Below are 44,347 nucleotides of genomic sequence, written 5' to 3' on the forward strand. Positions count from 1 at the left end.
GATCGTTGCGCCCTTGATAAGATAGCCGTTGTTCAACCAACGCCGATAAGGAACGGGCGCTGGTTTGACAGCGCCAAGACCGTAACGGCGCAAAAACCGATGATCACAGATGAGCCATGAGACAACCGGTTGCCCCTCCGGGGTCGCTGCTATCATATCACAAACATAGTCATGATAGGGGCCGCCCTCATTGGCGAAACGGCTTCCCGAAGCCAACACCGCGATCACACCCGGCTTTCCGCGCTCGACAAGATGCGGAAAACGCCCCACGGTTCCATCATTGCGGGGAACGAGAGATACCGGCGCATAGGCCGCGCCATGCGCCATGCGGTCCGATACGTGCCCGCCGACCATTTCGGCGAGACGCATACCATCGCCACTGTTTGTTTTGGGCGCTGCCGATGCGTGATCCGTACCGGCCTGAACATGCGGCAGGTGTTCGAAAAGCCGCTCTTTATCATGCGGAAAGCCGCCTGTCGCCAACACGACGCCGTGTTTGGCAGTGACAGTAAGGGGGCCTTTAGCGGTCATGAGAACCGCGCCCGTGACACCTCCCTGATCGGCGGTCAATTCGCGCGCTGCGGCTCCCGACCAAAGGGTAATCTCCTTATCGGATGCAGACCGCAATAGCCGAGCGACCAACGCGTTGCCATTGACAAGTTGCATCGCGCGCCGATGAACAACGAGATCGCGCAGATGTTTCGACACGCGTCGTGTAACATAGGCAAATGCTTTGAGTGAGCGCATCGCCGTCAGGAACATGCGCATGTCGACGCCTGATGCGATGCCCATGCCCAAAAACGTTGTTTCGGGGATCGGTGGGCGCAATTTTCCGATCAAGGAGCCAAGTTCGCGACCGTCATAAGGTGCGGCGACAACCGAACGCCAGCCTGTCGCCGCCGCCGGTGCATTACCGTGAAAATCCGGCACGCCGCTGCCCGGATTGAAGCGGACTCGCGTGTGACGCTCAAAGAAAGACAGCATGCGCGGCGCGGCTTTCAGATAACCGTCGATCATGGCCTCATCGTAACTATTGCCAAGGATATGCCGCAAATAGGCTTTCGGCTCAGCGGGGTTTTCACCCTTGCCAGCCGATACGGCATGAGGCGCATTGGGGATCCACAGCCAGCCACCGGAAAAGGCAGTGGTACCACCGAACACATCGGTTTTTTCGGCCACGATGACCTTCAGTCCAAAATGCGCTGCCGCTACCGCTGCAGAAAGTCCCCCGGCACCAGAACCGATAACGAGGACATCGCATGCCGCTCGATGAGAGGAAACCATCGGGTCGTTGTTATCGATGGAGTGGTCGGGAGACATATGTATTTCCTATCTGCCAGAACGCGTCACTATCGGGCTTGGGAGTAAAGGGCGGCGATGGCCGCAATCACCAGCGGAACCGCAAAGACGATCATCACCGTCGAAAGGCTTGCCCCCGAGCCGATCAGAACGCCGCCCATCGATGGGCCAACGACGGCGCCAAAGCGCCCTGCGCCCATGGCCCAGCCAACGCCCGTGCCCCGGACGGAAGCCGGATAAAGGCTGGCTGCGAGACCATAGAAGGAGTTGAAGCCGCCATAGATCGCCATTCCCATGAGGAAAGCAGTGAAGAGTACGATGCCGAGCGACATGTGGACTGTTCCGAACACCACCAGAAGTGCAGCGGCGAGAACAAGGAACACAGCCCCGACAATGCCTTGCGGAAAGCGGTTCGACAGCTTGCCCATCAGCAACGTTCCCAGAAACGCGCCGAAGTTCAGGATCGCGCCAACATAGATGGCATTTTCCAATGTCAAACCGGCTTGGGAGGCAAGCTTCGTCACCCATGAGATAACGAAATAAAGCGACAGGAAGCCCATGAAAATTCCGACCCAGAGCCAAATCGTTGGCACCAGACGATTTTCGGCGAAAATGGTAGCGAAACCGGCAGCTTTCTGCTGAGCGGACTTTTGCGGCAATTGCTCGACCGACTCCATACCGAGCCTCGCCAGCACATGATTGACGCGTTGCAGAGCATTTTCAGGCCGTTTGCGGACCAGAAAATCGAGCGATTCCGGTAGGAAAAACCAGACGAACGGCAGCACCACCAACGAGGCAATGCCCGCGCCGATCAGCATCATATGCCAGCCGTAGACAGGGAGCAGCGGTGCCATGGCGAGGCCGGTAAAAACCGCTCCAAGCGGATAGCCAGCGGTCATGACGGCCACGGCGAAGGAACGCTCCCTTACCGGTGCAAATTCCGCAGCAAGCGCGGCCATCGAAGCAAGGATCGCGCCGATCCAAACGCCGATGAAGAAGCGCAGGACAACCAGTTCCATGACTGTGGTTACAAAGCCGCTCAGGATCATGGCGATTGTGATTGCCGCGAGGGCCGTAATCGTCAGTGGCCGGCGACCCCATCTGTCTGCAAGCGGCGCAACGAAGAAGCAGCCGATCACCATGCCCGCAAGACTTGCGGAGAACACGACACCAAGCCGCTCCGGTGACAGCGCCCAGTCTGCCGAAAGCGCAGGCGCGATATAGGAAAGGATAACAACATCCATGCCGTCGATGGCGTTCAACAAAAAGCAGATCGCCAGAATGATGACCCTCAACGAAGACCAGTTTTGCGAAGCGCCAATGGCTTCTAACGCAATATTGTCCTGCTTCGTTTGATCAATGGCTTTTCCGTGCACACCCTTGCGGGTTGCAAGTGTCAGTTTTGCGCCATCGGACCCGACGGCATCTATGCTGTTCATCTGTTCCTCCACTCGATCGCATACGTTCCACGTTGCATTTGCAGCGCGGTTCCACCGTCATGATGCGACATTTTTGTCCTCGTGCGCCGAGGACTCACGATCCTCACTCCCCAGCGTGAGGATCGTTATACAGAAATTTGAATATCATTCCAGAAAATAATTTGATTTTAATTTTTGAGGGAATTCATCAAGCTCAGTGTCGCGGCCAGCGCCTGAGCCGCTCTTTCACGCGGCGCCAGCCGCGCGTTCAATTCTTCGGAGGCGATTTCCACACTGATCGGCACATTCGCAGGCAAAGCCGCCAGAAATGCGCGCAGATCAATACCGCCCTGTCCCGGAAACAGCCGCCCGCCGCGGGCAACCCGGATCAGTTCGCTATCGGTGTCGATGAATTCTTTTGGCGCATCGCATATTTGAAAATAATGAATACGCTCGGTCGGAATAGATGTGAGATCATCGACCTTGCCGCCAGTGCGGTCCCAATGCAGAGCGTCGGCAAGCACACCACCATTGGCTTGGCCGGCCTTTTCCACGATGGCCAAAGCCGCTTGTGCGTCCCGCACGCCAGTCCACGGCATGAATTCGAGATCAGCGGTCAAACCATAGCGGCCCGCAAGCTCGGCGAAACGCGCAAAAGTCTGGGTGAGCCGCGCTGGATCTGGATCATCACCAGCAACCAGAATATTTGCAGCGCCGAGCACTGCCGCACATTCCAGAAACGGCAGAAATTCCTCGACCTTTGTCTGCGCTTTCAAACGCACGATCTCGACATCCCCAATGCGAATGCCGGTATCGGACAAAGCTGACCGGGCCTCTCTCAGAACTGCCGGGTCGGTTAAAATGGGATAGGGTCCCTCACCGCTGGCGGCGGCTGGAAGCAAGCGCAGACCAACGCTGTCATAGCCAGTTTCCGCTGCGATGCGGATTGCTTCCGCAGGAGCGAGATCGGGAACGGTGAGGAATGCGAGTACGAAATGCCTGTTCATGTCGTTCACACCGCGCAAAGAAAATCGACCATCAGATCGCGTACTTCGACGAACATATCAGCGCCGGTGATTGTGCCGCAGCCGATTTCGCGCGCACGCGCCACAAGCGGGGAAATGGCCGGTTTGGTGATCACTTCTCCCACAAACATGTCGGATGCCAGCTTGTCGCCGTCAAAGGGAAGAGCATCGCCTTCCTTCATGCCCGCAGGCGTCGCATTGACAATAACATCAAATCCGGACGGGTCTGATGTGCCCACGCCAATTTTCGCCAGACCCAGAGAAGAAAGCCGTTCGATCAGGCTATCGCGGCGTGCCGCATCCATTTCATGGACCGCCAGTTCCGCGATACCCGACTGAACGAGCGCATAGGCGATTGCCCCACCTGCACCGCCAGCGCCCGCCAGCAAAACCTTTTTGCCTTCCAGCTGGCAGCCAGCCTTACGTAGCGCCGCAACATGGCCCATTCCGTCAAACATCGCGCCTTCCCAGCCTGTTGGGGTCCGTCGCAACGTGTTGACAGAGCCCAGAAACGCCGCCGTTTCGGAAAGACGATCCGCCATGCGCGTGGCTGCGATCTTGTGGGGAACGGTGACAATAATACCATCCAGATTCTGAAGCGCGCGGGCGCATTGCCAGAAACTGGCCAGATCTTCGGGCTTCACGTGGCCCGGTATGCAGATGGCGTTATGCCCCCGGGATTGAAGCATCTCGGTTACACCTTGCGGCGATTTTACCTGTGCGACGGGATCACCGATGACGAAGTGGAGACGCAGCGCGCCATTCAGCTCGGGGGCCATATTTCCTCCAATAATTGAATATAATTCAATTTTCGAATATCATGCCAGAAACAAGCGGTCGAGCGAAAAGCGCCGCTCCAGGTCATTATAAGATCGCTGGAAACGAGCTGTTCCAAAGAAATTGGAAAGGCCGAACGCCGTCACTTCCGCAAAACAATGATTGAAAAACAGAATGTGACATGTCAGTTTTAAATTGACATGTCAGTTTCGCAAATGCTACGTTCATATTATAGACTTTTTGTCCATAATGTGAACACAGGAGGAGCCGTGGTCGCGCAACCGCCCGGGGATATCGACCCCGAAACATTGCGTCGGATGCCCTATCAAAAGCCGCAGCCAGTAGAAATGCTGCCTGATTTGGTGGTGCCCAACGCCATTCCAACCGACGAACGTATCTGGGTTCCACAGTCCGAAAATGTCTGGTTCCGGCCATTGTGCCTCAACCGGTCAGCCGGTTACTGGATGAACCTGTTGAAGGTTCGCAAGTCTGGCGTGCTCAGCCGCCATCGTCATCCTGGCCCTGTCCACGCGCTGGTGCTTAAAGGCAGCTGGCGCTATCTGGAGCACGACTGGATCGCCACCGAGGGGTCCTATGCTTTCGAACCACCAGGCGAAATCCACACGCTGGTTGTCGATGAAGGTGTGGAAGAAATGATCACCTATTTCCAGGTTAATGGTTGCATGTATTACGTCGACCCCTGGGGCAACAATAACGGCTATGAAGATGTCTTCACGAAGATAGACATGTGCCGGAAACATTATGAAGAAATCGGCCTCGGCGCCGACTATGTCGATCAGTTTATCCGCTGATCGCAATCGGTTGCCGGATACAAAATAAGTCAAAAAGGCAGGTTTGAATCCTGCCTTTTTGCAGCACCAGTTGCACGCTCCCATTCTCCCAACCCCTCAAAGAGTTTTCACCATGACCTATGCCCCCGATCTGTTTTCAGGGAAACTAGCGCTCGTCACCGGAGCCACAACCGGCATTGGAGCCGGAATTGCGACCGGCCTTGCCAGGCTTGGCGCGCGTGTCGTCGCCGTTGGCCTCGGTAGCGACCAGTCAAAGCCGGAAGCAGGTCTCGATATCAGCTATCATGAACTGGATGTTTGCGATGCAAATGGCGTTCAGGCGCTGATTGACGGTCTCGACCGGCTCGACATGGTGGTCAATTGCGCAGGCGTCATCCGGCGGCATGAGGAACATGAACTCGACGTGTTTGAAAAAGTGCTCGCCATCAATCTTACCGGCACGATGCGCGTCTGCACGGCAGCGCGCAGCAAACTCGCGGAAGGCAAAGGCGCCATCGTCAACACCGCTTCCATGCTGTCCTTCTTCGGCGGCGGGCTTGTCCCCGCCTATAGCGCCAGCAAGGGCGGCGTGGCTCAGCTCACCAAATCGCTGGCTATCGCCTATGCTTCCGACGGCATCCGGGTGAATGCTGTTGCACCCGGCTGGATCGCCACGCCGTTGACACAGGCTTTACAGGACGACCCCACGCGTTCCGGGCCCATCCTCGACCGCACCCCGATGAAGCGCTGGGGCAAGCCAGAGGATATTGCTGGCGCTGTCGCGTTTCTTTGCAGCCCTGCGGCAGCTTTTGTCACCGGTATTGTCATGCCCGTCGATGGCGGCTACCTAATAGCCTAACCAAGGGCCGAAGGACCGCTGAAACAGGGAGAATAGATCCTGACAATGCAGGAAAAAGTACCCGGCACCGCCGCGTTCTCCCGTTTCATGCAGGTCTTGCAGGCTGTCAGCGATCAGGAACAACCGCTGACGACTGCCAGGCTTGCCACGGCGGTCGATTTGCCTCGCCCTACGGTTTATCGCATCGTTGCGGCGCTCAAGGCCGAAGGTATGCTGACGGAAGTTCGGGGATCGGGCCTGTTGTTGCTGGGCCCGCGGCTTATCAGCCTTGCCGCACGCAGCTGGGAGCGTTCGGATTTGAGACAAGCGGCGGAATTGCCGCTGGTGCGGCTGCGCGACGCCATCGATGAGACAATCCATCTGGCGATCCGCAACGGCAATGAAATGATCTATATCGACAAGCTGGAAAGCAACCGGACCGTCAGGATGATGTCCCGGGTGGGCACAAGGGTGCCGCTTCACTCCAGCGCGGTCGGGAAAGCCTGGCTTGCGGCGCTTGATCAGGCTGAAATTCAGGCAACACTCGATACGCTGCCCCTTCCCCAAAGAACGCGCCAAACGATTACCGGTCGCGACGATTTCACCCGTGAAATCGAGGCAACCCGTGAGCGCGGTTATTCGCACGATCTGCAAGAAAACGAGGACGATATCTGCTGTTACGGTCGCGCTATCGTGGATCGCAACAGGCAGGTACTGGGCTGTATCAGTGTCAGCATGCCGCGATATCGGTTCGAGGAAACCCCGGCGGAAGCAATCCTCAGAGCGATGGCGGATTGTGTCCGCGACATCGCCCGTCAGTTTAATGAGTTTAACGGCTGACCCTCACGCAAACACGACGGAGACCGGGCTGCCGATCTCATAAGTTTCGCCAAGTGGCGAAAGCGCCCCGCTTGTCTGATCAATCTCGTAGACCGCGAGCGAATGACCGTCCTGATTGGCTGCAACCAGACAGCGCCCACTCGGGTCGATAGCGAAATCGCGCGGGGTTTCACCCCGGGTCGTGTACCAGCCAACAGCCTCCATTTCTCCACTTTCAGCATGAACCTTGAAAGCGACGATAGTATCGTGACCGCGATTGGATGCGTAGACGAACCGTCCGTTCGGGTGGACGCGGATTGCCGCGCAAGCCGATTCACCGGTAAAGACCGCGGGCAAGGTGGAGATTTCCTGGATCAGCCGGATTGCATCGTCGCCAAGGGCATATGCGCTGACCGAGCATCCCAGTTCATGCACAACGAAGAGCTTCGACCCATCGGTCGAAAGCGCCATATGCCGGGGCAGATACCCGCCTCTGGTTTTCACCACGCGATCGGGAGTTGTTGCTATCAAGCCTTCAGCAAGTGAATAACGCGCAATCTCATCCGTTCCTGCATCGCAGATCAGAACGTGGTTGCCATCGGGAGTGACCGCTGCGCAGTGAACATGCGGTCCTTCCTGCCTGCTCTCGTTGGGACCCGTCCCACTGCGCTGAACATTGACAACCACTCCGGTCGGAACACCGGCGGCGTCGAGTTCGCAGGTTATGAAATTTCCGCTCAGATAGTTGGAAACAAAAAGCCTGTCTTCGGCTTTGTCCAGCGCAACGTGGCAAGGCCAGTCGCCCATCGCATCGACGCGACCGAGCAAGCGTATATCGCCCGAGGCTTTATCGAAGCTGAGCGCTGCCGCCGCAGCGCCATCCTTGGCAGAAAGTTCCTCGACGGCATAAAGCGTCTTCTTATCGGCAGATAGCGTCAGATAAGTCGGGTTGCGAAGCCCCGCGAATTGCGAAACCGGTGTGATCCGACCGCTTTCGCTCGAAAGCCGAAGAACGCTGATCCCCTGCCCGCGCGCCTGCACATGGGGTAGCGAATCCGTATAGCTGCCAATGATCAGGGTGATTTCGTCCGGATTGTTATTCTGTTCGGTCATGATTGGGGTCTCCTCCATTCATTGGGCGATGCGGGCGTAAAGATCGTCCTGCGGATGATAGCCGAGGAAGCGTTTGCCATTGTCGAGGCTCCAGTCTGAACCGGCATTCGCCGATACACCGTTAACCACAATGCCTTGCTCCGGCCAAGCGTCGCTCGATGCGGTAACGCTGGTAAAGACAAGCTGTTCGAAATCGCCGTTGGATAACCACATATTGCGGAACCATCGCAATGTGCGCGCTTCCTCTGCGTCGGCGGTGCTGGTCGCGCTCTGCCCGCTGGGCGAGCCGGAGGTGCTGATATCGGCAGGGTCGTTGTCGCCGGGCAACGCCCAACCGACGCGCAACGACACAGCGCTCAGACGTCCCTTGGAACCAGCGGCAAGACCGGCGACGAAACGCTCACCCATGATCTTGGAGGAACCATACGCCGTCGAGTCGATATCCTTCGTGCCATCGTTCCAGCGGGTGCCCGGCGCTGGCGCCAGTTCCTCGCGGAGGGCACCCGGAGCCATGGTGGCGGCCAATTCGCCATCCTTGTATCCGCCCATCGCGTGATTGGACGAGCAGAAGACATAACGGGCGACGCCATGCTCAAGACAAGCGAGTCCGAGATTGACGGTCATGTCGAATGACGCAGCCGCTTCGGACCATGTGGAGTCCGGCACGGGGTTTTTTGCGGCAAAATGAACAACGGCATCCACGCCTTCAAGGTGCTGACGCCAGCTTCCGTTCGCATCGGTCAGATCGGCCACCACGACTTCGATCTTGTCGTTCTCCGGTTTCGGTGGCGTGCGATTGGGCGAATAGAAACCAATGACTTTCTCGCACCAGGGCGCTGCGGCCAGTGCTGCGACTGCCTTCGCGCCCAGATTTCCACCAGCGCCCGTCACAATCACCGTTTTTGTCGTGCGCAATTTGGCATCCTTCTCCATATGTCTCACTCCCTTTCGGTATCTTTTCGCCTTTCAGCGCATGAATCGTTTGAACAGGCTAGATGCCGTGTCTCGTCTCTTGCGGTACAGAATAGTCGTGCAGCGGACGAAACCCTCAGCGCACCCTTGTTGAGGGTCGTAATATCGGGGCATCCAAGAAGTCCCAGCCCGCGGTCCACCTCTGACGACAGGATGCCGATGGCATGCCGCGCGCCAGCCTCACCGCCTGCGGCCAGACCATAAATCCCAGCGCGGCCGATCAGCACAAGATCAGCTCCCAGAGCCTTCGCCTTGAGAATATCGGTGCCGCGTCGGAAGCCGCCATCCAGCATGATAGCAAGCTTGCCTTTCAGCTCGGCGGCAATTTCCGGAAGCACTTCCAGAGCCGACACCGCACCGTCAAGCTGACGTCCGCCGTGGTTGGAAATCACGATCCCATCGGCGCCGCAATCGAACGCCAGCCTTGCATCCGCTGCCGTCGAGACACCTTTCACGATGAGTTTTCCCGGCCACAGATCGCGCAGCCAACGAATGTCGTTCCAGTTGAGAGATGGATCAAGCTCGCGACCCAAAACCGCCGACGCACCTTTGGCAGAGTCCTGTCCCGGTGGCAGAAGGTCACCAAGATTCTTGAAACGCGGCAAACCATGCGGGATCGGCACGTCCAGCAACCAGCGCGGATGCAGAGCCGTGTCGATAAGGTTGCGCAGATTGAGCTTCATGGGGCGGCGAAAATTGCGAAGGTCCCATTCGCGATTGCCATAGACCGGAATATCCGTCGTGACCACAAGACCCTGAAACCCAGCTGCCTTGGCGCGTTCGGCGACTTTCCGGACGAATTCGCGTGTCCGGTACATATAGACCTGCATCCACAAGGTGCCGCCTGCATGCTCGGCGACATCTTCCATCGAGGTATTTGAGACATTGCTGAGCGTGAACGGAATGCCAGCCTTCGCAGCGGCGCGCGCAAGCTTCAGGTCGCCCTGATGCGTGAGCATTCCATTAAAGCCGGTCGGCCCGATCGCAAACGGGCTCGCGACACGCTGGCCGAAGAGCTCGACCGACTGGTTTCGACTGGTCACATCGACAAGCGTGCGCGGCAGAAAGCCGATCTGTTCGAAGACTTCCCGGTTGCGGCGCAACGTCACCTCGTCATCCGCTCCGCCTTCGACATATTCGAAGCAGAAATTCGGCGTTCGGCGGCGCGCGATCAAACGCAGTTCCTCGATGTTGCGGGCGCGTCTGAAATCCCAACCGGCGTAATATCGTCTTTTCATCAAATTCTCGCTGTCCGTTGCAGAATATGCCCATGCAAACAGAAATGTAACATGTCATTAATTGTATTAATGGCTCCGCACCTTCTGCCTGCGGAGCCACTATCTGGAAAATTCGTCAGCCGCTGTGATAGCCACCATCAACCGGCAATACGGCGCCGGTGACGAAAGCTGCCGCAGGTGACGCAAGGAAAAGCGTCGGCCCGACCAGATCGTCCACCGTGCCCCACCGCTTCAGCGCCGAGCGCTGCGCGATCTTGTCCGCACTGTCCTCGACCTGCCAGAGGTCTTTCGTCATGTCGGTCTTGTGATAGCCCGGCGCGACCGCATTGACGCGCACGCCGTCACGACCATATTTATGCGCCATGGCGCGGGTCAGACCGACGATACCCGCCTTGCTCGCGGTGTAGGCGGGCACGGTTTCATCGGCAAGATAGCTCAGCATCGACGCCACATTGATGATATTGCCGCCGCTCGCCTTCAAGAGAGGATAAGCGCTGCGGGCAAGGCGCATGGCGCTCGACAGGTTGATATCGATCACATTCAGGAATGTATCTTCATCCCATTCCTTGTCCGGGCGGGAAATGCCCTGACAATTCACCAGAACATCCAGACGTTCCAGTTTGGCAAAAAATGCATCAGCGGCTGGCGCATCGCGCACATCCAGACGCTGGAACGACAGCCGGTCAGTCGCAAACTGTGCGGCCTCTGCGATACGCTGTTCGGAACTGCCCGTCGCGATGACGGTCGCACCGGCTTCGGCAAAACCGCGCGCCATGGCAAGCCCGATGCCGCTGGTGCCGCCGGAAACGATCACAACTTTGCCGTCAAATACCGGCTTTGCGAATGTGCTTACATCCATTTTGATTAACCTCCTCATTTGTCCTTGAAATCACGAAGCTAGTGCCCTGAGCGCCGAAACCACCATGTTGGCTGTAACGGGCATCGGCTCGTTGTGAATAATCTCGCCTTCGCGGGTGGCGCGCCTTGCGACGACGCTAAGTTTTTGTTCCGTCACCTCAGTTATGCCGATATCGGACAGGCGGGTGGGAAGGCGCACCGATTGACAAAAGCTGCGTACGCGCTCGAATTCTTCTGTTTCGCCAGCAATGAGCAGTCCCGCCAGCACGCCGATCGCGACCTTTTCGCCATGCAGATGATGGTGCACGTCATCCAGTTCGCAAAGGCCATGGTGAATGGCGTGGGCGGCTGCAACGCCGCCGGATTCAAAGCCAATGCCCGACAAAAGAATGTTGGCTTCAACGATGCGTTCCAGCGCCGGGCCTGTCTCGTTGCGGTCGCATTGCGCAAGTGCTTCTTCACCGAAGGCAAAGATTTCGTCCCGGCATCTGGAGGCAATGGCAAAAGCCAGATTGGTGCCGGGCAGACCCATACAGTTCGCCGCACCACTTCGGCGGCAGGCCTCGGCCTCATAGAAGGTGGCAAGTGCATCGCCGATCCCCGCCGCCAGAAAACGGGAGGGAGCGCGCGCGATCAGCAGCGTATCGACAAGGACGAGATCAGGATTGCGCGGCAGGAACAGATCATAGGCAACCGTACCATCATCGCGATAAACCACGGCAAGCGCACTGCACGGCGCGTCGGACGCGGCAATTGTCGGCACGACGACAACCGGAAGGCCGAGCCGGTGAGCGACAGCCTTGGCCGTATCGAGCACCTTGCCACCGCCGATCCCGACGATCAGGTCTGAGGACGATGTGGCGGCCAGTTTCTGGACATGCTCCACTTCCGCTTCCGAACACTCGGCGCCATGTCTGACAGCCACCGGCTGCATGGCCTCGCCGAAGGCGGAACACAGGCGCGGTTCCAGCTCCGCGAAAAGAAAACCGTCCAGAAGCGCCAAAGGTTTGACGCCAAGTTCGCGACTGTGCTGCCCCAGTTGCGCGAAGACATTGGGGCCCTGGATATAGCGGCCCGGAAAACGAATGCCACGGACGGAAGACAGGTTGCTCATGAAGCCCCTCCGATCCGCACCACGATTTTCCCAAGTACGTTACGCTCGCGCATGCTCTTGAGCGCATCGACCGCCTCGTCCAGCGAAATGACCTGCTCGATCATCGGGTCAATTTTCTTTTGCTGCAAAAGCGCCAGCATGGCGTCGCCCATCACGGCGAAGTCTCGCTGGGTGGGAACATGCCCGGCGGCATAGGCGCCGCCCAGCGCCACTTCATGGATGGAAGCGGCATAGGTATAGGGCGGAACCTCACGCAAAACCGGCATGGGATCGATGCAGAGCAGATGCCCGTTATAACGGATCAGATCTAGTGACTGCCGCGCATCGCCGGGATTGGCGACCTCCAGCATGATATCGGCTCCGTAACCATTGGTGAGCGCGTGCACGTGTTGCTTCAGATCTTTTGCATGGCGGTCCAGAACATGATCCGCACCAAGCGATCTTACGCGCGGTTCCTGATCCTTGCGCGCCAGAGCGATGACGGTCGCGCCTGTGGATTTGGCGATCTGCATGGCAAAGCCGCCCACGGCGCCGCTCGCGCCCTGAACAAGTACGGTCTGCCCTGCTTCCACGTGCGCCTTGCGCACCAATGCCTGATAGGCCGTCAGGCCGGCACAGGGTAGCGCCGCCGCAGACGTCGCCGCTATGTCGTCTGGCAATCGGGACAGGACGTGGCTGTCAGCCAGTGCAAATTCGGCCAAAACGCCCTGCCGGTTAAGGTCGCTGTGCCATAGGACTCGATCCCCCACGTTCCAGCCCGTCACGTCCGGTCCCAGACTGTCGATCACGCCTGCGCCATCAAGGCCAACCACATGCGCGCCGGTTCCTTGCCACCATGGCGCAAAGCCGGTCGCAAGTTTCCAGTCCACGGGATTGAGCGATGCCGCCTCAACGCGGACGCGGACCTGCCCTTTAGAAGGTTGTGGACGCGGAATCCGGCGCAGGCTGACACCCTCCATCTTCTCGTCCGGCGCATCGCAAACGACGGCCCACATCAATGGCTCGCCTGAAACATGTAACATGTTAGAAATTTCTGCACTGCGGTCGGGATTTGTCATGCCGTCACTCGTCCATCAGACCGGCGTAATAGACTTCAGAATAGCCGATGTGCTGGCGCAGGAGTTTGCGCACCGCTTCCACATCATTGGCTTCGATTGCATCGCGCAATCCCTTATGCTCGCTGAGCGAATGTTCGACATGCTGCGGCTGTTGGCTGAAACGCGTGCGGAGCGCGGCAAAGCGGCTATTAACCTTGCTGGTGAATGTTTCCTCCAGGAAAGGCGAACATGCACTTTCCACGAACAGAAGATGCAACCGCGTATCGAGCTTTTGATATTCATCAATTGCCCCGCGTTGGGCGCAATCGACCATCTCGTCATAAATCTCGCTGACGCTGCGCTGCAACACACGCAGGCTGCGCTGCATGGCAAGAGAAATTGCCTCAAGTTCCAGCGCCGTGCGCAGCTCGGACAGAGCCTGAAGCTCCTGCGGCGTCGGCTTGAAAACAAAAGTTCCAGACTGCGCCCGGATTTCAATCAGCCCTTCTGCTTCAAGGCGGATATAGGCCGAACGGATTGGTGCCTTCGTGACCTGATAAAGTTCCGACAACTGGCCTTCCGAAATCTTCTCGCCCAGCGCAAATTCGTTGTTGACGATATCGGCGCGCAGTCGTTCCAGCACGATCTCGGATACCGGTTTCGGTCGGACGATTTTTGCAATCGTTTTCTTGGATCTCATATCATCCTGCCCGCTTGCTACCCATGGCACCGGTCACAGTACCGGCCATGGCTTCAACTGCCTTTGCCGCAATCACAAGTGTCGTCGAGTTGGTATTGCCACTGATGATGTTCGGCATTGCGGAAGTATCGCCGATTCGCAAGCCCTCGACACCCATCACTTTGAGATCGCTGGTGACAACCGCATTCGGATCGTCCTCGCGCCCCATTCGCGCTGTACCGACCGGATGATAAACGGTTTTGACGAATGCCCTTACATGTTTGGCCAGCTCTTCATCCGTATCCTTGCCGGTGCCCGGAAAGATTTCGCGGTCGACCATATGCTTGAGCGGCGCCGAATTCAGCACTCTGCGCGCCTGACGCAAGCCCGCGATAGACAGGCGCAGATCTTCCGAATCGGACAGATAATTCGGGTTCACCAGGGGCTGTTCGTCAGCCCTTCCAGAATTCAGCCGTACCGTTCCCCTGGACGCCGGACGCAACACACAGGAATTGATGGTGACGCCATAGCTCGGCTTCAGATCGGTTGTGCCCCGGTCGAGATAAACCGACGGAATACAGAACTGCTGTATCTTCGCGTCGTTGGAGAAATCATCCGGGTCGAAGAACGAACCGGCTTCCACCCCGTTCGATGTGACCGGACCGCTTTTGAACAGAAGATATTGCAGGCCATTGCGGATCTGGTTCCAGCCTTTATCCTGCCCGAAATAGCCGTATTTGCCGTTGCAGAAGGCAAGCACCGGCACCTCGGTGTGATCCTGAAGGTTTTCGCCGACGCCTGCGCGATCCAGCACAACATCGATGCCGTGCGCCTTCAGATGCTGCTGCGGACCGATGCCCGACAGCATCAGGATTTTCGGCGTGGCGATGGCCCCGGCGCAAAGCACCACTTCCTTTTGCGCCTCGATCTCGGTTACGGCATTGCCACGCGAGAATATTACGCTCTTTGCACGTCCGTTTTCGATGCGCACGCGATGAACGAGGCTGCCGCTTGATATATCGATGAGCCCCGTTTTCGTCGCCGGATAGAGGAAAGCATCGGCTGCCGAACAGCGTCGACCATTATGCGTGTTGAGCTGGAAAAAACCCGCTCCGGTCTGCTGACCGCGATTGAAGTCAGCCTTGAAGGGCAGGCCTGTGGCCTGCGCTGCCTGCACATAAGCCCGCGACAACTCATTGACATGCAACGGGTCGGAGACTTTCATCGGTCCTTCGCTGCCATGCAGATCGTCGTTGAAACGGTTATTGCCTTCAATGGCGCGAAAAAGTGGCAGCAGTCGCTCGTAACGCCAGCTCTCGTCGCCGGTCGCCTCCACCCAGCGGTCGTAATCGGTGGACTGGCCACGGATATAAACCATCGCATTGACCGAAGACCCGCCGCCGATGACGCGGCCGGACGGAATGACCGGTGTGCGTCCATTGAGCTGTTCCTGTCGTACCGACTGGAAAAACCACATATAGCGCGCAGCATTCAGCAACTTCACATAACCTGCCGGCATCTGGATCAGCGGATTGCGATCCGATCCGCCCGCTTCGAGAACCAGAACACTTGCGCCCTGCTCGGCCATTTTAGCCGCGATATAGGAACCGGACGTGCCGCCACCGACGACGATATAATCATAAGCCTTGCGCGTCATTTGAACTGGTCTTCCTTTGCCGCATGAAACAGAAGCAGTTGCGACGGATCGATGGAAATCGTGATCGCCTCACCGCGTTCCACACGAATATCCGGCGCTGTAACGATGGATATGCGGGTCGCGCCGACATCGGCAAAGACAATGCTGTGATCCTGCAATTCCTCGGTAATGAAGGCTTTGGCTTTCAACTGGATCGGACCATGCGCGCCGAGTTTCAGGAAATGCGGTCGCACGGCGATCTGTCCCTGCGGCCCGACCTCTTGCAGACGCGGCAGCAGATGGTCCGGCAGATCGATATGATTGCCCTCCACATCCAGTGCACGGTTAGAGGCTGCCTTATAGGGGAGAAAATTGATCGGCGGCTCGCCGACAAATCCCGCCACAAAGGCATTTTTCGGGCGTTGATAAATCTCCGATGGGACGTCGAATTGCTGGATATTGCCGTTGCTCATCACCATGATGCGGTCGGCGAGCGCAAGAGCCTCTTCCTGATCATGGGTCACATAGATCATCGTATGGGCGAATTCCTGATGGATCGCCTTGATGAACCGCCGCATGCGATAACGCTGACGCGTATCGAGATGGCTGATAGGCTCGTCCAGCAAAAAGACCGACGGCTTTCTGACCAAGGCGCGCGCCAGTGAAACACGCTGCGCCTGCCCCGACGACAGACCGCCCGGACGCAACGAGAGCAAAGACTCCAGCTCCATCTTGGATGCGATGTCGCGCACACGCTTTTTTACCTCCGCATCGCTCATGCCGGATGCGCGCAGGGGAAAGGCGATGTTTTCGAAAACGGTAATCGGCGCATAGAGTGCGTAATTCTCAAAGCTCATGGCGACGTTGCGATCGCGAGCGCGCACATCGTTGACCTTTTTACCGTCGAAATAAATGGCGCCATCCGAGACAGTTTCAAGGCCAGCGATCATGCGCATGGTCGAGGACTTGCCGCAGCCGGAAGGCCCCAAAATAGCAACGAATTCACCGTCATTAATCTCAAAATTCAGCGGGTGCACGGCTTCCACGGTGCCGTATCGCTTGACGAGGTTTTCCGCTCTTATCGATGCCATGTGTCAGGCCCTTCCTTCCAGAGCCTTTTCGCCCTGGAACAACTGAAACTTGCCGGGATCGATTGCAACGCCGACCCTGTCACCAGCGCGCACAGAGGTCGTTGTCGGCAGCGATATCGACACCTGATCCCCACCCACATTGACGACGGCAATATTCGCATAACCAAGATGCTCGACGACGCTGACCTGCCCTGCAATCGTGCCGGACTTACCTGCTTCGCCAAGCGAAACCGCTTCCGCCCGGAAGCCGGCCTTGAGATCATCCAGCTTGCTGAAGCGGCTGAAATGTTCATCGGAGACAATCTTTTCACCGGCCAGGCTTGTCAGTCCGACGCTCTTGCCTTCGCCTGTCACACGCACGGAAACGAAACTCATTGGGGGATCGCCAATGAAGGAGGCAACAAAAGCGTTTTCGGGCCTGTGGTAAAGCTCCGCAGGGGTTCCAACCTGTTCCAGCTTGCCCAGATTGAGCACCGCGATGCGGTCGCCGAGCGCCAATGCCTCACGACTGGAGGTGGTGGTGAACACCACGGTCGCATTGAGGTCTTGCGCAAGCGCCTTGAGTTCAGCCCGCATCTGGTGACGCAGCTTTGCGTCAAGGTGGCCGATGGGTTCGTCCAGAAGATAAATGTCGGCCGGGCGGATGATAGCGCGTCCCAAAGCCACGCGCTGACGCTGCCCGCCAGACAGGAAGCCCGGACGGCGATCGAGCAGATGGCCGATGCCGAGCATCCCCGAGACCCGCTTGACCCTCTCTTCGACTTCCGCACGCGACATCTTGCGCGCCTTGAGCGGAAAGGCGAGGTTTTCGCCGACGCTCAGATGCGAATAAAGCGCGTAATTTTCAAACGCCATCGCAGCATCGCGCCGTTCGGGCGGCAGCGGCAACAGGGAAACGCCGTCGCGCTGAATATCGCCCGATGTCGGCCTGGTGATGCCGCCCAAAAGGTTGAGCATCGTTGACTTTCCGGCACCTGCTGGACCGTAGAGAACGAAGAAGCTACGCTTTTGAATATCCAGATTGATCTTGCGCAGCGCAACCGTTCGCAAGCCGTAACGTTTATGGACGTTGACAAAACTATACATGGTCAGTCCACCTCTTTCATGAGGGCGGCGATTTCAGCTTCGGCCAGCGCACGCTCCTTGCGGCAGCTTTGACGGGCGAAAATGAAGAAGCCAATGGCGAGTATGGCGGCGACGATATTCATGATCGTGACCGAAAACCCACGGTCAGGAAAATGTGCTTCAAGAAAGCAGAGCCAGAAGAAGACAACGCCGATGTAGATCATCACGGACTTGAAGCCCGCATCCCAGATTTGTGAGAAAGACATCGTTACCCCCTCACCGCGCCGAAAGTCAGTCCGCGGACCATATAGCGCTGCATCAAAAGGACGAAGAGAAGCATCGGCGCGACCGAGATCGTTGCCGCTGCTGCGACGGGACCCCAGAGAATGCCTTGCAGGGTGAAGAAGCTTTCAACGCCGACCGTCACCGTCGAGGCAAATTTGCGGGTGAGAATGTAGGCGAAGAGGAACTCGTTCCAGCAAAAAATCAGGGTGAAAACCGTGGTCACGGCAATGCCGGGTGCAGCCAGCGGTAACGTCACCTTGCGCAGTACTTTCATGCGACTGAGACCGTCCATACGCGCCGACTGTTCCAGTTCACGCGGAATGTCCTGAAAGAAGCTGACCAGAAGCCAGATGGCGAACGGCAGATTGAACATCACATAGGACACGATCAATGCGCCATGCTGGTCGAGCCCCAAATGCATGAACTTGCCAAATCCGGTGCGCCCGATATCGCGAAAGATCAGAAAATAAGGCAGGATCACCGCAATGGCTGGCATCATCTTGGTGGACAGGATGAAGAACAGCACATGACCATCGCCAACATTATAACGGGCGAAACTGTAAGCCGCGAGCGAGCCGACAACGATCACGATTGCAGTCGAGATCACCGAAATGATGAGCGTATTGCGCACATAGAAAAGGAACCCCTTGTCAAAGAGCGCATGCTGGTAGTTTTCCAGTGTCGGCGTGAAGAAAAACTGGGGTGGCGACACCATGATCGCCGATTCCGGCTTGAAGCTCGTCAGCAGCATCCAGAAAATCGGAAAGAAAAAGAACAGAAGTACGACAAGGATCGCCGCATAGCGCAGAATTTCTTTCAGTGGTGATGTCTTGTGTTGCAACATCTCATGCCTCCCCTGCACGATCGGTGAACTGCTTGAGCAAAGGCTTGAGCGCGAAGATTGACGCCACAAGCATCACGTAAAGGAAAAAGACAGCCATGGTCGAAGCATAGTCCATGCGGAAAAGCTTCAAGCCTGTGCGATAGAGATAGAAGGTCATGGTTTCCGTCGAGGTGCCAGGACCACCCTGCGTCAGCACCGCGACCGCATCATAGAGACGAACGCAATCAATGGTCCGCAGCACGAGAATCAGGAACAGAACCGGCTTGAGCAATGGAAAGGTCAACGTGCGCAGGACGCGCCATGTGGATGCGCCGTCCAGTTCGGCAGCCTCGAAAGGTTCCTTGGGCAGCGCCTGAAGCCCGGCCAGCACGATCAGGGCCACAAAGGGCGTCCACTGCCAGACGTCAAAAATAATGACGGACCAGAGCGCGATATTGAAATCGCCGAGCCAGTTGGGCTCCGGCAGACCGAAGGCGCCCAGCACCCAGTTTACGACGCCGAACTGCGTATCATAGAGGTAGCGCCAGAACAGCCCCGTCACGGCAGCCGAAGTCGCCAGAGGCAGGATCATGATCGATCGGATGAGGCCCTTGCCATAGCTCGCCCCGTGGATGAGAAACGCAATCGCTATGCCGAACGACATTTGCAGGCCGACCGATACGATGGTGAATTTCAGCGTTATCCAAGCCGCAGCCCAGAAGGCCTGGTCGGCAAATATCGTGCGGAAATTGTCGAGCCCGATATAGTCTCCCAGTTTACCACGCGAGAGGTCGGCAAAACGGAAAGATACGTCCACCGCATAATAAAGCGGCAACAGCGCGAAGATAATGATGACCAGCATCGCAGGAACGATAAGCAGGACCGAGAATGCGCGGTCGGACGCCACCTTTGCAGGTGGAGCATGATAACTGTTCATGACAGGAATCCGGTCTGTTTCTGAGTAGGGGTACCGGAGCGGCCTGCGGGTGCCGTCGGGCGGAAACCGCTCCGGGTGGATGTTGGGCATTTCAACCGGAAGGCTCAATGCTTCCAGAAACATGCCAGTTGATCCGCTGTCGGGATACCGTCCGACAACGATCTGGTTTACTTACCGATAGGGCAAGGACCGCCGCAGATTTTTTCAACTTCAGTCGCAAGGCTTTCAGCCGCCTGCCGTGCGGTCAACTGACCTGCCGCCGCTGACTGCAACGGAATTTGCATCGTGTTGTAGATCTTGGCGCTAAATGGAGAGGAGACGAGATTGGACGTGAAACCGTTCATGCTCTCGAAGACCTGGGCCAGCGTTGCATATTCGCCATTGGTCTTGCGCGCTTCCGGCGTCTGGAACTTCGGATCGGTCAGGATCGACATCAGTGTCGTCGCACCGCCATAGGATGCAAATTTCGCCTGCGCTTCCGGTCCTCCAATATGGGCAATGAACTTCATTGCCATATCCGGATTTGCCGAACTCGACGAAACTGCCAGAAGGAAGCCGCCGACATAAGACATTTTACCCGGTGCCTCCGCGACGGCCATTTTCGCTCCGGGCACGCTTTCCTCGGTTTTGACCGCATTTGGCCATTGGTCGAGGAAGAAGTCATGCGTCATCGCAATCTGGCCGTCGCGCATCTGGTTCATGACACCGTCATAGGTGACGGTCAAAGCCGCGGGAGGCGCGAATTTCAAAAGTTCGATATAATCGGACAGGACCTTCTCGACGTCATCGACAGGAACCTTGCCTTCACTGTTCAGCCAGTCGGACTTCATGTCCCACAAAGGCGCCGATAACTCGTCCTGAATGTCGGGAAAACGACCGGCCATCAGACCGACACCGTAGAAGTCTTTTCTCAGAGCTTCACCTTTCAGTTTTTCGCCCGCCTTGCGCGTGAAAAACTCGGCCATATCGCGATGCTGCTTCCAGTCGGCGGGCTTCGCCAGCTCATAACCATATTTGGCTTTAAAGGCGGCCTGCTCCGTTGGATCTTCCCAAAGATCGGCGCGATAGAAGAAGCCCGAGGAATAGGTATAATAAGGCAATCCCCACAGATCGTCCTTATAACGGATCGTCATATTGGCGAGAGTGGGGTGAATATCGTCGATGATGCTTTGCTTGTCTTTCAGAAAATCCGTCATCGGCAGAATGAAGCCGTTTTCTGCAAACTCCGCATATTCCGCGTTGTTGAGCGTCACGACATCATAAGCGCCGGTCTGCCCCACCATCTCGATAACCTGTTTGTTATAGAGCTGGGAATTGTCAATGTTGATGACATTGACCTTCGCGCATTCCTTTTCCTGAAAGTCATTGACGAGCTGCGCCATGGCGTCGGTGTAAAAGCCTGCAATCGTAGACCAGGTGATCTCGACGCGATCCGCGTCGGAACAGGCAGCAGAAGCCGGACTGGACAAGGCGACAAGACAGAGCGCGCTGGCGCCCAGAAGATAATTTCGCATGATTTCCTCCCATTTCCTAATTAGACATGTAACATGTCAGATTGAGAGTCAAGACGGTATTTTCGTGCTATTGCGGATTTGAAATCCTGCCCTGCATGGCGATCGCTGCAAGGTCAGGCGGCATGAAATCCCATGTTGCAGCTGGGGCCTGGCAGAACTGCCGCGCCTCCTCTGCCGAATGAGGTGCAATTTTGCCGTCGGGAGATTAGCCGGCAAATCGATAGTCACGTCGTTCTGCGCGCCGAAATTTGATCACCAACGGCGACTGGGTGCCGTTTCAAGGGCCTGTAAGTTGTCGACGGCACTTATGAAATGACAGACCGAAGACAGCATCGCCGCGTCGAGTCATTGACTTTTTTCAATTGTGACAGTTAAAAACGGGCAAAATTCCTTCAATGGGTCATCCACAAGCGGCTATTTCGACCGCTACATCGCGTTAGTAAACAAGAGTAAATCATGGCAAACGAAGATCTCGAAGCTCGGCACTTAGAGACCTTGGATCGAGATTTGGGCCGTTTCGCCAACCTCGAAACGGCAGCGAGTTACGTTTCACGTCCGCTCGTAGCGCCGGGCGTCGCACTGGTATTTATCATCCTTGCAGGGCTTGGCGCGGCCATGCTGCTCGGTCAGACCAGCCAGACGCTGATTGTCGTCGCCGCGGCCGTTTTTGGCGCCTATATGGCCCTGAACATCGGCGCTAATGATGTGGCCAACAATATGGGCCCTGCCGTCGGCGCCAATGCGTTGAGCATGGGCGGCGCGATTGCGATTGCCGCCGTGTTTGAAAGTGCGGGAGCGCTCATCGCGGGGGCTGACGTCGTGTCCACCGTGGCGACGGGCATCATAGCGCCAGATACGCTCGCCACGCCCATGATGTTCATCTGGGCAATGATGGCGGCTTTGCTTGCCTCTGCCCTCTGGGTTAACCTCGCGACATGGATCGGCGCGCCTGTCTCGACCACTCATGCGGTTGTCGGCGGGGTCGTCGGAGCGGGTGTCGTCGCGGCAGGCCTCGGCGCAGTCAATTGGTCCCAGATGTCGGCCATCGCGGCAAGCTGGGTTATTTCGCCCGTGTTGGGCGCTATCATAGCGGCTGGTTTTATTTGGCTGATCAAGGCCCGTATCGTCTATCGCGCGGATAAAATTGCTGCGGCTCGCGTCTGGGTGCCCATCCTTGTGGGGCTCATGGCAGGGACCTTTGCAACCTATCTGATCATGAAAGGACTGAAGCAGCTGATCGACGTGTCGATCGGGGTAGCCTTGATTATCGGATTGGCATTTGGCATCGGAAGCTGGATTGCCTTGATCCCGGTCATTCGCCGCCAGTCCCGGGGCCTCGAAAACCGTAACAAGTCGCTTAAAGTCCTGTTTAGCATTCCGTTGGTCGTGTCGGCTGCTTTGCTCAGCTTTGCCCACGGCGCGAATGATGTCGCCAATGCTGTCGGGCCACTCGCGGCAATTGTCCAGACATCACAGACTGGCACGCTAACTGACGGCGTTGTAATACCACTCTGGGTCATGCTGATTGGAGCCTGCGGCATTTCCTTCGGCTTGTGCTTGTTTGGTCCCAAACTCATTCGCATGGTTGGCAATCAGATCACAAAGCTGAACCCGATGAGGGCCTATTGCGTCTCACTCTCAGCCGCAATCACGGTCATTCTGGCCAGCTGGCTGGGGTTGCCCGTCAGCTCGACCCACATTGCCATCGGTGCGATCTTTGGGGTCGGCTTTTTCCGCGAATGGGACACAGAACGGCGGTTGAAGAAAGCACGCCAGGCTCTACCACTGAATTCTGTTCCCGTAGAAGAGCGTCGCCGTCGCAAGCTGGTTCGCCGTTCGCATGCACTGACCATTGCTGCCGCCTGGGTAGTGACTGTCCCCGCCGCCGCGATCCTCTCCGCCATCCTGTTTGCGCTGCTGAACCAAATCTCCGCTGGAGTCTCCTGACCAGACCAAAAAACTCCGTCTCCTTGACCCGCCGAGGACAGTAATCGCCGCTTAGCTCCAACACATGGAACCTCAGCTGGTCTGGCCGGTTATCCTTGATGCGTGCGAGGAGGAGAGTGGCAATTGAGCGATTTCGATCTTTACTACTGGCCAGTACCATTCCGCGGCCAGTTCATTCGAGGAATTCTGGCTTATGCTGAATGTTCCTGGGATGAACATGATTTCGGCCAGATTGAAGAAGTCATGCGCCTTGATGTCGAGGAGCAGCCGATCGCATTTATGGGCCCACCGGTGCTGATTGATCGTCCGCGCAATTTTGCGGTGTCACAAATGCCCGCGATCGCCATGTACCTCGGAGAAAGGCTGGAACTCCTGCCAACAACAATCGAAAAACGAGCACTGACAGCCAAGATTGTAAACGATGCCAACGACGTCATCGATGAACTGACGCTCGACGGCGGGCGTGAAATGTGGACGCGTGAAAAATGGACCGAATTCGTTCCCCGACTACGCCAATGGCTCCGCATTTTTCAAGATACTGGCAAGCGAAACGGGCTTAAAGTCGATACAGGATTTATGCTTGGAACTGAAAAGCCCGGCATCGCCGACATAGTGACTTCTATCGTTTGGTCTACGATGGCCGACAGGTTCGCTATAATTGAGTCCATAATCAAAGATTCCTCACCGATGATATGGGGTCTTTCCAAGCGGATGCAGGAGATACCGTCGCTGGCTGCGCTGGATACCAAAAGCTTCAATGATTATGGCGATGCCTATTGCGGCGGAGAAATCGAGAAGTCGCTTCGGAAAGTCGCGACCTAGAGCGGTTCCGGTTCAAACGGAATCGGGGAACCACTCTATCTATTTGTTTTTACGCATTATCCCACATGCAGGCCCGGTGCTTCCTGTCCTGTGCTTTCGACATATTCGGTATAGCCGCCACCATATTGCTGAATGCCATCCGGTGTGAGTTCCAGCACGCGATTGGAAAGCGCCGCCAGAAAACGACGATCATGCGATACGAAAAGCATCGTGCCTTCATAAGATGAAAGCGCTTTGATAAGCATTTCCTTGGTGTCGAGATCCAGATGGTTCGTCGGCTCATCGAGTACGAGGAAGTTCGGCGGATCGAACAGCATCGCGGCCATGACCAGCCGCGCTTTTTCACCACCGGACAGCACCCGGCATTTCTTCTCAATATCATCCCCGGAGAAGCCGAAGCAGCCAGCTAGCGCGCGCAACGGAGCCTGCCCTGCCTTTGGAAAACGCTGCTCCAGCCATTCGAGAATAGTGCTGTCGCCGTCCAGAATATCCATCGCGTGCTGCGCAAAATAGCCAAGTTTTACGCTGGCGCCGAGATTCACAATGCCCTGATCTGGTTCCGCTGCACCTGCGACAAGCTTCAGCAGCGTCGATTTACCGGCGCCATTGACGCCCATGATGCACCAACGCTCACGGCGGCGAACCATGAAATCCAGCCCATCATAGATCGTGCGACTGCCGTACGTTTTGTTAACGCCCTTGAGACTGACCACGTCTTCTCCCGAACGCGGAGCGGGCGCGAATTCGAAAGCAACCGTCTGGCGCCGACGCGGTGGCTCCACGCGATCAATTTTTTCAAGCTTCTTCACACGACTCTGCACCTGCGATGCATGAGAGGCGCGCGCCTTGAAACGTTCAATGAACTTGATTTCTTTGGCCAGCATTGCTTGCTGACGCTCGAACTGGGCCTGTTGCTGCTTTTCGTTCAGCGCACGCTGGCCTTCATAAAAGGCATAATCACCCGAATAGGAATTAAGCGAGCCGCCATCGATTTCAATAATCTTGGTGACGATGCGGTTCATGAATTCGCGATCATGCGATGTCATCAACAGCGCGCCATCGTAGTTCTTGAGAAAAGCTTCGAGCCAGATCAGGCTTTCAAGATCAAGATGGTTGCTTGGTTCGTCGAGCAGCATAACATCGGGCCGCATCAGCAAAATACGGGCAAGCGCCACGCGCATTTTCCAGCCGCCGGACAATTTGCCGACATCGCCGTCCATCATTTCCTGACTGAAACTCAACCCAGCCAGAACTTCACGCGCACGGCCGTCCAACCCGTAGCCATCGAGTTCCTCATAGCGGGCCTGAACCTCGCCATAGCGCTCGATGATCGCATCCATCTCATCGAGCCGATCGGGATCGCACATGGCCGCTTCCAGTTCGCGCAGTTCCCCCGCAACGATGCTGACCGGCCCGGCGCCGTCCATGACTTCAGCGACAGCCGAACGTCCGCCCATTTCGCCGACATTCTGGTTAAAATAACCAATCGTCACGCCTTTTTCGACCGTGACCTGACCTTCATCCGGCAGTTCTTCACCGGTGATCATGCGGAAAAGCGTTGTCTTGCCAGCGCCATTTGGTCCGACAAGACCGATCTTTTCACCACGGTTCAATGCGGCGGAGGTTTCGATAAACAGAATGCGATGGCTATTCGACTTGCTGATATTGTCGATACGGATCATGAGTGTGGGAGGCCTTGTGATAACTTGGCCTTCCTATGGCATGCCTTGCTCGCGCTGTCACGGGGCACGGCGCAACCCGCGTCGCTAATTTTTCTCTTGAAACAGGAACGGGCAAATTGGCCATTGTTCGACGGGCAAGGCGGAAGCAACGCCGAACTACGCCGCTCGATCCCTTTCAACGCGATTTCGTCCGTGTTGCTTGGCACGATAGAGATAGCTGTCGGCGCGGGCGATTGCCGATTTAAACGGCTCGCCCTGTTCCAGCACTGTTACGCCAAAGCTCACGGTCAGCTGCAGATCGGCAGATATATGGCGCCATCGTCTGGCTGCAAATGTCTGGCGCAAATCCTCGGCCAGAGTGGTTGCAACCGCCGCAGAAGTTCCGGGCAGAAGTGCAACAAATTCCTCACCCCCCAAGCGCGCCACGCAGCTTCCCGGGCCAGCCCGTTCCTGTAACAATTGAGCAAAATCAGTCAAAACCATATCGCCGGCATGATGGCCAAACCGATCATTCACCGTTTTGAAGTGATCAATATCCGCAAGAATGATTGTCGTTGGCTCAACCGACCCATTGGCCAGCTGAAACGAGCGCAGGAACGCCTGCAGACCTCTGCGGTTTGGAACACGTGTGAGCGAGTCCGTGTGAGCCATATCGCGATAGCCGTTGATCAGATCGATACTCACCGCAAGGACAATCGAAAACGTTAAGATAACGCCGCCGAAAAGTCCCGTATATTGCAGCATGACGCCCCAGAACGAACGGCTCCAAAAGCCGACCTCAGGCGCGACGTCGCTCAAAAACAGATAGACGACACTCTGAACCAGAAGAAACGCGAAGATGACAATAAAGGTCACAAAAATTACATTGTCGGAAGAGGATTTCTTCTTTGCTCTCACCTGCCAGAGAGACGCCAATATCAGCGATGCGCTGCCACTGAGTATCGACAGCGTCTCAAGCCTGACGCTTTGAAAAAGCGCCAGCGATAGTGCAGCTGCGCCAAGGAAGACCATGACAAGAGCGATTTCCAAAACCGGCTTCTTTGGCATTTTGAAATGGTAAACCAGCGCGCGGCAGCATACGGCCACACCTGCCAGAATAAGCAAGTCCTCTCCCAAAGGTTTAACCGCCGAGAATGTGGCCGTGCGAAAGAGCATCAGGCCATAGCCAGCTCCAAGCAGGCATAATCCGCGACCCCATAGAATTGTTGGAAAACCGAACCGGGCAGCAACAATCAGGCCAAAACCGCAAACAAGGATCAATAGTGGAACGGACCATTCCAAAGCGGAATTGATCATACGGCGGCCTTTACAATCATTTAGTTGAATACAGACTTAACTGATGTCAGAAGGCCGAGTATGCCACGCAAAAACGTGGATTGCTTACGCCGTCCTGTCTGCTGATCGACTAACACTTAAGGGCGCATTCAACAACCCACGGTTTACTTAAAATCAATCAAAACAATGTGTTAATCATACATGATTGGTGAGAACAGTGACTACCTTATCTATAACGACCTGCTATTAGGGCGCACCTTTCCCAACGACGGTTGATATCCCATTCGTTGGCTTAGGGCTGCCATTCTGGCTGAGTGAATTCCTGCCTACCTGCAGAGGATCGAGCTACTGACAATAGGATGGCTTCTTGCCGCTTACCATGCCGCAACCGCGCTTGATTTCATCCCTGATCAAGTCGCATGAATTTCCCGAATTGCATGGCGGGTTGGTGGCGGGCGAAATTTCCTTGCATTGGTTGACGAGAATATTGGCCGCTTTCGCACCAATCTCCTGTCTGCAATCCATGGCTGCATCGGAATCGTCCTGCTGTCCGATTTTTTTCAGCCAACCCAGCTGTTGGCTCAAGAGACCTATTCTTTGACGCGTCAGAACTTCCTTGCAATCCGCTTCAGACACCATGATCGCGTAGTTTACTTGCTGATAGCGGCATTCACTGTCGCGGTACTTGATCCAGTTGCGCTGGCTTTCCTTGAGCTGCGCTTGACTTCCATCCGGCAAGGCATTGATGACCTGACCATAAAGGTCATTCAACCGGCGATCCGCCGTCTTCAAATCGGCATATGCCAGAGAAGACTGAAGCACAGCAAACACAACCAAACCGAACATCATCAATCGCTGCATCATCGCACTCCTCTATCGCCTAAAATCTGTACGGGCACCGGCGGACCGAGCGTACTCGATCCGCCGTTACTGGTCTACTTGGTTGTATAACCGCCATTGACGAGAATTGTCTGCCCCGTCATCCACCAGCCTTCCGAGACCAGCAAACGGATCCACGGAACAATATCGCCAATATCCGTGAGGCCTGTCTTCGAGAAGCTGGAAAGTGCTGCGGCTGTCTTATGATAGGCCACCGCGTCCGCACCTTCCGCGGGGTAGAAGAACGGCGTATCCATGGGACCGGGTCCGATAGCGGTCACTGAAATCCCGCGCTCACCGAACTCCTTGGAAGCGGCGCGCGTGAAATGTTCGACGGGAGCCTTCGTACCGGCATAGCTCGAATAAAACGGCGTATAAGCGCCGAGCAGCGAAGTGACCAGCGTGCAGATTTTGCCGTTATCGTTCAGTTGCTTGCCTGCTTCCTTGATGAAGAAGAACGCGGCTTTCGCATTGACTGCGGACATCTCGTCATATTCAGCCTCGGAGATCTCGGTCATTGGCTTCTTCAACACCTTGCCGACGGTATTGATGGCAATATCCGGCTTGCCAAGGGCTGCAATCGCGTCAGCGAAAAGCTTCTCCGTCGCGCCAGCCGTGATCAGATTGGCCTGAAATGCAACGGCTTCCGCACCTGCCGCCTTGACAGCGGCAACGGTGGCATCGGCATCCGCTTTGCTTGCAGCGCTGTTATAGTGGATCGCGATTGCCTTGGCACCATGAGAGGCGAGATCACGCGCGATAAGCCCACCCAGATTTTTCGCACCGCCAGCAATAATGACGGTTTTGCCTTTGATGGAGTGATCGGTCATGGAAAGGGCCTCCTTTGAAAATTACCGAATTCATCAGCTATCCCTCCAGGAAGGGGCTGATACTCGCTATATGAGCATGCATATCTGAGTTATCGCTACTAAATCAGATGCTGTTATTCGTTTCTGATTGAATTCAGATATGACAGTCGTTTTCGAACAATGGCGGCTCTTTGGAACGCGGCAGGTTAAGAGACAACCTGCCTGCGCAGTTATATTTCGCCACGCCGTATCTTTGTGGGCGTCGTATGCAAGCGTTCCCTTATCAGGGAAGTCATATGGCTTTGGCTTCCAAACCCGCAAATCCGCCAGATTTCGGCAAGCGGCAGATCGTCGGCGCGAATGAGAAGTTCTGCGCGCTCGACACGCAGATCAATGAGATACTGATGCGGGCTTTTGCCGGTAGTTTGACGAAAGGCGCGGGAAAAATGGCTGACGGATAAGCGCGCCAAACTCGCAAGGGTTTCGATAGGAATGGTATCTGCAAGATGCGAGCGCATATAATCGTCCACCGTGCGCCAGGCCCTTGCCGAGAAACCACCTGCGAGACCGTTATATGTAGTTTTCCTAATGGAAGAATGATTTCGCAGGAGATGCAGCCATAACGCGACATTCAGGGAATCCAGATACAGCAAATTGGAGCTGTCGTTTCCGCGTAAAATCTCCTCCCGCATGAGCCGCGCAAGCGCCAATGCGGTCTTATCTATCCGCCCAGGGCTCAACGGCCTTAACTCAAACTCATCCGTCTCAAATTCTACACCGGCCAGATTGCGCAACCGATCGCTTCCGAAACAGGACAGGATGTTTTCCTTTGGCGTGCGCCAGCGCGCGAAGAGATCAGCCTGATCCGGAATCAGCTCCAGCGATCCAACCGGGACATTCGCAGTGGTGCTTCGGTCGGAGCCTATTCTCGCCTCCCGTTTTATCTGCGGCGTGAGCAGGATAAGCGCGAAGGGATCTGGGGCCACAATCTGGATTTGATTTGGCCCGGTCCGGGTAAGGGTGACCGCGCTCTTATCGGTCTTGTGCAGCTTACCCCATTCTTCGGGAATACTGTCGAGCCACTTCATCCGACCGCCGAGCTCAAAACCGTACTAAACCGTTCGTTTTGCGCAACAAAGGGGCGACCGCTGCCAGTTAACTGGGGGCGAACTGACAGCGGTCTGTCACAGTGCCTGCGTTGGAGAGTGCGGACAGCCAACGAGGATCTGTGGACTTCTATTCTGTCGAGAGAGGGCTGTGTTCGAGCAGAGGGATATTCGCGCCGAAAAATGCCGCCTTGCAATTTTAGTCGCCAAGCGGCACGTCTGAGATTCATCCGCAGTTCGCCGATTATTAAATATAAGCTTCTCAAACTGGCCGCTGACAACCAGTATATCCGATCAACCATGCGCACCCCTTAAACGCATTATTTAACCCCCTCGTATTGACCAACGCTCGATCAGAGTATGCTACTTTTAGTATTTCTTATATAAGCAACATGATTTGGGGAGGTTACGTAACCGTCACATCCAACGCGAAACGTCAGACGGGGTTGATATCGGACGGAATGTTACGGAAAAACTTTGGTATATAGCTTCCCTTTGGGATCGCGATATGAATGGGTTCCAGCTTTCCCTTCCCGTTATTGTAGGCGTCCAATGATTGCCGGAGCCTCTTGGCACTTGTTCGGACGAGTGAATCGCCTGCGAAATCGTGCCCGCTTTTCCGGTCAAATACATCCAGGGCGATTGTATATTCTTTTATTCTGTCCGCCCTTCCTGAAAGGGTTTCTTCGACAATATAGATAAGAAATTTCCGCGCACGCGGCGATCTGGAGAATTCGGCTGCGCTTGTCAATTTGGCAAGACATTCACGTATAGCTTCATCCATATCCGGAAATTCAGTCGGTTCCACTTCCCGCTGTTTTACGCCATTCATCGAAATAGTGGACGTCTTCGAAAAATCGGCAGACGTGCTGGAAGAATGCTGTATTTCCGCTCCGCTGTGCGGCACAGAGGCTTCGACCGTAACGGGCGACTGATCCAACGCACGCGATTTCGATACGGGAAGCGTATCGGGAACTCGGCTTATCCTATCTCGATAGGCCGCAATGATATCCAAATTTATTGTGAAAAGCACTGACAGCGCGAGTATAAGACCGCCGAAAAGACCTGTATATTGCAGAAAGACACCCCATATGGAATTACTCCATAGACCAACTGTGGGACCGACGTCTTGAACAAAGATATATGCCGCCGCTTGCACCAACAAACAAAAAAGTGCAAAAGAAAAAAATAGTATTAATATCCATTCACTAGCGGTTCGCGTTCCAAATTTTACGCGCGATAAATATGAAAGCAAAAGAACAGCGCATCCGGTTAGAACAGATAGACTTTCCAGTCTAATGTTTTGAAAATAGAACAATGAAAAAGCAGCCGCTGCTAAAGCGAGCAAAACGATCAGCGCATCAAAAATCGGTAGCACCCGAAGCTTAAACTTGCTCGCAAACGCATGGCAGCAAATCGCAATCCCCGATAGTATCAGGAGATCTTCACCAAGCGGTTTAATAGCGGAAAAGCTTTCAGTACGAATAAGCATCAACGAATAACCGACGCCTAAAAGACACAAACCCACGCCCCATTTTATGGTCGTCGCGTTCATCTTTGCCGCGACGATAAGTGCGATCCCGCAAAGGAAAAGCAATATCGGAACGGACCACTCCAGGGCAGCAGTTAACATAGTTCAGGGCCTTTTCTTTAAACCGCGATAGCGAGGGCAATAAAGGGGGAAACCCGCGCTATGCAATTTGGAGGGTTGATAGCCGCTCCTTTTAAAAATCGACTAACACCAAGTCTTTGGCCCTACAATAAATTTAATCGCTTATGCATTTCAAATGAGTATTTATTTCGTACATTTTCAGTGAACGCGCATATAACGGGGGACACTAAAAAGAATTCAGTATCCCCCTCGCGAGAACGGCACGAAAGCTTTCGATTGTTGATCCAGCCGTCCGTTTAGTTGTCGGTATCCGGATTATCGACTTCGCATCCCACGCCATGGCAACCGGTATAATTGCCTTGTGTATCGAAGTTCGGATTGCCGTCCCTATCGAACTGAGGCCGTGTATCTATCTGGCTTTCTTCACGGCGGCGGCGCTCCCGCTTGCGTTCACGATCACGCTCTTCCTGTGCCTGAATGCGATCCTGAGCGCGCTGCTCATCTTGTTCATGAAGCGCACTTTGTTGCATCATGCAGTTCGCGAAGGCATCGGTGCCCGGGCGAAAGCCGAAGGACGAACATTTGTCTTGGAAGACTTCATCTGCAGTGACACAGCCAGTGATTACCAAAGGCACAGCTGCAAGTATGAGGTACTTTAACTTCAATCGTGGCATTCGATACTCCTCATATGGGGGAACAGATGGCCGCGCGCGAGGCTATGCTGGATCAAGCCCGTCTCGAAAGAACACGGCACCAGAGCAACATTTAAACTTGGAAACACGACGACGACTGCATTTTTAGAGGTCTTTGTTAGCTGACTTCCTGTAGTTCGCGATCTGCAATGTCATCCTGACTTTTAGAAAAGGGCGACCACGTCATTTCGTGGCAGCGACGCATCCGGCCAGAGATTAATCCACCCGACGGCCAATATTAACAGCCGCCGCGCCCCTGCCCATTAAGAGCTTCTTTTCTATGGCAGATTCGAAGTAAATACGAAATCTTATTTTGACGACGCCTAACAAAATTGCCATTTTCTTTGCGTTTTAAAGATAAGGGCGGCGCGTTTGCGCGCCCTCATCAATGCAAGCTGCTAATCAGGGCTGTCCACCAAACATCCAACACCGTGACAGCCGATATAATTGCCATGCGTATCGTAGTTGGGTTCACCGTTTCTATCGAACTGCGGTGTGTTATCGATACGCTCAGAGCTATCCGGCCTGTCGACTGTGCACCCAATGCCGTGACAGCCATTATAGTCACCGGAGTCACGGTAGTTGCTTGTTGCATGGCTGTGTTTGTGCTTGTTATCGGCAACCATTCCCTCGACGATTGCACCGAGAACTGCACCTGCGACAACACCGCCAATATCATGACCATGATGATCATACTGGCGCGCACCCGGATCGAACCCATCGCCCCGGCCATGGTGATAGCCACCGACATCTGCAAATACGCCGGAACACCCTTGCGCTACCCATATATAGCGGCTCTTTGGATTGTATCCCCACGTGCGGTTCAGTATGCAAGCAGAGCTTGACGTTTGATGTATAAGTTGTGGCCTGGACAGCGGCCCGGCGTAGCATTCATCGTATTTATAGTCTCTTGAGCGGCACTCGACAGTCGTTTGAGCTTTTGCTTCGAAAGCGAGTGGCGGCGCAATTGTTGCACCAACCGCGATAGCCCCCACCATGGTCAGATATCTTAGCATTCTTCCCTCCGAATCCGTTGACATTCCGTCGTGCTGGTCAGAGTGCGCCTAGAACACGTGACCAATGCAACAAACCCACGCAATATACTTATACAATTTCGTGATGACTTGTTTAGGGTAATCTGAATTAAAGTTAACATAGAGAAAATTAGTAACTTATAATATACATCTATTTATGAGATAATGGGCGCGAGTTGGCTGCTGCCCTTAAGTGCTGATCGCGACGCTACTGAAATGGAGTTCTGCAAGGAAAGTGGCTTCGGCGAAGGTAATCGGCTGGAGATGTCTTGCTAAAAGCAATTAGAACGCGAAGACAGAGTGATAATTCGTCGCGCGACTATTCAATCGCCATTCTGTTGGTTCTTCTCAATCTGATAGGCAAGCCAGCGGCAGAACATGCCGATAATGGATGTTGCCGCGCCGGATATCTAACATATCGTCAGCAAAATACTTTTCTGCGCGCCGTCCCAACTAACGACTGCCAACAGCAAAACGCTTAGCGTGGAAACGAGATAGCCAGCACCCTTCAGTTTGTGCAAGGAATTCGGGCTCATCCTCGACCCCATCTCGCTAATCGTTTTTAACGCGCTCAACAAGCTGAGCGAATGGCCCGTCAATATAAGCCTGTAGCGTCGGGAGTGCCTCGGCCTTGATGCCCTTCTGACCGAGAAAATACTTGATCAGTGCATCGGAGCCTTTCATGAACTTGCCCCGCTCAACCTCTGCAGCGGGGAAGCTCAAATCCTCCAGCACCGGGGACAATTTTTCCCTGATCTGAGCCTGCTCAGTTGTTCCTTCGGCAAACTCGATAAGCTCAATACAATCAAGCATTCCAGCTTCCAGCATTGCGAGCCGCAGTTTGAAACAGAAAGGGCAGCCTTTCTTTAAATAGACCATAGGTTTGCTTAAAGCGGGCTCAGGCGCATCGGATGCCGATAGCCCTTCTCCGAGGGCGCCGGTGACGCCTCCGGTTTCCTCGTCTGGTCCAGGCTTGCTATAGTGATCATCGTCTGCGGTGCGAACTGATTTGGGCTGATTGTTCATGTCTCTCTCACTACATTAACGGACAAACGGGCAAAGCCGCTTCGTTACAGTTTTACGGCCTCTTCGCGCGGCCAGAACCTGAGCTTGCGGCAAGCTTCGACAAAAACTGGGATCGAAGTCGCACTGTCGATGGAAAGAAGGCCCTTATCGGCATCCGGCGCTATGCCCGCCTTTGCAAGGAGCGGGAGGGCCCCGGAATTGAACCCGATGAACTTGCAATGCGCAAAAGCATCGGCCACGAAATCACGCGCTGCAGCTTCTCCGGTCAATCTATTGGCCGCCTCTTCTGCCAGGACAAGGGCAACGGCGTCAAACACAACAGAGGGGCCACCATCAATCATATGATGGGACACGATCCATTCGCCAGCGGAGGTCTCAAAACCGCCAACTGTTGGAGAGACAAGTTCTATCACCGCTCCTTCTGTCACAGCCGCCTCACGGATCGCTTCAACCAGTTCCATATCCGTCCCATTCGCCACGAGAACGCCGATCTTGCGGCCCTTGAAGCTTGAGGGACCATTTTCAATAATGCTGAGCGCTGGCGACAGAGGCAGATCCCGGCGAACGGGTGCGAGAGCATCGGCAGGCTTTGGCATTGTGCGCATGCCAAGCCTCTCCGCGACTTCGTTTGCCAGCCCCTCTTCGATATTCATCAAATGCGAGACCATCCGTTCGCGGATAATGGGCGTTTCTACTTTCGACAGTTCGAAGGTCAACGCCATCGCAATATGTCGTTGCTCTACTGCTGTCTGGCTCAGATAGAATTGGCGAGCCTGGCTATAATGATCGTTAAAACTCTCGGGGCGCAAACGGACTTTTTCACCGATTTCCTGCGCCTCAAAAGACCGGAAGCCGTTGACTGGATCGGGGCGCGGCCCCTTCCCCCAGGAATTGGGCTGATAATTGGCCCTGCTGTCTGGATTGCGAATCGCCATATGCCCGTCCTGCTGAAAATGCGCAAACGGACATTTGGGCGCGTTGATGGGAAGCTGGGTGAAATTCGGTCCACCGAGGCGCTTTAACTGCGTATCTAGATAGGAAAAATTGCGCCCCTGAAGCAAAGGATCGTTTGAGAAATCAATGCCGGGCGGCACATTCTGCGTCATGAATGCAACCTGCTCGGTCTCCGCGAAAAAGTTCTCCGGCATGCGGTCGAGGACCAGCCGACCGACCGAAATCGGCTGGAGAATTTCTTCGGGTATCAGCTTGGTCGGATCCAGCACGTCGAAATCGAAGCTGTCGGCAAATTCCTGATCGAAGAGTTGCACGCACAATTCCCATTCCGGGAAGTTACCGGTTTGAATGGCAGTCCAGAGATCGCGCCGGTGAAAATCCGGATCGGCCCCATTGATCTTCACAGCCTCGTTCCAGACGACCGATTGCAGTCCGAGCTTCGGTTTCCAGAGAAATTTGACGAATGTCGATTGATTGTCCTCGTTCACGAAGCGGAACGTATGGACACCGAACCCTTCCATGAAGCGAAACGAGCGTGGGATTGCGCGGTCCGACATAATCCACATGATCATGTGCATGGATTCCGGCGTCAGGCTGATGAAATCCCAGAAATTATCGTGAGCGGATTGTGCCTGCGGAAAAGCGCGATCCGGCTCTTCCTTCACGGCATGAATGATGTCAGGGAAGCGTATCGCATCCTGAATGAAGAAGACTGGAATATTGTTGCCGACGAGATCCCAATTGCCTTCCTTGGTGTAAAACTTGACCGCAAAACCGCGCACGTCACGGGCGAGATCGAACGAGCCTTTTGAACCCGCAACAGTGGAAAAGCGGACGAAGACCGGTGTTTTCTCGCCAACGCGCTGGAATATATCGGCGCGCGTATATTCGGAGATCGACCGGGTGGTCTCAAAATAACCGTGCGCGCCATACCCTCTCGCATGGACGACACGTTCCGGTATGCGTTCATGGTCAAAATGAAAAATCTTTTCCCGAAAATGGAAATCCTCGATCAGCGTTGGGCCGGATTCGCCGATTTTAAGCGTGTTCAGATCGTCTGATACCGGCCCGCCCTGAGATGTCGTCATGACCGGAACATCGTCAGTCGCAATCTGGTGAAGATCGCCACTGTTGCCGGGAAAAAGCTTCTGGTCGTGGATTGTAATCGGCTTGTCTTCGGCGCTCGGCCTTTTGCTCGTGGGCATGGTTCGCTTCCCCTTTTTCAACGGTTGTGAGCCACTTGGAGTGACAGGAGCTTGCGTCCTAACCTTGCGAATTGGGGTTTGTTCCAAACTGCCGCCTGCGCTTGTCTTTTAAATCAGGCGCGCCAAGACAACTTTGCTAAGTTTCCGGGACCGTTACGGCGAGACTTTCGGGGCATTCAAACGCGATTTTGGCCCGCTGACAAAACCGGACCCTCGCAACCAGAAGCGCCAGGGTTCCTCAACTGCTCGACTGATACCGATGCGCGGACCGCAATCCACAGTGCATGGCTGTTCAGGCGCCGAAAGCAAAAACGGGGCGGCATCGAGTGCAGCCCCATCCAACTCGCCGGAAATTGCCAAAGCCTGAGCAAGCTTCGCCGGCCCCGAACAAAGCTGCTTAACGTCCGTCATACCTCGCCGTTCCTGCATGAGCGGTATGCCCTGTCGCGGCTCGATTGCCCGCAGGAGCACGGCAGATGCATCGGCGCAGACAATGTTCATGCACCAATGCAGGCCATATATCCGATAAACATAGGCGCTGCCCGGACTTCCAAACATGGAGGCGTTTCGACGCGTCGGACCAGAGAAACTGTGAGAGGCCGGGTCAGTTTTACAATAAGCTTCTGTTTCGACAATCACGCCGCCGATTTCGCCGACACGAAACGTCCAGCCAATCAACTCTGGAGCGATCTCGACAGCGCTGCGGTTCAGAAACATGCGCAAAGCATCAGCATTGTTCATAAAGGTTTAGAACACCGGTGTTTTCAAGCCGAAAGCGGTTCCTTTGAAAACAAGCACAGTTAGGTGTCATCCGCAATGACCCCTTGGCGTGCATTGAAATTTGCTACCCCAGTGTTCAGCTGATGACGATCTGCGTACTTCTTGTGCGAGAGCCGGGCGGAAAGCTCTACAATATAGTTCTGGTCCCGCAGCCCGCTATCATAGAAAAGCAGGATGGATGACGCCAAATCCCGGCCCGAATATTCATGTTCACTCTCTTCGAGGAGGATCGCCGCCAATGTATAACAACTGCGCATGAAGTCGACCTCGACCTGGCTGTAAATGCGGCTTGCTTCGTGGAATAATGGCATGTCTGCCTCCATTAAAAAACCATTATGCGCCTACTTCTCAGCCGCGTATCAAAGGGTCTGCTAACGTACAGACCATATAGCTTTCCCGTGGCCTCCGTTCTTCAGTCCACCCGTTGCCACTATCGGTCTCCCCTTCTAATTCCCATTTCTGCAAAGCTGCTCGTTTTTGAAGTACATCTCAACAAAGCGGCTTGCCCGAAAGTGGCTCCTGATTGGCTGGCTTTGCCAGAATTGTCCGCTAGCGTACCAAAAATCATTTGCTGGATCAAAGTGTTATAGACTTAAAACCGTCAAAGAGGATTGGGAGCGTGACGGCGAGGCGCTCGTACTCTGCCCGAAGAAAAACAAGATGTACGACAGCAATACAGTGAAAAACCGCCTGTTAAAAAGCCTTCCGCCAGACATCTACAATCAAATTCAAACTTTATTGGAGCCTGTTACCCTGGAACGTGGACAGGTACTCGTTAAAGCTGACCAACCTATCGATTATATTTACTTTCTCTGCGAAGGCATCGGATCGGTCATCACCGTGTCCGATAAAGGTCCAATGGTGGAAGCGGGCATGTTCGGTCGCGAGGGATTTTCGCCCACATCGGCGGCCGTTGGCGCAACGACCAGTATCCATGAGGTCGTCATGCAGGTCAGCGGTTCTGGCCATCGGATCGAAATCGGTTCGGCGCGTGCGGAAATCAACCGCAACAGCTTGTTCGCCAATTTGCTGGCTCGTTACATTCAGACCTTCGCCTCGCAATTATCCTACACAGTCTGGGCGAATGTTAATCTGCATATTCACGAACGTCTGGCTCGCTGGCTTTTGATGTCTCACGACCGGACCGACGGGGATGAAATCGTGCTCACCCACGATTTCATCGCGTTGATGCTCGGCGTCAGACGTCCCAGCATCACGACCGGCCTGCATGTGCTGGAAGGGAAAAAACTTATCATATCCGAAAGAGGCCGTATTACGGTTCGTGATCGAAAGGGACTGGAGGATTTTGCCGGGGAGGCCTATGGCAAACCGGAAGAGGAATATCGTCGGCTTTTCGGTCTGAGCGGCTAAGCCGGATCAGAACGGGCGTGGTCAAAACGGCCCATCAGGCGTGAATACTCTTTTTCCGGCCAGCCGTAAGCATCCCGCGCATATTGCTCCAATGCTCGGCGGCTGCGAATGAGAACCGCTCCGCGCACGGATTTGATCAGGCCCAGCCCCTCCAATATATGGAGCGAAGTGGTCACGCTTGGTCGCCGGACAGCAAGCATGATGGACATGAATTCATGGGTCAGGGCGATTTCGCTGCCGGATATCCGGTCATCGCACATCAATAACCAGCGCGCGAGGCGTTGAGGAACATCGTGAATGGCGTTGGAAGCCGCAGTGTGGGCCAGTTGCACCGAAAAGGCTTCAATTGACCGGATCATGATGTTGGAGAAATTGCAGCTACTGGCCATCCAATGACGAAACCGGTCATAGGGTATTTCGTACGCTTCGCCTGCGACCTGTATGAAGACATCGTAAGAGCTTGTTTCAACACCGGCAATTGCCGAGGTCGGCACATAACCGTCAAATCCAAACAGCCCAGCCTCGGCCCGGTGACCTTCTGCGGTCGTCACCACAATGGAGCCGATGCCGGAGGTCATAAAATAGACTTTTGTGATCGACCGGCCTTTTTCCGCAATAATGACACCTCGCGGAAGATCGACATGCACGGTTTCACGGATGATCGCAGCATAATCGTCAGGCGGGAGCAAAGCCAAAAGCTTGTTCGCCATGGCGTCTTGGCTGGGAAATGACATACATGCACCTCTTCTGGGTCCCTCACCCAGGGACAACAACCAGAAGAACGCTTGGTTCCGAAATAGCCGCCATCCCAACTTCGTGGAGGCGCTTTGATGAAGAAGCAGAACCCGGCCCATCGAGCAGGCAAGTTCTTATTCAATGCTTGCCGGCGGAACTCAAATCGCCTTCAAGCTGTGTTCTTGCTCTGTTGAGCCGGCTTTTGATGGTGCCGATGGTGCAGCCCGCTTTTGTGGCGGCGTGCTCATAGCTCAAACCATTAAAAATCACCAGTTCGATGACGTTCCGGTGAAGTGGCGATAACCTGTCATAGGCGCGCCCGACATCCTGCAATTCCATGGCCCAGTCTTGCGACGGACCGATGGTGGGCCCGTCCCACTCCTGCATGACATCCTCGCGCCGCGCTCGCTTGATTTTGCTGCAGAAAGTGTTCTTCATGATGGTGAAGAGCCAGGACTTCAGCGGCCCAAACGGCACATATTTATCCTGGTTCTTGAGCGCCTTCACCACTGTCTCCTGAACCAGATCGTCCACATCGGTGGATTGGCGACACATGGTTCGCGCAAACTGATGGAGCGCGGGTAAAAGTTTCAGCAACTCATCTTCGAAATCGGGATTGGATGACATGGTAACTCCTCCTGCCCACCCGGTGAGATAAGGCCTCTCGAAGCTATTGGTTCCGACGCAACTGCAATTGGTACGTTACCGTACATTTTTTCGGCAGGCATGGAACAACGCGGAGCGCGGCGGGTTAGGACCAACCAATTCGAGGAGCGTGACATGAATATTCTGACGATCAATGTTCGCAGCGATGAAACGCCAGTAGTCGTGGAATTTGTCGGCGAAGCGGAAGAGAAAATTACAGTTCAACTTACGCCCAGCGGTTCGTCAGAACGAAATGAACAACTCGAGCAGGCGGCAAACTGTCTGTCGCAGGCGATAAAGACGGTCGAGATAGAATTGGGGCGGGCAACCACGCCCCCGCAACGAGATGATGAAAATCAGCGCCTTGAAAAAGGTTTGAAGGACAGTTTTCCGGCAAGCGATCCGGTTGCCGTGACAACGCCATCGACACCGGCCTCAGCCGATCCAAAATCCTGAGGTTTGTCTTTTCGAAACGCAGATGGGGATTTCGATGAAAAGCGATCTTGTCGTCCCGCCGCCCTCATTGCATCGCATCTCATGCCTGTAGAAACGGGTCTTTTGCGGGGTAAGCTCCAGCCCGGCTCCGTGCATCTTTGTATCGACATGCAGAATCTGTTTGGACCAAACTCGCCATGGTTCGTTCCGTGGGTAGAACAGATTTTGCCACGGATCATCGATATCTGCACCGTCCAGCGTGACAACACCATATTCACGCGCTTTATCCCGCCAAAGCGCCCCGAGAATGCGGTAGGTATCTGGGTCGATTACTACCGAAAATGGGAAGCGCTCACGCTGACCCATATCGATCCTGCGCTAATTCAGCTTGTGGACCCGTTGAAGGATTTTGTGCCCCCCGCTGCCGTACTCGACAAGACAGTCTATTCGCCATGGACAGAAGGCCATCTCCAAACCTATCTGGTCAACAAGCGTATTCATACACTCGTTATCACGGGTGCGGAAACGGACCTTTGCGTACTCGCTACTCTGCTGGGTGCCGTGGATCGTGGATATCGCGTCATTATGGTTCATGATGCGATCTGCAGCGTTTCCGACCAAACGCATGACGCGATCATGTCGCTTTGCCACCAGCGCTTCAGTGAACAACTGGAACTGGTTTCCACAGAGGAGCTGATAGACGCCTGGCGTTGAGGTTGGAGGCGTAGCCTTGCCGATCAGCGGCCCCAAATCAGTATAAGCGCCACTATAATCACCAGCAGGATCACCAACGTTACGAAGATTGGCTGCACAGTTCGCTTTCTATCCTTCTCCCACTGACGCAGGGCCGAAGCGTGACTGGAAGCATTGCTGTCGTGCTTCTTAATGTCTGGTGATTGTTCATGATCGCCCCCCGGAGAAGAAATGCCGCCCGCTTCGGAATCCGTTTCGAAAGGTGCTGCAGCCGGATCAAATCCAGGCGCCTTGTCACCGGTTTGCCCCTTCTGGATAGCACCGCGTATGCGGGAGCCTTCGCTCGTTTTGTGTCCGTCCTTGTCCATTTTTGATTTACCTCGGCAACCCAACCCCACGTTGGCCCAGATGTTCCCGGTGAACCGTCAGTGTTATGTGCCCCGGCGGCGTCTCCCAACATCGCCGGGGCAGGCGCTTAGCGTTCGAACACTCCAAGTGTTGCTTCGCGCCATCCATCCGATGAGCCGTACCCTCGGATGTTCAAGCTGGCAGTGCTGGAGGACGTGCAGACTCATCCGCAGCCTTGATAGCGGCAATGAAGCACTCTCTGGCTGTGTTGGGCTTGTTCTCAAGGTCGGCAAGACAGTTCTCGATGGCGCGCCAGAATTCCGCACCGCGGGCCTCATGCGGCCATTCTTCAAGAAGATATTCCGCAGCCATCGCCGTGTTCGTGACCGTGCAGTGTTGCCCGTTCCGAACAATTCAACGTCAACAGGTTCACCCCAAGCCATGGCAACCTCCCAAAAAGATGCCCTGCCTCGGCGCGGGGGCGAAAGGCAGGGCTGGTGACAGCCTGGCAAGCATTGTTCGAGCGGGACTGACACCAATTCTAGATCGATGATCCTAACCGCCTGCGCTTGAGTTTGTTCCCTGAAGATTTGAATTTGCCGCCATCGATTTCTGACGGCGATCCATGAATTTCTTGTTGGCGAGCCGGGCGGCCAGTTCGGTAATATAATTATGATCGCGAAGGCCGCTGTCATAAAGCAACAGTGTCAACGACGCCAAATCGCGCCCCGAATATCCCCGGTCACTTTCTTCTAGCATTATAGCCGCGTGAGTATAACAACTTCTCAGGAAGTCGACTTCAATTTGATTATAGATGCGGCTCGCTTCATTAAAAAATGGCATGTCTGGCTCCCGGCTTCGACATAACCAGCAAACCATATTCATTCTAATAAAGATATCATTCCCTGATCACTTAATATGTGAGTCAAGAAAAGCTCATCCGTACAAAAGGATGCGGTTATTCATTATTTTTCCGCGCCGCTTTCTTTGCACCCGTAGATAGAATTCAAAAATTCTTCAACTTACTATTACGTCAACTATTCGGACTTTTACAAGCTGCACGGACGGATAAGGGCGACCAGATGGTCGCCCCTACCAACTTTGGAACATTAACGCCTGCGACGATCATCATATTCGTAATCGCGGCGATCATCCCAACCGCGCCGCGACGCTTCGGAATGACCTTCTGGATCGCCGAACCACCCGCCATGGCCCCGACCAGTGGAACGCTGGTCATCGTCACGGCTTGCGTAACGGCGGTCATCATCGCGACTGGAATAGCTGCGTCGGCCGTCATCACGGTCATCGCGCCGTTCGTCCCAGCCCCGGCGGGCGGCTTCTGCATGCCCGCGAGAGTCACCGTACCAGCCACGACCACGATCATCGTCGTCATAGCGACTGGAACGACGGTCGTCGAAATCATCATTGCGGCTGGAATAGCGGCGACGATCGTCATAATCCCTGTCGTCGCGGCGTTCGTCCCAGCCACGGCGGGCGGCTTCAGCGTGTCCTTGCGGATCGCCAAACCAGCCGCCGTGGCTGCGTCCCCTGTCGTCATCGTCGTAATGACTGGACCTGCGATAATCGTCATCACGGCGGCTTTCGGCATAGTGGCGACGACCGCCGCCTCTGCTGCGGTCATCGTCACTGACAAGGCGGCCCTGATCGTCACGTTCTGGCATATTACGTGGCATTTTATCCTCCTGATTGTATGAATTTTGCGCGCAGTGGCGCATTGAGCTGCAAGAGCTCTTCTCCAGCTGCATTCCCGCAGCCGCGAGTCTTCCGGTTTCGATTATGCTGTACCCTTGGCGGATGGCGCCGTGGCCGAGCGGACCTTGATGTTGTTTTGAACATCCGCCACGCCCGCACATGCTTCGGCGCAATCCTCAGCGCGGCGTTTATCCTGTCGGGTTGCGACTTGTCCCTGCAAGATGACTTCGCCCTTCTTGACGCTGACCTCAATGTCGGAGGCATCAAGATCTGCATCTTCCATCAAGGCGTCAGAGACATCTTCCTTGATGCGCTCGTCCGTGCGGGTGTAACCCTTCGGTCCCTTTCCGCGATGCATTCCTGTGCCGCTTGAGGACTTCATCGGCTCATTGCGTGCGCCGTGACGCTCATAGCGGCTATCGCGCGCAAAAGATTCTCTTTGCGGAGAATTATATGCGAATTGTTCCTCGTCATCGCTATAGCCGCGCGAACGATAATCACCCGGATAGCGTTCGTCATAGTCGCGGTAGTTTCCGCCACGGCTTTCATAATCACGGTCCCGGTAGGGTTCGTTATAATAGTCGTCGCGATCTTCGTTTTGGTATCGACCTGGCATATCACGTGCTCCTTTGGTCATTGGCAAATGACAGCCAACCCAACCGCAAGCGATTGCCTTTGTTCCTGCATGTTCAAATTTTCTGAGACCCGACCGTCGCTATCAATGAAATCGAACAAACAGCCGAGTATCAGCGGCTGAACACGTCCAGCCGCGCATGGTACATGCCTTCTCCAGTCAGCCGGAGGGCAGGCTATTCAACAGGTGTGTTAGGCAAGGCGATTGATATTTCGAGCGTGTTGTCCGTCCACGCCCGATCAAGTTGGGCCGCAAGGGCTGAGACCAGCGCCTTTTCAAGTCGCGTTCCGAATCCTTCGCTTGGTTGATCGTTATGATGTTCATTGCCCGTTTCCAGCCAATGAACGACGACAGCTTCCTGTGTTTCTTCTACGCTGACCAAAAGCTGGCCCCCTGTTACCGCCAGTGCGCCATGCTTGGCGGCGTTCGTCGCCAGTTCATGCAAAAGCAGCGACAGATTTGTCAGCGACTTGCCCGAGATTGCAGGATCAGCCCCGGAAATGCGAATACTCTGCTCATCATAGGGTTCTAAAGCATGTCGCTGTTAACCGGATTCGGGATTCCCGTTTGGCTTGATCTGTGATTCACTTGTCTCATGGAAGGAGATGCACCATGGGCAAG

46 protein-coding genes (1 of these 46 cut by a window edge) are annotated in these 44,347 nt (G+C 55.1%); 8 read left to right on the forward strand and 38 right to left on the reverse strand.

Annotated features, from left to right (window positions below):
* From D8666_RS19020 to D8666_RS19035, 4 genes are all read right to left on the reverse strand, one after another.
* Positions 1–1,320: the 5' portion of an FAD-dependent oxidoreductase gene (locus D8666_RS19020; protein WP_121539043.1), read on the reverse strand. Its footprint begins 465 nt before the window's first position; the window shows 1,320 of its 1,785 coding nt (coding positions 1–1,320); the start codon lies at positions 1,318–1,320; the stop codon falls past the left edge of the window.
* A gap of 29 nt (positions 1,321–1,349) precedes the next feature.
* Positions 1,350–2,738 (reverse strand): MFS transporter, encoded by a 1,389-nt coding sequence (locus D8666_RS19025; RefSeq protein WP_121539044.1) that lies wholly within the window; start codon positions 2,736–2,738, stop codon positions 1,350–1,352.
* 167 nt (positions 2,739–2,905) lie between these two features.
* The gene (locus D8666_RS19030) at positions 2,906–3,724 is read right to left on the reverse strand and encodes a sugar phosphate isomerase/epimerase family protein (RefSeq protein WP_121539045.1); all 819 of its coding nucleotides are present in this window, start codon (positions 3,722–3,724) and stop codon (positions 2,906–2,908) included.
* Between the two features lie 5 nt (positions 3,725–3,729).
* Positions 3,730–4,521: a shikimate dehydrogenase family protein gene (locus D8666_RS19035; protein WP_121539046.1), complete on the reverse strand. Its 792-nt coding sequence runs from the start codon at positions 4,519–4,521 to the stop codon at positions 3,730–3,732.
* A gap of 315 nt (positions 4,522–4,836) precedes the next feature.
* Between D8666_RS19035 and D8666_RS19040 the strand changes: the two genes are divergently transcribed.
* The 3 genes from D8666_RS19040 to D8666_RS19050 all read left to right on the forward strand — a co-directional run bounded on the left by D8666_RS19040 (position 4,837) and on the right by D8666_RS19050 (position 6,988).
* Positions 4,837–5,331 carry a 2,4'-dihydroxyacetophenone dioxygenase family protein gene (locus D8666_RS19040; protein ID WP_121539079.1) on the forward strand — a complete coding sequence of 165 codons (495 nt, stop codon included), beginning with the start codon at positions 4,837–4,839 and terminating at the stop codon, positions 5,329–5,331.
* A 112-nt stretch (positions 5,332–5,443) separates the two neighbouring features.
* Positions 5,444–6,169 (forward strand): SDR family NAD(P)-dependent oxidoreductase, encoded by a 726-nt coding sequence (locus D8666_RS19045; protein WP_121539047.1) that lies wholly within the window; start codon positions 5,444–5,446, stop codon positions 6,167–6,169.
* A gap of 45 nt (positions 6,170–6,214) precedes the next feature.
* The gene (locus D8666_RS19050) at positions 6,215–6,988 is read left to right on the forward strand and encodes an IclR family transcriptional regulator (RefSeq protein ID WP_121539048.1); all 774 of its coding nucleotides are present in this window, start codon (positions 6,215–6,217) and stop codon (positions 6,986–6,988) included.
* Between the two features lie 3 nt (positions 6,989–6,991).
* Here the strand turns inward: D8666_RS19050 and D8666_RS19055 are convergent, their stop codons facing one another.
* The 14 genes from D8666_RS19055 to D8666_RS19120 form a co-directional block, all read right to left on the reverse strand.
* Positions 6,992–8,080, reverse strand: a complete 1,089-nt coding sequence (locus D8666_RS19055) for a lactonase family protein (RefSeq protein ID WP_167836120.1) — start codon at positions 8,078–8,080, stop codon at positions 6,992–6,994.
* Positions 8,081–8,098: 18 nt separating this feature from the next.
* Complete coding sequence (locus D8666_RS19060; RefSeq protein ID WP_209445996.1) at positions 8,099–8,995, reverse strand: NAD-dependent epimerase/dehydratase family protein; 897 nt, start codon at positions 8,993–8,995, stop codon at positions 8,099–8,101.
* A gap of 23 nt (positions 8,996–9,018) precedes the next feature.
* A complete protein-coding gene (locus D8666_RS19065) occupies positions 9,019–10,290 on the reverse strand; it encodes an alpha-hydroxy acid oxidase (RefSeq protein ID WP_121539051.1) in 1,272 nt (423 codons plus the stop codon).
* A gap of 115 nt (positions 10,291–10,405) precedes the next feature.
* Positions 10,406–11,149 (reverse strand): SDR family NAD(P)-dependent oxidoreductase, encoded by a 744-nt coding sequence (locus D8666_RS19070; protein ID WP_121539052.1) that lies wholly within the window; start codon positions 11,147–11,149, stop codon positions 10,406–10,408.
* Positions 11,150–11,179: 30 nt separating this feature from the next.
* Positions 11,180–12,262 carry a glycerol dehydrogenase gene (locus D8666_RS19075; RefSeq protein WP_121539053.1) on the reverse strand — a complete coding sequence of 361 codons (1,083 nt, stop codon included), beginning with the start codon at positions 12,260–12,262 and terminating at the stop codon, positions 11,180–11,182.
* Complete coding sequence (locus tag D8666_RS19080) at positions 12,259–13,257, reverse strand: zinc-binding dehydrogenase (RefSeq protein ID WP_121539054.1); 999 nt, start codon at positions 13,255–13,257, stop codon at positions 12,259–12,261. Before D8666_RS19080 ends, D8666_RS19075 begins: the two co-directional genes overlap by 4 nt.
* A gap of 67 nt (positions 13,258–13,324) precedes the next feature.
* Entirely contained in the window at positions 13,325–13,999 is a 675-nt protein-coding gene (locus D8666_RS19085; protein WP_109365621.1) for a GntR family transcriptional regulator, read from the reverse strand.
* Position 14,000: 1 nt separating this feature from the next.
* On the reverse strand, positions 14,001–15,635 hold the full coding sequence (locus D8666_RS19090; RefSeq protein ID WP_121539055.1) for a GMC family oxidoreductase: 1,635 nt from the start codon (positions 15,633–15,635) through the stop codon (positions 14,001–14,003).
* Positions 15,632–16,705 carry an ABC transporter ATP-binding protein gene (locus D8666_RS19095; RefSeq protein ID WP_109365619.1) on the reverse strand — a complete coding sequence of 358 codons (1,074 nt, stop codon included), beginning with the start codon at positions 16,703–16,705 and terminating at the stop codon, positions 15,632–15,634. The genes D8666_RS19090 and D8666_RS19095 overlap by 4 nt, the downstream gene beginning before the upstream one ends.
* A 3-nt stretch (positions 16,706–16,708) precedes the next feature.
* Positions 16,709–17,791, reverse strand: coding sequence for an ABC transporter ATP-binding protein (locus tag D8666_RS19100; protein WP_121539056.1), 1,083 nt, complete (start codon positions 17,789–17,791; stop codon positions 16,709–16,711).
* A gap of 2 nt (positions 17,792–17,793) precedes the next feature.
* Entirely contained in the window at positions 17,794–18,036 is a 243-nt protein-coding gene (locus D8666_RS19105) for a hypothetical protein (RefSeq protein WP_109365617.1), read from the reverse strand.
* A 2-nt stretch (positions 18,037–18,038) separates the two neighbouring features.
* On the reverse strand, positions 18,039–18,899 hold the full coding sequence (locus D8666_RS19110) for a carbohydrate ABC transporter permease (protein WP_121539057.1): 861 nt from the start codon (positions 18,897–18,899) through the stop codon (positions 18,039–18,041).
* Position 18,900: 1 nt separating this feature from the next.
* Positions 18,901–19,815 carry a carbohydrate ABC transporter permease gene (locus D8666_RS19115; protein WP_121539058.1) on the reverse strand — a complete coding sequence of 305 codons (915 nt, stop codon included), beginning with the start codon at positions 19,813–19,815 and terminating at the stop codon, positions 18,901–18,903.
* 167 nt (positions 19,816–19,982) lie between these two features.
* Entirely contained in the window at positions 19,983–21,329 is a 1,347-nt protein-coding gene (locus tag D8666_RS19120; protein WP_121539059.1) for an ABC transporter substrate-binding protein, read from the reverse strand.
* A 456-nt stretch (positions 21,330–21,785) separates the two neighbouring features.
* On the opposite strand from D8666_RS19120, the gene D8666_RS19125 reads away from it, so the two are divergent.
* Together D8666_RS19125 and gst are read left to right on the forward strand one after the other, a co-directional pair.
* The gene (locus D8666_RS19125; protein WP_121539060.1) at positions 21,786–23,276 is read left to right on the forward strand and encodes an inorganic phosphate transporter; all 1,491 of its coding nucleotides are present in this window, start codon (positions 21,786–21,788) and stop codon (positions 23,274–23,276) included.
* 123 nt (positions 23,277–23,399) lie between these two features.
* Positions 23,400–24,098 carry a glutathione transferase, Atu5508 family gene (gene gst / locus D8666_RS19130; RefSeq protein ID WP_121539061.1) on the forward strand — a complete coding sequence of 233 codons (699 nt, stop codon included), beginning with the start codon at positions 23,400–23,402 and terminating at the stop codon, positions 24,096–24,098.
* A gap of 56 nt (positions 24,099–24,154) precedes the next feature.
* On the opposite strand, the gene D8666_RS19135 is transcribed toward gst, so the two are convergent.
* The 12 genes from D8666_RS19135 to D8666_RS19190 form a co-directional block, all read right to left on the reverse strand.
* Positions 24,155–25,780 carry an ABC-F family ATP-binding cassette domain-containing protein gene (locus D8666_RS19135; RefSeq protein WP_121539062.1) on the reverse strand — a complete coding sequence of 542 codons (1,626 nt, stop codon included), beginning with the start codon at positions 25,778–25,780 and terminating at the stop codon, positions 24,155–24,157.
* Between the two features lie 156 nt (positions 25,781–25,936).
* Positions 25,937–26,884: a GGDEF domain-containing protein gene (locus D8666_RS19140; RefSeq protein WP_235859014.1), complete on the reverse strand. Its 948-nt coding sequence runs from the start codon at positions 26,882–26,884 to the stop codon at positions 25,937–25,939.
* Between the two features lie 516 nt (positions 26,885–27,400).
* A complete protein-coding gene (locus D8666_RS19145) occupies positions 27,401–27,919 on the reverse strand; it encodes a lysozyme inhibitor LprI family protein (RefSeq protein WP_121539064.1) in 519 nt (172 codons plus the stop codon).
* 71 nt (positions 27,920–27,990) lie between these two features.
* Entirely contained in the window at positions 27,991–28,764 is a 774-nt protein-coding gene (locus D8666_RS19150; protein WP_109365609.1) for an SDR family oxidoreductase, read from the reverse strand.
* A 209-nt stretch (positions 28,765–28,973) separates the two neighbouring features.
* A complete protein-coding gene (locus tag D8666_RS19155; protein ID WP_121539065.1) occupies positions 28,974–29,831 on the reverse strand; it encodes a helix-turn-helix domain-containing protein in 858 nt (285 codons plus the stop codon).
* A gap of 454 nt (positions 29,832–30,285) precedes the next feature.
* The gene (locus tag D8666_RS19160) at positions 30,286–31,404 is read right to left on the reverse strand and encodes a hypothetical protein (protein ID WP_147438013.1); all 1,119 of its coding nucleotides are present in this window, start codon (positions 31,402–31,404) and stop codon (positions 30,286–30,288) included.
* A 353-nt stretch (positions 31,405–31,757) separates the two neighbouring features.
* Positions 31,758–32,135, reverse strand: a complete 378-nt coding sequence (locus tag D8666_RS19165; protein WP_109365606.1) for a hypothetical protein — start codon at positions 32,133–32,135, stop codon at positions 31,758–31,760.
* Positions 32,136–32,551: 416 nt separating this feature from the next.
* Positions 32,552–33,169, reverse strand: coding sequence for a DUF3011 domain-containing protein (locus tag D8666_RS19170; protein ID WP_121539067.1), 618 nt, complete (start codon positions 33,167–33,169; stop codon positions 32,552–32,554).
* A 570-nt stretch (positions 33,170–33,739) separates the two neighbouring features.
* The gene (locus D8666_RS19175) at positions 33,740–34,213 is read right to left on the reverse strand and encodes a thioredoxin domain-containing protein (RefSeq protein ID WP_121539068.1); all 474 of its coding nucleotides are present in this window, start codon (positions 34,211–34,213) and stop codon (positions 33,740–33,742) included.
* Positions 34,214–34,257: 44 nt separating this feature from the next.
* Positions 34,258–36,372: a catalase gene (katE, locus tag D8666_RS19180; RefSeq protein WP_121539069.1), complete on the reverse strand. Its 2,115-nt coding sequence runs from the start codon at positions 36,370–36,372 to the stop codon at positions 34,258–34,260.
* 153 nt (positions 36,373–36,525) lie between these two features.
* Entirely contained in the window at positions 36,526–37,113 is a 588-nt protein-coding gene (locus tag D8666_RS19185; protein WP_121539070.1) for a DNA-3-methyladenine glycosylase, read from the reverse strand.
* 59 nt (positions 37,114–37,172) lie between these two features.
* Positions 37,173–37,463 (reverse strand): hypothetical protein, encoded by a 291-nt coding sequence (locus D8666_RS19190; RefSeq protein ID WP_235859015.1) that lies wholly within the window; start codon positions 37,461–37,463, stop codon positions 37,173–37,175.
* A gap of 349 nt (positions 37,464–37,812) precedes the next feature.
* Here D8666_RS19190 and D8666_RS19195 point away from each other — a divergent pair, with 349 nt between their 5' ends.
* Complete coding sequence (locus D8666_RS19195; protein ID WP_121539071.1) at positions 37,813–38,523, forward strand: Crp/Fnr family transcriptional regulator; 711 nt, start codon at positions 37,813–37,815, stop codon at positions 38,521–38,523.
* Here the strand turns inward: D8666_RS19195 and D8666_RS19200 are convergent.
* Together D8666_RS19200 and D8666_RS19205 are read right to left on the reverse strand one after the other, a co-directional pair.
* Complete coding sequence (locus D8666_RS19200) at positions 38,520–39,257, reverse strand: Crp/Fnr family transcriptional regulator (protein WP_121539072.1); 738 nt, start codon at positions 39,255–39,257, stop codon at positions 38,520–38,522. The genes D8666_RS19195 and D8666_RS19200 overlap by 4 nt on opposite strands.
* A gap of 139 nt (positions 39,258–39,396) precedes the next feature.
* Complete coding sequence (locus tag D8666_RS19205) at positions 39,397–39,885, reverse strand: sigma-70 family RNA polymerase sigma factor (protein ID WP_121539073.1); 489 nt, start codon at positions 39,883–39,885, stop codon at positions 39,397–39,399.
* Between the two features lie 153 nt (positions 39,886–40,038).
* Here D8666_RS19205 and D8666_RS19210 point away from each other — a divergent pair, with 153 nt between their 5' ends.
* A complete protein-coding gene (locus tag D8666_RS19210; protein ID WP_109365598.1) occupies positions 40,039–40,359 on the forward strand; it encodes a hypothetical protein in 321 nt (106 codons plus the stop codon).
* Between the two features lie 81 nt (positions 40,360–40,440).
* Positions 40,441–41,052: a cysteine hydrolase family protein gene (locus tag D8666_RS19215; RefSeq protein WP_109365597.1), complete on the forward strand. Its 612-nt coding sequence runs from the start codon at positions 40,441–40,443 to the stop codon at positions 41,050–41,052.
* A gap of 23 nt (positions 41,053–41,075) precedes the next feature.
* Here the strand turns inward: D8666_RS19215 and D8666_RS19220 are convergent, their stop codons facing one another.
* From D8666_RS19220 to D8666_RS19245, 6 genes are all read right to left on the reverse strand, one after another.
* Entirely contained in the window at positions 41,076–41,399 is a 324-nt protein-coding gene (locus D8666_RS19220) for a hypothetical protein (RefSeq protein ID WP_121539074.1), read from the reverse strand.
* A 172-nt stretch (positions 41,400–41,571) separates the two neighbouring features.
* The gene (locus tag D8666_RS19225; protein ID WP_235859016.1) at positions 41,572–41,751 is read right to left on the reverse strand and encodes a DUF982 domain-containing protein; all 180 of its coding nucleotides are present in this window, start codon (positions 41,749–41,751) and stop codon (positions 41,572–41,574) included.
* Positions 41,752–41,934: 183 nt separating this feature from the next.
* Positions 41,935–42,222, reverse strand: a complete 288-nt coding sequence (locus tag D8666_RS19230; RefSeq protein WP_109365594.1) for a hypothetical protein — start codon at positions 42,220–42,222, stop codon at positions 41,935–41,937.
* Positions 42,223–42,488: 266 nt separating this feature from the next.
* Positions 42,489–43,073 carry a hypothetical protein gene (locus tag D8666_RS19235; protein WP_147438014.1) on the reverse strand — a complete coding sequence of 195 codons (585 nt, stop codon included), beginning with the start codon at positions 43,071–43,073 and terminating at the stop codon, positions 42,489–42,491.
* 101 nt (positions 43,074–43,174) lie between these two features.
* The gene (locus tag D8666_RS19240) at positions 43,175–43,708 is read right to left on the reverse strand and encodes a BON domain-containing protein (RefSeq protein ID WP_209445997.1); all 534 of its coding nucleotides are present in this window, start codon (positions 43,706–43,708) and stop codon (positions 43,175–43,177) included.
* A 193-nt stretch (positions 43,709–43,901) separates the two neighbouring features.
* Positions 43,902–44,108: a hypothetical protein gene (locus tag D8666_RS19245; protein ID WP_147438015.1), complete on the reverse strand. Its 207-nt coding sequence runs from the start codon at positions 44,106–44,108 to the stop codon at positions 43,902–43,904.
* Between the last annotated feature and the right edge of the window lie 239 nt (positions 44,109–44,347).

The sequence above is a fragment of the Ochrobactrum soli genome, assembly GCF_003664555.1.
GTDB lineage: Bacteria > Pseudomonadota > Alphaproteobacteria > Rhizobiales > Rhizobiaceae > Brucella > Brucella teleogrylli.

Excerpts from the sequence above, each read along its gene's own strand:
- D8666_RS19025 (WP_121539044.1), bottom strand. The coding sequence starts at position 2,738 with ATGAACAGCATAGATGCCGTCGGGTCCGATGGCGCAAAACTGACACTT.
- D8666_RS19030 (WP_121539045.1), bottom strand. The coding sequence starts at position 3,724 with ATGAACAGGCATTTCGTACTCGCATTCCTCACCGTTCCCGATCTCGCT.
- D8666_RS19035 (WP_121539046.1), bottom strand. The coding sequence starts at position 4,521 with ATGGCCCCCGAGCTGAATGGCGCGCTGCGTCTCCACTTCGTCATCGGT.
- D8666_RS19040 (WP_121539079.1), top strand. The coding sequence starts at position 4,837 with ATGCCCTATCAAAAGCCGCAGCCAGTAGAAATGCTGCCTGATTTGGTG.
- D8666_RS19045 (WP_121539047.1), top strand. The coding sequence starts at position 5,444 with ATGACCTATGCCCCCGATCTGTTTTCAGGGAAACTAGCGCTCGTCACC.
- D8666_RS19050 (WP_121539048.1), top strand. The coding sequence starts at position 6,215 with ATGCAGGAAAAAGTACCCGGCACCGCCGCGTTCTCCCGTTTCATGCAG.
- D8666_RS19055 (WP_167836120.1), bottom strand. The coding sequence starts at position 8,080 with ATGACCGAACAGAATAACAATCCGGACGAAATCACCCTGATCATTGGC.
- D8666_RS19065 (WP_121539051.1), bottom strand. The coding sequence starts at position 10,290 with ATGAAAAGACGATATTACGCCGGTTGGGATTTCAGACGCGCCCGCAAC.
- D8666_RS19070 (WP_121539052.1), bottom strand. The coding sequence starts at position 11,149 with ATGGATGTAAGCACATTCGCAAAGCCGGTATTTGACGGCAAAGTTGTG.
- D8666_RS19075 (WP_121539053.1), bottom strand. The coding sequence starts at position 12,262 with ATGAGCAACCTGTCTTCCGTCCGTGGCATTCGTTTTCCGGGCCGCTAT.
- D8666_RS19080 (WP_121539054.1), bottom strand. The coding sequence starts at position 13,257 with ATGTGGGCCGTCGTTTGCGATGCGCCGGACGAGAAGATGGAGGGTGTC.
- D8666_RS19085 (WP_109365621.1), bottom strand. The coding sequence starts at position 13,999 with ATGAGATCCAAGAAAACGATTGCAAAAATCGTCCGACCGAAACCGGTA.
- D8666_RS19090 (WP_121539055.1), bottom strand. The coding sequence starts at position 15,635 with ATGACGCGCAAGGCTTATGATTATATCGTCGTCGGTGGCGGCACGTCC.
- D8666_RS19095 (WP_109365619.1), bottom strand. The coding sequence starts at position 16,705 with ATGGCATCGATAAGAGCGGAAAACCTCGTCAAGCGATACGGCACCGTG.
- D8666_RS19100 (WP_121539056.1), bottom strand. The coding sequence starts at position 17,791 with ATGTATAGTTTTGTCAACGTCCATAAACGTTACGGCTTGCGAACGGTT.
- D8666_RS19105 (WP_109365617.1), bottom strand. The coding sequence starts at position 18,036 with ATGTCTTTCTCACAAATCTGGGATGCGGGCTTCAAGTCCGTGATGATC.
- D8666_RS19110 (WP_121539057.1), bottom strand. The coding sequence starts at position 18,899 with ATGTTGCAACACAAGACATCACCACTGAAAGAAATTCTGCGCTATGCG.
- D8666_RS19115 (WP_121539058.1), bottom strand. The coding sequence starts at position 19,815 with ATGAACAGTTATCATGCTCCACCTGCAAAGGTGGCGTCCGACCGCGCA.
- D8666_RS19120 (WP_121539059.1), bottom strand. The coding sequence starts at position 21,329 with ATGCGAAATTATCTTCTGGGCGCCAGCGCGCTCTGTCTTGTCGCCTTG.
- D8666_RS19125 (WP_121539060.1), top strand. The coding sequence starts at position 21,786 with ATGGCAAACGAAGATCTCGAAGCTCGGCACTTAGAGACCTTGGATCGA.
- D8666_RS19135 (WP_121539062.1), bottom strand. The coding sequence starts at position 25,780 with ATGATCCGTATCGACAATATCAGCAAGTCGAATAGCCATCGCATTCTG.
- D8666_RS19145 (WP_121539064.1), bottom strand. The coding sequence starts at position 27,919 with ATGATGCAGCGATTGATGATGTTCGGTTTGGTTGTGTTTGCTGTGCTT.
- D8666_RS19150 (WP_109365609.1), bottom strand. The coding sequence starts at position 28,764 with ATGACCGATCACTCCATCAAAGGCAAAACCGTCATTATTGCTGGCGGT.
- D8666_RS19155 (WP_121539065.1), bottom strand. The coding sequence starts at position 29,831 with ATGAAGTGGCTCGACAGTATTCCCGAAGAATGGGGTAAGCTGCACAAG.
- D8666_RS19160 (WP_147438013.1), bottom strand. The coding sequence starts at position 31,404 with ATGAACGCGACGACCATAAAATGGGGCGTGGGTTTGTGTCTTTTAGGC.
- D8666_RS19165 (WP_109365606.1), bottom strand. The coding sequence starts at position 32,135 with ATGCCACGATTGAAGTTAAAGTACCTCATACTTGCAGCTGTGCCTTTG.
- D8666_RS19170 (WP_121539067.1), bottom strand. The coding sequence starts at position 33,169 with ATGCTAAGATATCTGACCATGGTGGGGGCTATCGCGGTTGGTGCAACA.
- D8666_RS19175 (WP_121539068.1), bottom strand. The coding sequence starts at position 34,213 with ATGAACAATCAGCCCAAATCAGTTCGCACCGCAGACGATGATCACTAT.
- katE (WP_121539069.1), bottom strand. The coding sequence starts at position 36,372 with ATGCCCACGAGCAAAAGGCCGAGCGCCGAAGACAAGCCGATTACAATC.
- D8666_RS19185 (WP_121539070.1), bottom strand. The coding sequence starts at position 37,113 with ATGAACAATGCTGATGCTTTGCGCATGTTTCTGAACCGCAGCGCTGTC.
- D8666_RS19190 (WP_235859015.1), bottom strand. The coding sequence starts at position 37,463 with ATGCCATTATTCCACGAAGCAAGCCGCATTTACAGCCAGGTCGAGGTC.
- D8666_RS19195 (WP_121539071.1), top strand. The coding sequence starts at position 37,813 with ATGTACGACAGCAATACAGTGAAAAACCGCCTGTTAAAAAGCCTTCCG.
- D8666_RS19200 (WP_121539072.1), bottom strand. The coding sequence starts at position 39,257 with ATGTCATTTCCCAGCCAAGACGCCATGGCGAACAAGCTTTTGGCTTTG.
- D8666_RS19205 (WP_121539073.1), bottom strand. The coding sequence starts at position 39,885 with ATGTCATCCAATCCCGATTTCGAAGATGAGTTGCTGAAACTTTTACCC.
- D8666_RS19210 (WP_109365598.1), top strand. The coding sequence starts at position 40,039 with ATGAATATTCTGACGATCAATGTTCGCAGCGATGAAACGCCAGTAGTC.
- D8666_RS19215 (WP_109365597.1), top strand. The coding sequence starts at position 40,441 with ATGCCTGTAGAAACGGGTCTTTTGCGGGGTAAGCTCCAGCCCGGCTCC.
- D8666_RS19220 (WP_121539074.1), bottom strand. The coding sequence starts at position 41,399 with ATGGACAAGGACGGACACAAAACGAGCGAAGGCTCCCGCATACGCGGT.
- D8666_RS19225 (WP_235859016.1), bottom strand. The coding sequence starts at position 41,751 with ATGGCTGCGGAATATCTTCTTGAAGAATGGCCGCATGAGGCCCGCGGT.
- D8666_RS19230 (WP_109365594.1), bottom strand. The coding sequence starts at position 42,222 with ATGCCATTTTTTAATGAAGCGAGCCGCATCTATAATCAAATTGAAGTC.
- D8666_RS19235 (WP_147438014.1), bottom strand. The coding sequence starts at position 43,073 with ATGCCACGTAATATGCCAGAACGTGACGATCAGGGCCGCCTTGTCAGT.
- D8666_RS19240 (WP_209445997.1), bottom strand. The coding sequence starts at position 43,708 with ATGCCAGGTCGATACCAAAACGAAGATCGCGACGACTATTATAACGAA.